At 58.9% G+C, this 57,671-nt stretch carries 49 protein-coding genes (2 of these 49 only partly in view); 36 read left to right on the top strand and 13 right to left on the bottom strand.

Going from position 1 to position 57,671, the window contains the following annotated elements:
* Positions 1–2,593: the 3' portion of a phosphoribosylformylglycinamidine synthase gene (gene purL / locus ABD720_RS15085; protein ID WP_344764362.1), read on the top strand. Its footprint begins 1,409 nt before the window's first position; 2,593 of the gene's 4,002 nt are visible here — the last part of the coding sequence; its start codon lies beyond the left edge, outside the window; its stop codon occupies positions 2,591–2,593.
* A gap of 171 nt (positions 2,594–2,764) precedes the next feature.
* Here the strand turns inward: purL and ABD720_RS15080 are convergent, their stop codons facing one another.
* The 3 genes from ABD720_RS15080 to imuA all read right to left on the bottom strand — a co-directional run bounded on the left by ABD720_RS15080 (position 2,765) and on the right by imuA (position 5,475).
* Entirely contained in the window at positions 2,765–3,061 is a 297-nt protein-coding gene (locus tag ABD720_RS15080; RefSeq protein WP_344764360.1) for a hypothetical protein, read from the bottom strand.
* Positions 3,062–3,263: 202 nt separating this feature from the next.
* The gene (locus ABD720_RS15075; RefSeq protein WP_344764358.1) at positions 3,264–4,721 is read right to left on the bottom strand and encodes a Y-family DNA polymerase; all 1,458 of its coding nucleotides are present in this window, start codon (positions 4,719–4,721) and stop codon (positions 3,264–3,266) included.
* The gene (gene imuA / locus ABD720_RS15070) at positions 4,657–5,475 is read right to left on the bottom strand and encodes a translesion DNA synthesis-associated protein ImuA (protein ID WP_344764356.1); all 819 of its coding nucleotides are present in this window, start codon (positions 5,473–5,475) and stop codon (positions 4,657–4,659) included. Before imuA ends, ABD720_RS15075 begins: the two co-directional genes overlap by 65 nt.
* A 543-nt stretch (positions 5,476–6,018) precedes the next feature.
* Here imuA and ABD720_RS15065 point away from each other — a divergent pair.
* From ABD720_RS15065 to ABD720_RS14945, 25 genes are all read left to right on the top strand, one after another.
* The gene (locus ABD720_RS15065; RefSeq protein WP_344764354.1) at positions 6,019–6,507 is read left to right on the top strand and encodes a (2Fe-2S)-binding protein; all 489 of its coding nucleotides are present in this window, start codon (positions 6,019–6,021) and stop codon (positions 6,505–6,507) included.
* Complete coding sequence (locus ABD720_RS15060; RefSeq protein WP_344764352.1) at positions 6,500–8,809, top strand: xanthine dehydrogenase family protein molybdopterin-binding subunit; 2,310 nt, start codon at positions 6,500–6,502, stop codon at positions 8,807–8,809. Before ABD720_RS15065 ends, ABD720_RS15060 begins: the two co-directional genes overlap by 8 nt.
* 385 nt (positions 8,810–9,194) lie before the next feature.
* The gene (gene cobT, locus ABD720_RS15055) at positions 9,195–10,232 is read left to right on the top strand and encodes a nicotinate-nucleotide--dimethylbenzimidazole phosphoribosyltransferase (RefSeq protein WP_344764350.1); all 1,038 of its coding nucleotides are present in this window, start codon (positions 9,195–9,197) and stop codon (positions 10,230–10,232) included.
* On the top strand, positions 10,225–11,025 hold the full coding sequence (locus ABD720_RS15050; RefSeq protein WP_344764347.1) for an adenosylcobinamide-GDP ribazoletransferase: 801 nt from the start codon (positions 10,225–10,227) through the stop codon (positions 11,023–11,025). The genes cobT and ABD720_RS15050 overlap by 8 nt, the downstream gene beginning before the upstream one ends.
* 12 nt (positions 11,026–11,037) lie before the next feature.
* Positions 11,038–11,619, top strand: a complete 582-nt coding sequence (locus tag ABD720_RS15045) for a histidine phosphatase family protein (RefSeq protein WP_344764345.1) — start codon at positions 11,038–11,040, stop codon at positions 11,617–11,619.
* An 81-nt stretch (positions 11,620–11,700) separates the two neighbouring features.
* On the top strand, positions 11,701–12,501 hold the full coding sequence (locus ABD720_RS15040; protein ID WP_344764342.1) for an ABC transporter substrate-binding protein: 801 nt from the start codon (positions 11,701–11,703) through the stop codon (positions 12,499–12,501).
* Between the two features lie 117 nt (positions 12,502–12,618).
* Positions 12,619–14,007 carry a 3'-5' exonuclease family protein gene (locus ABD720_RS15035; RefSeq protein ID WP_344764340.1) on the top strand — a complete coding sequence of 463 codons (1,389 nt, stop codon included), beginning with the start codon at positions 12,619–12,621 and terminating at the stop codon, positions 14,005–14,007.
* Between the two features lie 46 nt (positions 14,008–14,053).
* Complete coding sequence (locus ABD720_RS15030) at positions 14,054–14,764, top strand: DUF3047 domain-containing protein (protein WP_344764337.1); 711 nt, start codon at positions 14,054–14,056, stop codon at positions 14,762–14,764.
* Positions 14,765–15,366: 602 nt separating this feature from the next.
* Positions 15,367–17,109 carry an ABC transporter transmembrane domain-containing protein gene (locus ABD720_RS15025; protein WP_344764335.1) on the top strand — a complete coding sequence of 581 codons (1,743 nt, stop codon included), beginning with the start codon at positions 15,367–15,369 and terminating at the stop codon, positions 17,107–17,109.
* Entirely contained in the window at positions 17,099–18,835 is a 1,737-nt protein-coding gene (locus tag ABD720_RS15020; RefSeq protein WP_344764332.1) for an ABC transporter ATP-binding protein, read from the top strand. Before ABD720_RS15025 ends, ABD720_RS15020 begins: the two co-directional genes overlap by 11 nt.
* A gap of 195 nt (positions 18,836–19,030) precedes the next feature.
* Positions 19,031–20,461 carry a pilus assembly protein TadG-related protein gene (locus ABD720_RS15015; RefSeq protein WP_344764329.1) on the top strand — a complete coding sequence of 477 codons (1,431 nt, stop codon included), beginning with the start codon at positions 19,031–19,033 and terminating at the stop codon, positions 20,459–20,461.
* Positions 20,458–21,312, top strand: coding sequence for a hypothetical protein (locus ABD720_RS15010; RefSeq protein ID WP_344764326.1), 855 nt, complete (start codon positions 20,458–20,460; stop codon positions 21,310–21,312). The genes ABD720_RS15015 and ABD720_RS15010 overlap by 4 nt, the downstream gene beginning before the upstream one ends.
* Positions 21,313–21,317: 5 nt before the next feature.
* Positions 21,318–22,175, top strand: a complete 858-nt coding sequence (locus tag ABD720_RS15005) for a hypothetical protein (RefSeq protein WP_344764324.1) — start codon at positions 21,318–21,320, stop codon at positions 22,173–22,175.
* A gap of 12 nt (positions 22,176–22,187) precedes the next feature.
* Complete coding sequence (locus ABD720_RS15000) at positions 22,188–22,958, top strand: hypothetical protein (RefSeq protein ID WP_344764321.1); 771 nt, start codon at positions 22,188–22,190, stop codon at positions 22,956–22,958.
* Positions 22,955–23,248 (top strand): hypothetical protein, encoded by a 294-nt coding sequence (locus ABD720_RS14995; protein WP_344764318.1) that lies wholly within the window; start codon positions 22,955–22,957, stop codon positions 23,246–23,248. Before ABD720_RS15000 ends, ABD720_RS14995 begins: the two co-directional genes overlap by 4 nt.
* 41 nt (positions 23,249–23,289) lie before the next feature.
* Positions 23,290–23,688, top strand: a complete 399-nt coding sequence (locus ABD720_RS14990; protein WP_344764316.1) for a DUF192 domain-containing protein — start codon at positions 23,290–23,292, stop codon at positions 23,686–23,688.
* A gap of 20 nt (positions 23,689–23,708) precedes the next feature.
* Entirely contained in the window at positions 23,709–24,500 is a 792-nt protein-coding gene (locus ABD720_RS14985; protein WP_344764314.1) for a glutaredoxin domain-containing protein, read from the top strand.
* A gap of 271 nt (positions 24,501–24,771) precedes the next feature.
* The gene (locus tag ABD720_RS14980; protein WP_344764312.1) at positions 24,772–26,388 is read left to right on the top strand and encodes an ABC transporter substrate-binding protein; all 1,617 of its coding nucleotides are present in this window, start codon (positions 24,772–24,774) and stop codon (positions 26,386–26,388) included.
* An 89-nt stretch (positions 26,389–26,477) separates the two neighbouring features.
* Positions 26,478–27,431 carry an ABC transporter permease gene (locus ABD720_RS14975; RefSeq protein ID WP_344764310.1) on the top strand — a complete coding sequence of 318 codons (954 nt, stop codon included), beginning with the start codon at positions 26,478–26,480 and terminating at the stop codon, positions 27,429–27,431.
* A 12-nt stretch (positions 27,432–27,443) separates the two neighbouring features.
* A complete protein-coding gene (locus ABD720_RS14970) occupies positions 27,444–28,334 on the top strand; it encodes an ABC transporter permease (protein ID WP_344764307.1) in 891 nt (296 codons plus the stop codon).
* Positions 28,331–29,392 carry an ABC transporter ATP-binding protein gene (locus ABD720_RS14965; RefSeq protein ID WP_344764304.1) on the top strand — a complete coding sequence of 354 codons (1,062 nt, stop codon included), beginning with the start codon at positions 28,331–28,333 and terminating at the stop codon, positions 29,390–29,392. Before ABD720_RS14970 ends, ABD720_RS14965 begins: the two co-directional genes overlap by 4 nt.
* Positions 29,389–30,369 (top strand): ABC transporter ATP-binding protein, encoded by a 981-nt coding sequence (locus tag ABD720_RS14960; RefSeq protein ID WP_344764302.1) that lies wholly within the window; start codon positions 29,389–29,391, stop codon positions 30,367–30,369. The genes ABD720_RS14965 and ABD720_RS14960 overlap by 4 nt, the downstream gene beginning before the upstream one ends.
* Positions 30,330–31,055, top strand: coding sequence for a GntR family transcriptional regulator (locus ABD720_RS14955; RefSeq protein ID WP_344764299.1), 726 nt, complete (start codon positions 30,330–30,332; stop codon positions 31,053–31,055). The genes ABD720_RS14960 and ABD720_RS14955 overlap by 40 nt, the downstream gene beginning before the upstream one ends.
* A gap of 100 nt (positions 31,056–31,155) precedes the next feature.
* Positions 31,156–32,751, top strand: a complete 1,596-nt coding sequence (locus ABD720_RS14950; protein ID WP_344764297.1) for a gamma-glutamyltransferase family protein — start codon at positions 31,156–31,158, stop codon at positions 32,749–32,751.
* 6 nt (positions 32,752–32,757) lie between these two features.
* Positions 32,758–33,741 (top strand): bile acid:sodium symporter family protein, encoded by a 984-nt coding sequence (locus tag ABD720_RS14945; RefSeq protein WP_344764520.1) that lies wholly within the window; start codon positions 32,758–32,760, stop codon positions 33,739–33,741.
* A gap of 191 nt (positions 33,742–33,932) precedes the next feature.
* Here the strand turns inward: ABD720_RS14945 and ABD720_RS14940 are convergent, their stop codons facing one another.
* Positions 33,933–34,328 carry a hypothetical protein gene (locus tag ABD720_RS14940; RefSeq protein WP_344764537.1) on the bottom strand — a complete coding sequence of 132 codons (396 nt, stop codon included), beginning with the start codon at positions 34,326–34,328 and terminating at the stop codon, positions 33,933–33,935.
* On the opposite strand from ABD720_RS14940, the gene ABD720_RS14935 reads away from it, so the two are divergent.
* Together ABD720_RS14935 and ABD720_RS14930 are read left to right on the top strand one after the other, a co-directional pair.
* On the top strand, positions 34,210–35,823 hold the full coding sequence (locus tag ABD720_RS14935) for a DUF1800 domain-containing protein (protein WP_344764517.1): 1,614 nt from the start codon (positions 34,210–34,212) through the stop codon (positions 35,821–35,823). The genes ABD720_RS14940 and ABD720_RS14935 overlap by 119 nt on opposite strands.
* A 13-nt stretch (positions 35,824–35,836) precedes the next feature.
* Complete coding sequence (locus ABD720_RS14930) at positions 35,837–37,282, top strand: DUF1501 domain-containing protein (RefSeq protein WP_344764295.1); 1,446 nt, start codon at positions 35,837–35,839, stop codon at positions 37,280–37,282.
* Positions 37,283–37,387: 105 nt separating this feature from the next.
* On the opposite strand, the gene ABD720_RS14925 is transcribed toward ABD720_RS14930, so the two are convergent.
* Together ABD720_RS14925 and ABD720_RS14920 are read right to left on the bottom strand one after the other, a co-directional pair.
* Entirely contained in the window at positions 37,388–38,401 is a 1,014-nt protein-coding gene (locus ABD720_RS14925; RefSeq protein ID WP_344764293.1) for a DUF6352 family protein, read from the bottom strand.
* A gap of 125 nt (positions 38,402–38,526) precedes the next feature.
* Positions 38,527–39,660, bottom strand: coding sequence for a sensor histidine kinase (locus tag ABD720_RS14920; RefSeq protein WP_344764291.1), 1,134 nt, complete (start codon positions 39,658–39,660; stop codon positions 38,527–38,529).
* Between the two features lie 384 nt (positions 39,661–40,044).
* Here ABD720_RS14920 and ABD720_RS14915 point away from each other — a divergent pair, with 384 nt between their 5' ends.
* Positions 40,045–42,096 carry a bifunctional 2',3'-cyclic-nucleotide 2'-phosphodiesterase/3'-nucleotidase gene (locus ABD720_RS14915; RefSeq protein WP_344764289.1) on the top strand — a complete coding sequence of 684 codons (2,052 nt, stop codon included), beginning with the start codon at positions 40,045–40,047 and terminating at the stop codon, positions 42,094–42,096.
* Entirely contained in the window at positions 42,096–42,869 is a 774-nt protein-coding gene (locus ABD720_RS14910) for a tetratricopeptide repeat protein (protein WP_344764287.1), read from the top strand. The genes ABD720_RS14915 and ABD720_RS14910 overlap by 1 nt, the downstream gene beginning before the upstream one ends.
* Positions 42,870–42,930: 61 nt before the next feature.
* Here ABD720_RS14910 and ABD720_RS14905 read toward each other — a convergent pair whose 3' ends face one another.
* From ABD720_RS14905 to ABD720_RS14890, 4 genes are all read right to left on the bottom strand, one after another.
* Positions 42,931–45,168, bottom strand: coding sequence for a hybrid sensor histidine kinase/response regulator (locus tag ABD720_RS14905; protein ID WP_344764285.1), 2,238 nt, complete (start codon positions 45,166–45,168; stop codon positions 42,931–42,933).
* Between the two features lie 140 nt (positions 45,169–45,308).
* Complete coding sequence (locus ABD720_RS14900; protein ID WP_344764284.1) at positions 45,309–45,707, bottom strand: Hpt domain-containing protein; 399 nt, start codon at positions 45,705–45,707, stop codon at positions 45,309–45,311.
* A 68-nt stretch (positions 45,708–45,775) separates the two neighbouring features.
* On the bottom strand, positions 45,776–47,404 hold the full coding sequence (locus ABD720_RS14895; protein ID WP_344764282.1) for a sensor histidine kinase: 1,629 nt from the start codon (positions 47,402–47,404) through the stop codon (positions 45,776–45,778).
* A gap of 14 nt (positions 47,405–47,418) precedes the next feature.
* Entirely contained in the window at positions 47,419–48,030 is a 612-nt protein-coding gene (locus ABD720_RS14890; RefSeq protein WP_344764280.1) for a response regulator, read from the bottom strand.
* Positions 48,031–48,616: 586 nt separating this feature from the next.
* Between ABD720_RS14890 and cheY the strand changes: the two genes are divergently transcribed.
* The 6 genes from cheY to ABD720_RS14860 all read left to right on the top strand — a co-directional run bounded on the left by cheY (position 48,617) and on the right by ABD720_RS14860 (position 55,594).
* Positions 48,617–49,024 (top strand): chemotaxis response regulator CheY, encoded by a 408-nt coding sequence (gene cheY / locus ABD720_RS14885; RefSeq protein WP_344764515.1) that lies wholly within the window; start codon positions 48,617–48,619, stop codon positions 49,022–49,024.
* On the top strand, positions 49,021–49,683 hold the full coding sequence (locus ABD720_RS14880; protein WP_344764278.1) for a protein phosphatase CheZ: 663 nt from the start codon (positions 49,021–49,023) through the stop codon (positions 49,681–49,683). Before cheY ends, ABD720_RS14880 begins: the two co-directional genes overlap by 4 nt.
* 72 nt (positions 49,684–49,755) lie before the next feature.
* Positions 49,756–50,607, top strand: coding sequence for an ABC transporter substrate-binding protein (locus ABD720_RS14875; protein ID WP_344764275.1), 852 nt, complete (start codon positions 49,756–49,758; stop codon positions 50,605–50,607).
* A gap of 48 nt (positions 50,608–50,655) precedes the next feature.
* Complete coding sequence (locus tag ABD720_RS14870; protein ID WP_344764272.1) at positions 50,656–53,634, top strand: response regulator; 2,979 nt, start codon at positions 50,656–50,658, stop codon at positions 53,632–53,634.
* Positions 53,631–54,674 (top strand): HD-GYP domain-containing protein, encoded by a 1,044-nt coding sequence (locus ABD720_RS14865; protein ID WP_344764269.1) that lies wholly within the window; start codon positions 53,631–53,633, stop codon positions 54,672–54,674. The genes ABD720_RS14870 and ABD720_RS14865 overlap by 4 nt, the downstream gene beginning before the upstream one ends.
* The gene (locus tag ABD720_RS14860; RefSeq protein ID WP_344764267.1) at positions 54,671–55,594 is read left to right on the top strand and encodes an HDOD domain-containing protein; all 924 of its coding nucleotides are present in this window, start codon (positions 54,671–54,673) and stop codon (positions 55,592–55,594) included. Before ABD720_RS14865 ends, ABD720_RS14860 begins: the two co-directional genes overlap by 4 nt.
* A 28-nt stretch (positions 55,595–55,622) precedes the next feature.
* On the opposite strand, the gene ABD720_RS14855 is transcribed toward ABD720_RS14860, so the two are convergent.
* The 3 genes from ABD720_RS14855 to ABD720_RS14845 form a co-directional block, all read right to left on the bottom strand.
* Positions 55,623–56,576: a chemotaxis protein gene (locus tag ABD720_RS14855; RefSeq protein ID WP_344764265.1), complete on the bottom strand. Its 954-nt coding sequence runs from the start codon at positions 56,574–56,576 to the stop codon at positions 55,623–55,625.
* 68 nt (positions 56,577–56,644) lie between these two features.
* Positions 56,645–57,337 carry a glutathione S-transferase N-terminal domain-containing protein gene (locus tag ABD720_RS14850; RefSeq protein WP_344764263.1) on the bottom strand — a complete coding sequence of 231 codons (693 nt, stop codon included), beginning with the start codon at positions 57,335–57,337 and terminating at the stop codon, positions 56,645–56,647.
* Between the two features lie 90 nt (positions 57,338–57,427).
* Positions 57,428–57,671, bottom strand: the 3' end of a protein-coding gene (locus ABD720_RS14845) for an acyl-CoA dehydrogenase family protein (RefSeq protein ID WP_344764260.1). Its footprint extends 1,019 nt past the window's final position; 244 of the gene's 1,263 nt are visible here — the last part of the coding sequence; the start codon falls outside the window, past its right edge — the gene reads right to left on this strand; the stop codon is at positions 57,428–57,430.

Raw genomic sequence — 57,671 nt, 5'->3', positions numbered from 1 at the left:
GTCGATGGCGACCGGCACCAATACCGCAGACCTGGATTTCGATTCGGTCCAGCGCGGCAATCCGGAGATGGAACGGCGTGCGCAGGAAGTCATCAATTGCTGCTGGCAGATGGGCGCCGAGAATCCGGTCCTGTCGATCCACGATGTCGGTGCCGGTGGCCTGTCGAATGCCTTCCCTGAAATCACCAACGATGCCAAACGTGGCGCGATCTTTGACTTGCGCAAAGTGCCGCTGGAAGAAAGCGGCATGGCACCAAAGGAAATCTGGAGTAATGAATCGCAAGAGCGCTACGTGCTGGCGATTGCACCCGACAGCCTGGCGCTGTTCCAGTATTTCTGTGAGCGCGAGCGCTGCCTGTTTGCGGTTGTCGGCACCGCCACCGAAGAGCGCCAGTTGAAAGTGATCGATCCGGCGCATGGCAACAATCCGGTCGACATGCCGATGGATGTCCTGCTCGGCAAGCCGCCAAAAATGCATCGCGATGTGCGCCACGTCGCGCAGACATTCCCGCCTGTCGACCTGACCGGCATCGACCTGATCAATGCCGGCCAGCGCGTGTTGCGCTTGCCGACCGTGGGCGACAAATCTTTCCTGATCACGATTGGTGACCGCACTGTCGGCGCCACCAGCGTGCGCGACCAGATGGTCGGGCCGTGGCAGGTGCCGGTGGCCGATTGCGCTGTGACGGCCATGAGTTTCGAAGGCTATCTCGGTGAAGCGATGTCGATGGGCGAGCGCACGCCGCTGGCCGTGATCAACGCTGCTGCCTCGGGCCGCATGGCGGTCGGCGAAGCCATCACCAACATTGCCGCTGCTGCGATTGGCGACATCTCCGACATCAAACTGTCGGCCAACTGGATGGCCGCTTGCGGTCAACCCGGCCAGGACGCCGCGCTGTTCGATACCGTCAAGGCCATCGGCATGGAACTGTGCCCGGCACTCGGCATCAGCATCCCGGTCGGCAAGGATTCGCTGTCGATGCGCACCACCTGGAAAGACGAGGCAGCCGACAAATCGGTGACCTCGCCGATTTCGCTGATTGTCTCGGCCTTTGCGCCGGTGCAGGATATCCGCCGCTCGCTGACGCCGCAATTGCGTACCGACGTTGGTGACACCGCACTGATCGTGATCGACCTCGGCCGTGGCAAAAACCGCATCGGCGCGTCGGCGCTGGCGCAGGTCTACCAGCAACTCGGCGACAGCACGCCGGATGTCGATAGCGCAGACGACCTGAAGGCGTTTTTCAGCGCAATCCAGCAACTCAATTCGGATCAGCTTCTGCTGGCCTATCACGACCGTTCCGATGGCGGACTGTTTGCCACTCTGTGCGAAATGGCGTTTGCCGGTCGCGCTGGTATCACCGTCAACCTCGATATCCTGGCCATGGAAAGCGAGCACGCCGCCGACTGGGGCGACTCCAAAAACTGGGCCTCGCAAGTCGGCGAGCGGCGCAACGAACTGACCTTGCGCGCCTTGTTCAGCGAAGAACTGGGTGCCGTCATCCAGGTCCGCGCCGAACAAAAATCCGATGCCATGAACGTGCTGCGCAGCTTCAACCTGGGTGCCTGCAGCCACATTATCGGCAAGCTCAATGAGCGTGGCATGATCGAATTTACCCGTGACGCCAAGGTGATCTACCAGCAGCCACGCATCGACCTGCATCATTTCTGGAGTGAGACCAGCTGGCGCATCGCACGCCTGCGCGACAATCCGGAATGTGCCGATGCCGAATATGCGCGCATCCCCGACAAGACCGATCCTGGCATCACGCCGGTCCTGAGCTTCGACCCGCAGGAAGACATCGCGGCACCGTTTATCGCCACCGGCGTACGGCCGAAGGTCGCGATCCTGCGTGAGCAGGGTGTGAACTCGCATATCGAAACCGCCTACGTAATGCACAAGGCCGGCTTCACCGCCGTCGACGTGCATATGAGCGATCTGATCGCCGGTCGTGCGCGGCTGGCCGATTTCAAGGGCGTGATTGCGGTGGGTGGTTTTTCGTATGGCGACGTACTCGGCGCAGGCGAAGGCTGGGCCAAGACCATCCTGTTCAATCCGGCCCTGGCCGAGCAGTTCGCGCTGTTTTTCCAGCGCACCGATACATTTGGTCTGGGTATCTGCAACGGTTGCCAGATGATGAGCAACCTGAAATCCATCATTCCCGGTGCGCAAGCGTGGCCCAAATTCACCCGCAACAAATCGGAACAGTTCGAAGCCCGCTTCGGCATGGTTGAAATCACCGAGTCGCCATCGATTTTCTTCGAAGGCATGGCCGGCACCATGACGCCGATTGCCGTGGCGCATGGCGAAGGCTATGCCGACTTTTCGCTGACCGGTGATATCGATACGGCGCTGGTGGCATTGCGCTATGTCGATAACAAGGGTGAGGTTACGGAAAGCTATCCGTATAACCCGAACGGTTCGCCTGATGGCATTACCTCGGTGACCACGCCGGATGGTCGCTTTACGGTGCTGATGCCGCACGCAGAACGGGTGTTCCGCACGTCGCTGCACTCATGGCATCCGGAACAGTGGGGCGAGGATGCGCCGTGGATGCGGATGTTTCGGAATGCGCGCAAGTGGGTGGGGTGAGCGGGATGGCCGAGCCTGAATGGTTTTCAGGTTTGCGTCCCAATGGTGAATGAAAGCGCTGGCAGCAGCGACCCTTGCCATAACCCGACCCACGTTGGGCTTGCAACCCTGCGGTTACAGGACGAACGCCGGGCTGCAAGCCCAACCTGTCAGACCGCAGCGGAGTCAACCTTATCGCCGCAATAGTTTTTGCTTTACAAATAACACCATAAACAGGATCAGCAGGATGGGCAGCAGGACAGGCATAACGGGAAGAAACAAAACAAATAGCTGGACCATTGTTTTGGTATCGGGGGGGCCGCCATTCGGACGACTCATATCGGCTAGCAACATCAAGCAGCCAAAACTAACCATGCCAATGCCAATCAGGGTGAGCCAGATCGGCAGTCCAAAATAGGCGGTAATCCCCACGACAGTGCCAATCAATGCCAGTAGACCAGCAAGACTCATTACGTAAATATTTTTCAATTACGTTCTCCATACTGGCGAATTCCAACGTCGTTAGTTTCAAATCCCGTTTTGTTGCAGTGTGCAGGGTAATGGCAAATTGACATTCTGGTGACGATTATTTCCAAAAATAAATTAAGTCTCCATGGCAAGCTTGGCTGCTGGTGAATCAATATCAACAAGCCTTCGCCATCAGTGCACCAGCCATGTCCGTGCGTGTACGTCACGCAAAGTACCCATGCAAAAACCACCCGCTACCAGCATCCACCGCCCGCAACCGAAAAATCCACAGCAGCGCGTGGGTTTCATTTTCGGCGATGAAGTAATCGCGTAGCGCCAGGTCGTCATCCCACCAGCCGGCTTCGATCCGCTCGGGGCCGGCCAGCAGCGTCAACGGACTTTGGTAAAACGGTTTGTGCTGGCGTGTGATCAACGGCAACGGCTTGGTCAGCAGCCAGGTCGGGCGAGCTGCAATTGGCTGGGTTGGCAGTGCGTTGATGCGCTCGCGTCGCGCTCCCACCGGCAGCAACCGGAAACTTTTTTCAGGACGGTGATCGGCCATCAGTGATAGCTGATGTACACACTGCGCACCCAACCGGCTTTGCAGACGCTCGACCAGCAGGCCGACGCTTTCTGCCTGCGCCGCTGCCGTAGCGAACAGTTCCTGGTTGGGCGTGGCCAGCGCAACGATCTGGTCAGCCGCCAGCGACAGTTCAATTACCGAATCGACCAGCGCGACTTGCCCCAGACGTTCACGCAGCAACAGCGTCAGGTGATCCGGATCACGGCTGGCAACGGCCAGCTGAATACGTACCGGCGTACTGCGATGATCGCGCTGACGGGTCGGTTCGTGATGCAGCCACAACGTGATGCTGTTGATTGCCGACTGGTGGGCATTGAGCCAGCCGGTCAGTTGCAGCAGCAAGCGGCGCGCTGCAAATAGCAGCGCTTCGGTATGGGACACCGGCGCGGGCAATTCCAGTCGCACATCGAAGGTGGCGGGTGCAGTGAACCAGGCATGCGCTTCGGCTTCGTCGCCATAGGCACGGTCGACTTCACGCAGCAGGTCGTTGCCAAAACGCCGGGCGATGCCGGCGCGTGGCATCCGCCGCAGTTGTCCGAGCGTGTGGCAACCGATGCCATACAGCGACTCCAGATGCTTGCGCGCGCTCTCGATCACGTTCAGCGGAATCGGTGCCAGCATCTCGACCAGCGTCTTGTCGCACCAGTCGCCGGCACTGCGCGCCAGCAGCCAGGCCGCACCAGCCGTCGGCGCACAGGCCAGTTGCGCCTGCAATCCCAGATCAACGATGCCGCTGGCAAGCTGCCCGGACAGCTTCTCAAAGCCATCAAACAGTCGCAGGCTGGCATCGATGTCGAGCAACAACCCGGCCGGTTGCACCACCACTTGTGGCGTGAAATGCAAGGCCCACAACGCCGCTTCCTGTAGCGCCGCACTTTCCTGTGCTGGTGCGCGCGGCAGTGCCAGCAGCTGCGCATTCATGCTCCAGGCATTGGCCTCCGACATGCCCGGCGCAATGCCGGAGCCAGTCGCTATGTGATTGCACCAGACCACCCGCTTGCGCTCGACCACCACGACCGGCGCGGTCGCGGCGTCAGGCCGGCAGCGCAGTACGGTATCGAGCGGCAGTTGCGGAAAATGGAGTGCGATCCACAGCATGGGTAGGGGCGACCGGTAAGTGAGTGATTTGGGTGACTTGGGTAACTTGGGAAATCCGGATGCGTTCGGCGAATGGTTGATCCAGCACCGCAGGCACCGACAGCGGCAGGATCACGGGCTGGCTCTGTACCGGGCCGCGCCGCTTGATGACTTCGACAGACAGCTGGCCGGATGGCGCCGGTCGACACACCATGCGCAGCGGCGCTGGCGAGGATTCATGCTGGGCATTGACCGGCCGCAAAACAAACGTCAGCCCCTCGCAACCACCGGCAGCCAGTTGCAAACGACGCAGATGGTCGGCGCGGCATTGCGGCAGCCAGCACAGCAGGGCGCCGAAGCTGGCACTTTTCAGGGTTTGTTCGATGGCCCAGATACGGTCGGCCGGCTTTTCTGCCTCGACCAGCAGGATATGGGTCAGGTCGATGCCCAGTTCGGCTAGCGCAGCAGCGAATGGAATATGTGGTGGCGCCATCAGGATCACGGTTTTTTTGGCCTGAGTCAGTTCGGCGATCACCGGCGCCAGCAAGCGCAATTCACCAATGCCCGGCTGCGACAGCAATAACTCGATCAGCACCGACGCCGGCCAACCCCCGTTCGGCAATTCACGGTCCAGCGCCCGAAAGCCGGAAGGCGTCGTCACCGCCCGGTGCGACCCCATCTGATTGCCGCGCCAGACCGTATCGGGCATCTGCGCGAGCAGGGCAGCAGTAGCAGCAGCGGGTGGCGTGGTGAAGCGGGTTGGCAAGGCGAGCATGGGAATCTCCGTAAATAAATGTGAACAGGTCTGCCGTTCTGGTGTTTTATAAACACTGTATGGATGAACAGTATAGATGACGAGGGGTATGTCGCGTCAAGGCGTTTTTCACATTGATTTCTGCAGAGGGAGTGGTTGGGTTTGGCGGAGGAATGCGGGGGTGGTGGCACGTATATAGCGGCAACCACATTGACCTTAGATTTCTACCAGTCGACCAGCTACAGTTTTAGAACTGCATTAAACCAATACGACGACTCACCGGCAATCTACGACCAGACCAGTCAGGTACCTGACATAGCACTACTGTTGGTTTTCATGAAAAAAATTTCCTCTGTCATACTCCTGTGCCCGGCAGTTGTACAAATCCTCCCTGAACTGCCGACAGGTTGAGGTCGCAGAATGAAAGACGTTTTCCTGGCATCGTTTGGCGCCCTCAATTGAACCAGCCGTCCGCCAGATTTCGGCACTGACAACCGGGTGCAGCAAGCCAGTATTGTTGCCACTCGCATGAACATTTCCCTACCTAGTTGAACCGAGGTTTACATGAAAAAATTTACGATTAACGGCCGTCCAGTCGCCCTGGATGTCGACGCCGTGACTACCCTGCTGTGGGTAATTCGCGATGAAGTAGGCCTTACCGGCACCAAGTTTGGCTGTGGTATCGGCATGTGCGGTGCCTGCACCGTCCACGTCGATGGCCGTGCAGTTCGCTCGTGCATCACGCCTGTCGGTAGCGTCGAAGGTGCTGCCGTGACCACCATCGAGGGCCTCGGCCAGAATGGTCCGCATGCGCTGCAAAAAGCGTGGGTCGCCGCTCAGGTACCACAGTGTGGTTATTGCCAGTCCGGGCAGATCATGCAGGCAGCAACACTGCTCAAGGATCACCCGCAACCAACCGACGCCAACATCGATACGTTCATGAGTGGCAACCTGTGCCGCTGCATGGCGTATGTCCGCATCCGCAGCGCCATCAAGCAAGCTGCTGCTGAAATCAATGGCGTGCCGTCAAAAGGAGTGCAACCAAATGCATAAGCTCGCAAGATTGGCCAATGCCGACCAGGCGCCGACATCCTTGTCGCGGCGCGGTTTTGTCATCAGCGCGCTGGGAGCCGGTTTTTCGCTGGCGTTTCTGCCGTTTGACCAGAGCATCGCCGCATCAGTTGCCGGTACGAGCAAGCCAGCGTTCGATCCAAGCATCTGGTTCCAGATCGATCGCGACGGCACTGTCACCGTCAACATCGCCAAGTCGGAAATGGGCCAGCATGTGGGTACTGCGCTGGCACGCATTCTGGCCGAAGAACTGGAAGCTGACTGGGCCAGCGTCAAGATCAACTATGTCGACACCGATCCGAAATGGGGTCTCATGGTTACCGGCGGCAGCTGGTCGGTATGGCAGAGCTACCAGCCACTGGCGCGCGCCGGTGCCGCCGGGCGCATCGCGCTGGTGGCCGAAGGTGCACGCCTGATGGGCGTGCCTGTCGAATCCTGTATCGCACGCAGTGGTAACGTCACATCGGGTAGCCGTACCATCAGCTACGCCAATATTGTCGAACGCGGCAACATCGCGCAGGCATTCACACCAGAACAATTGAAGGCCATCGTCCTCAAAAAACCGGCAGACCGGCGTCTGATCGGGCACGACGTGCAGGCGATGGACGTGAAGGCAAAGACCGACGGCAGTGCAATGTACGGTATCGATGCCAAGGTCGACGGCATGGTCTATGCACGTGCGCTGTTGCCACCAACACGCTACGGTTGCTCGGTAAAATCCATCAAGGACGATGCAGCGCGCAAGGTCAAGGGTTACATCAAGACTATTGCCCTGAATGATCCCTCCGGCAGCGTGCCGGGTTGGGTCGTAGTGCTGGCCGATTCGTATGCAGGCGCCATCCGTGCCTCCGAGATGGTCAAGGTTGACTGGAAAGTCGGTTCGGCCGCAAACGTATCGGAGGCCGATATACAGGCTCACGGTGCGAAACTCATCAAGGACACCAGCAAGGGTGCGACGGTGGTTGCCGAGGATGGCGTAGAAGCCGCGTTTGCCGCCGCCTCGTTGAAGATCGAACAGACCTACACCACATCAACTGTTCTGCACTTCCAGCTTGAGCCGGTCAACGCCCTGGCGTTGCAGAAGGACGGCATCTGGCATATTCACACTGGCAATCAATGGCAGTCACTGGCCCTGCCGACATTGGCCAAGGCACTCGGTGTGCCTGAATCCAAGGTAATCATGCACAGCTATCTGCTTGGTGGCGGGTTTGGACGCCGTCTCAACGGCGACTACACGGTACCCGCCGCACTTGCTGCGCAGGCCTTTGGCCGCCCGGTCAAGCTGATCTGCACCCGCGCTGACGATGCCCGCTTTGATTCGCCACGTTCACCATCGATTCAGCGCCTGCGCATGGCGTTCAACGCCACCGGCAAGGTAACGGCAATGGAACACGATGCCAGTGCCGGCTGGCCGACCGAAGCGATGATTCCAGCGTTTCTGTCGAAAGGAAAAAATGGCCAGCCCTATGACGCATTTGCCATCAGCGGTGCCGATCACTGGTACAACGTTGGCGCGCAGCGGGTGCGCACGATTTCCAATGATCTGGCCAGCAACACCTTCCGTCCTGGCTGGCTGCGATCGGTTGGACCGGGTTGGACCAACTGGGCCGTTGAGAGCTTTGTAGACGAAGCAGCACATGCAGCCAAACTTGATCCGCTGGCGTTTCGATTGACCATGCTCGATGCCTCTGGAAAAAATGCCGGCAGTGCACCGAATGCAGTGGGTGGCGCTGCACGCATGGCGCATGTCTTGAAGCGGGTCGCGGAAAAAGCGGGCTGGGGCAAGACACTGCCTGCAGATACAGCCCTTGGTATTGCCAGCACCTTTGGTCAGGAACGCGACATGCCAACCTGGACTGCCTGCGTGGCACGGGTGAAGGTCGATCGCAAGACCGGCAACGTCAAGGTCGAGCAGCTCTACATGGTCATCGACTGCGGCACGGTCATCCATCCGGATGGCGCTCTGGCGCAGGCCGAAGGCGGCAGCCTTTGGGGTGTCAGCATGGCTCTGCACGAGGGAACCGAGTTCGTCAACGGCCAGGTCCGCGACACCAATCTCGGCGCATACACGCCTCTGCGCATGGCCGACGTACCCGCGCTTGATATCGAGTTCGTCGCCAGTGCCGAAACCCCGATGGGAATGGGCGAGCCACCAACGACAGTCGTTGGCCCGGCCATCGGCAATGCCATCTTCGCAGCGGTTGGTGCGCGGTTGCGCCACCTGCCGATGCGGCCAGCAGATGTCCTGAAAGCGCTCGACACGGGCGCAGTCAAGAAGGTCTGACGCCACTGGCGTTGTATTGACGTTGTCCGTCTGACTGTTCGCTGTGCGCACCGTCAGACGGGTTATTCCAATACCTCCCCACGCATTACCGTGACACCAAACGGCTTCTTCATTTTTTGACGGTTGCTTCCAACGCTATACGAGCAAGCACGGCACGCCATGTTCTTTCACTCAAGAGGTGGCGCTTTTTGGTGCAAGCACAATCCCCTTGCCCGCCACCGGTCAGCGCTCGCGAATCCCGAAATCCCATATCCGGGAATCACGTCAGGCATCAAGCTCCCCATCCAATTCGCAATCTCCCTGTGCTATCTTCCAGCCGTACACAACCCACGCCACTGATGGCAACCCGAACCACCCATAGTCCCGCCACCCTCCCGATCACCCCATGCAAATCGCCACCATCTTCACCACCGCCAACACCGCACTGTCGCAACAACTCGCCGCCGCCGTCAATAACAAAACCAAACCCCCCGGCAGCCTCGGCATGCTCGAATCGATCGCCCGCCAGATTGGCCTGATCCAGCAAACCACCCGCCCCGCCATCCACGCGCCAGCCATCCTCGTCTTCGCCGCCGACCACGGCATCGTGGCGGAAAATATCTCGGCCTACCCGCAAAGCGTGACCTGGCAGATGGTGGAAAACTTCCTGGCGCAAGGCGCGGCCATCAATGTCTTCGCGCGGCAGGCACAGTGCGCGCTGCATATCGTGGATGCCGGTGTGAACCACGACTTTGGTCCGCGCGACGGCCTGATCGACAGGAAAATCGCCGCAGGGACGCGCAACTTTGCCGTCGAACCCGCCATGAGTAATGACGAATGCGCCCGCGCGATGGCCCATGGCGCCGAGCTGATTGCCACGCTCGACGGCAATGTGGTCGGCTTCGGAGAAATGGGCATCGGCAACACCACCGCGGCAGCGGCGATCATGCACAAAATCACCGGCATTCCGGTGGCCCGCTGCGTCGGTGCCGGTACGGGTTTGTCCACGCAAGGCATCCTGCAAAAACAATCCGTCATCGAACGCGCCATCGCCCATCACGCCAGCATCAGCGCGCCGCTGGATATCCTCGCCAACTTCGGCGGATTCGAGATCGCCATGATCGCCGGTGCGATGCTGGCCGCCGCCGAGCGGCGCATGGTGCTGCTGATCGATGGCTTCATCGTGACCAGCGCGCTGCTGGTGGCGGCGCGGTTGCAGCCGGCACTACTCGACTACTGCATTTTTTCGCATTGCTCGAACGAGCATGGGCACCAGCAGATGCTGGAACACCTCGCAGCGCATCCCTTGTTACAGCTGGATTTGCGCTTGGGCGAGGGCACCGGGTGTGCGTTGGCGCTGCCGCTGCTGCAGGCATCGGTCAATTTCCTGTGCGAGATGGCGACGTTTGAATCGGCGCAGGTCAGCGATAAAAGCGATGACTAGTATTCGCGTAATCGGTGATGCCTGCCTGCACGAAGTCAGGTTGTTTTTCATCGCTCTGCAATTTTTTACGCGCATCCCGATTCCGCAATGGGTCGGCTTCGAGCCAGCCTGGCTGCAGCACGCATCGCGCTACTTTCCGATGGCCGGGGCGGTGGTTGCCTGTGCGACGGCGGTGGTCTATGCCGGTGCTGCCTGGCTCTGGTCGCCGTTGGTGGCGGTGCTGGTGTCGACTGCATTCGGGATCTATCTGACGGGGGCGTTTCATGAGGACGGCTTTGCGGATATGTGTGATGGTTTCGGTGGCGGCATGACGCCGGCGCGGGTGCTGGAGATCATGCGCGATTCGCGCATCGGCGCTTACGGCGCGATCGGTATCGGCCTGATGCTGGCGCTGAAATGCGCGACGCTGGCGCAACTGCCGGTGCAGTCGGTCATCGCGGCATTGCTGGTGGCGCATCCGTTGTCGCGGCTGGCGTCGGGTGCGCTGATCTGGCGTCTGGAATATGTGCGCGAAGAGGGCAAGGCCAAGCCGCTGTCGCATCGCATGTCCAACGGCGAATTCGCGATTGCCGCGATCACGGCTGCCGTGCCGGTATTGGTTTGCCTGATGGCGGGCTGGATGTCGTGGCGCGCTTTTCTGGCGGGCGCGGTATTGGTGATCGTGGCGATGCTGTGGCTGGGAAAGATGTTTGTACGCCGTATCGGCGGCTATACCGGCGACTGCCTGGGTGCGGTACAGCAGGCCAGTGAAGTCGGTTTTTATCTGGGTGTGCTGGCGCTGGCCGGGCACTGAACGGGGCCTGCGATGCGACTCTATCTCGTGCGTCATCCGCAAACGCTGGCTGCCAAAACGATCTGTTACGGCAGCACCGATGTCGCCGTGGCAGAGGATGAGCTGGCACGTGTCGCCGCTGCGTTACACGCCAGACTGCCGTCATCGTTACCGATGGTGTCCAGCCCGTTGCGGCGCTGCCGGGAACTGGCCGAATTGCTTGGTGACGGTCGCCAGTATTCCATTGACGCCCGCCTGGCCGAAATGCACTTCGGTGACTGGGAAGGCCGCGACTGGAATTCGATTGCACGCAATGAAATTGATGCATGGGTTGCCGACCTGGCCGGCTACCAGCCGGGCGGTGGCGAAAGTGTCTTGCAGATGGCGCAGCGCGTGCAGTCCGTGCGCGATGACTTGCTGCGGCAGAATCAGGATTGCATCGTTATCTGCCATGCCGGAACGATCCGCCTGATGCTGGCGCTGCAGCCTGGCGTGACGCTGGCCGAGACAGCACTGCAGGCAGCCAGCACCAGCCATGCAATTGCCTATGGTGAGCTGGTTGTCATCGATATGGATGGAGAGCTGCACCGCACATCACAACAAGTTCAACGTTAAACTTTCCTGCCCCGACCACCGGCTTCTAAAAGCCTACCTTGACAGATCTGGCCCTGCACGCCCACACCGAAAGACCTAGCCATGAGCCACTACCAACGCATCGCCTGCCTGTGTACCGAATCGGTCGAAACGCTGTACGCACTGGGTGCCGAAGACTGCATCGCCGGTATCTCCGGCTTTTCGGTGCGGCCACCCCGGGCGCGTCAGGAAAAACCGAAAATCAGCGGATTTTCTTCGGTCAAGATCGAACGTATCCTGGCCGTCAAGCCGGACCTGATCATCGGATTCTGTGACCTGCAGGCCGATATTTGCCGTGACCTCGCGCTTGCCGGTATCGAAGCCCATCTGTTCAATCAACGCAGCGTGGCCGGCATCCTGCACATGGTGCGGGTGCTCGCCGCACTGGTCGAACGCGTGGACGCCGGCAAGCTGCTCGTCGCCGAGCTGCAGCGCCAGATCGATGCGGCGCAGGCGCGGGCAGCGCAATGGACGCGCCGGCCAGTGATCTATTTCGAAGAGTGGAATGACCCGCTGATGAGCGGCATCGGCTGGGCTGCCGAGGTGATCGGCATGGCTGGTGGCGAGGATGCGTTTCCGGCGTTGTCGGCACACCCCAATGCACGCCAGCGCATCATTGCCGATCCGCTGGACGTGGTGCGACGCGCGCCCGACATCATCATCGGTTCGTGGTGCGGCAAAAAATTCCAGCCCGAAGCGGTGCGTTCGCGGTCCGGCTGGGAGTCCATTCCGGCGGTGCGCAACGGCATGCTTTTCGAGATCAAATCACCCGACATCCTGTCGCCGGGGCCATCGGTCATCACGGAAGGATTGCGCCAGATTGGCGACATGATCGCGCAATGGCAGCGCACGCAAGCGGCGTAACCGGCAAGCGTTTTCCGTCCCTTGACCGTGCCGGGGGCGACTTTCGCCGCTGCGCCGAATACCGCACATGCAGTAGAATCCGGAGCTCACCACACCTCTTCCCGAGATATCCCCACCATGGCTTATGATCCGGCGCGTCCGCGCCTCGCTTTCGTCGACCTCGAAACCACTGGCGCGACTGCCACCATCGATCGCATCACTGAAGTTGGCATCGTCGAAGTCGATGAAGACGGCACCGTGCGCGAGTGGAGCAGCCTGGTCAATCCGCAGCGGCAGATTCCGGAATTCATCGAAGGCCTGACCGGGATTTCGAATGCGATGGTGGCGACGGCACCGGGTTTTGGCGAGCTGGCTGCCGAGATTTTTCAGCGCCTCGAAGGGCGGGTTTTCCTGGCCCACAATGCGCGCTTCGACCACGGTTTTTTGCGCAATGAATTCAAGCGCGTGGGCATCGACTTCCGGCCCACGGTGCTGTGTACCGTCAAGCTGTCGCGAAAGCTGTATCCCGAATTCGCCCGACACAATCTGGATACCCTGGCCGAGCGTCATCAGCTGCATGTCACCGAGCGCCACCGTGCGCTGGGCGACGCGCAGCTGATCTGGCAATTCTGGCAAACCATTCATGCCACCTTGCCGCACGAGCGTATTCAGGCCGTCGTCAAGGAATTGATCGCGCGCCCGAGCCTGCCGTCGTATCTGGATGCGTCATTGCTCGATGACCTGCCGAGTACCCATGGCGTGTATCTGTTTTTTGATGACAGCCAGTTGCCGCTGTATGTCGGCAAGGCCAACAATTTGCGCCGCCGGGTGCTGTCGCATTTCAGCGGTGACCACGCGTCGCCAAAAGAGATGCAGCTGTCGCAGCAGATACGCCGTGTCGAATGGATCGAAACCGCTGGCGAGCTGGGCGCCTTGTTGCGTGAAGCGGCGCTGATCAAGAAATTGTCACCCGCCCATAACCGCCAGCTGCGCCGCAATGACCAGTCCTGCGCATGGCGTTTGGTGCAGCAGGGCGACGAGTGGCAGATCGCCCTGGTGAACACGGCGGACCTGTTCTTCGGCGACGAGCCGGACCTGTTCGGCCCGTTCGCCACCATCCGCAAGGCCACCACCGCATTGAAGGCGCTGGCCACCGAACACCAGTTGTGCCACGCGCTACTGGGGCTTGAAAAAGTGGCGGTCGGCAAACCGTGCTTTGGCAGCCAGGTCGCGCAATGCAAGGGCGTATGTATCGGCCGCGAGAGCGCGGCGTCGCATACCGCACGTTTTCGTTTGGCGCTGGAAGGCATGCGCATGAAGGCGTGGCCGTATGCAGGGCCGATCGGACTGCGCGAAGGCGACGCCATGCATATCATCAGCAACTGGAGCTATCTCGGCACGGTCGACAGCGAGGTGGCTGCGTGGGAGATGATCGAGCAGGGGCAGCCAAGTTTTGATCGGGACGTGTATCACATCCTGCATAAGAAGCTGGGCACCATGCCGGGGCGAATACACAAGTTCTTTTGATTCTTTTTATGCCATGCATTACCTGTTCCATCCACTGCGAGCTTTCATGAAAAAAATTGCCGGATTGATATTGTTGCCACTCTCGATGGGATGGGCGCACGCTGCCGATATTCCGCCGTTCTCGCAAATGCAGCCGGGCGCTGCGGTCACCGGCTGGGCACCGGTGCGGCCTTCGGCCAAAGCGCCCGACACAATCTATACGCTGGTGCGCGACGACGACCGCACGGTCCTCAAGGCTGAGGCCGACAAGTCGATGTCGGTACTGGCGCACACGATCCGTGTCGACCTGAAAAAAACGCCGCTGTTGCGCTGGCGCTGGAAAATTTCCGGCCCCGTAAAGAGCGCCGACATGACTAAAAAATCCGGCGATGATTATGCTGGTCGTGTGTATGTCCTGTTCGATTACCCGGTCGACAAACTATCCTTCGCCACGCGCGCAAAATTGAAGCTAGGCGAAGCCATCTATGGCCAGAAAATCCCGACTGCTGCCTTGAACTACGTCTGGGATAATCGCCAGCCGATCGGCACCCTGCAAGCCAACACCTACACCGATCGCGCCCGCATGCTGGTAATTGAAAGTGGTAGCGACAAGGCCGGGCAATGGGTCACGGAGACGCGTGATGTGGCGGCTGATTTTCGGGCGGCGTTTGGTGAGGATGCGCCGGATGTGGTGGTGGTTGCGGTGGCTACGGATACCGATAATACCGGTGAGCAGGTGACAGCCTGGTATGGGGATTTGCAGTTTTTGGCGCGATGACAGGACGTTGGGGCGCGTCGGCAGTTTCGGTCGCGATCAGCGTGCTTCGGAATCCGCAAGCAGGGTCAGAGTAATTTTCGCGATGCAGCGTTGCGAAAAAAACTCTGACTCTGGTTGCTGCCGATGTGGTTTGCGGCGGTTGGTAAAAGCGGGTGGCGTGGTTTGCGATCGTTGGCAAAAGGGGGTGCCTTGGTTTGCGGTCATTGGCATGAGCGGATGGTGTGGTTGTGGTTGTGCGGAGGCGGCACGCTGCTGAAGCCAGTTTCCGGGGTCAGAGTTTTTTTTCGCGACGCTTCACCGCGAAAATTACTCTGACCCCGCAAACGGATTGCGGAGTGCTGGTGATTGAGTACCAGGCTTTCAGTGATTAATTGACTCTGACCCTAATTATCTAATTGACTCTGACCCTAATTAGCTACTGGCGCTGTCGTCGCGCACCCGCACCCTCGGTCGCGATCAGCGTGCCCCGCGTTCCCGTTGCCAATTCAATCTACCGACTTGCGGTAAAATTCGGCCCCGACGCGATCCGCCGTGGCGCAGAAACGCTGACTCGTCTATCCACTATTCCCGCTTTCCAGCCATCCCTTGCAAAGGCAGTTTGAATGACCCTGTTCCGACTCATCGGCACATTCGTGCGCACCCACTGGCAGTCGTATATCGCCGCTGGTGCCATGCTGGCAGCCGTCGCGCTGCTGACCGTCTGGGTGCCGCGCAAGGTTGGTCACATCATCGATGCACTGGTCGCGGGGCAGCTGGGTGGCGTGGCGCTGTTGCAGGAGCTGGCGGTGCTGGTGGCGATCGGGGTAGCGATTTATTTCTTGCGGGTGGGCTGGCGTTTGCAGCTGTTCAAGGCGGCGTACCTGTTCGGCGTGGGCTTGCGCACCCGCCTGTATGCGCGGCTGTCGCTGCAAGGCCCGGCGTTTTACCAGAAGCAGCGCACCGGCGACCTGATGGCGCTGGCGACCAATGATGTCGATGCCATCGAGATGGCGGCCGGCGAGGCGATGCTGGCCGGTTTTGACGGGTCACTGACCCTGCTCATGGTGCTGGCGATGATGCTGATCGGTGTCGACTGGCGGCTGACGCTGATTGCGCTGGTGCCGTTCCCGGTCATGGCGTTTGCGTTCTGGCGCATCTCCAATCAAATCCACCGCGCCTCGACCGATTCCCTGAAGCGCTTCAGCGATCTCAATGACCATGTGCAGGAAACCCTGGCCGGTGTGCGCACCCTGCGTGCGCTCGGGCTGGAACAGCGCAGTGCCGTGCAGTTTGCCGCGCTGGCCGAACACGCCGCCGCGGCCAACCTGCGCGCGCAACGGTGGGAAGCAGCGTATGAACCGGCGGTCGGGATGACCTTGTCGATGGCCGGTGTGCTGACGCTGTCGCTGGGTGGTTATCTGGTCTGGAACAATGAATTGACCATCGGCGCTCTGACCAGCTTCACGATGTATCTCGGCCAGCTGATCTGGCCGATGTTTGCCGCCGGCTGGGTGCTGTCGCTGATCGAGCGCGGACGCGCTGCCTGGGAGCGGCTGGAGCCGGTACTGGAAGTGCCGCTGTCGGTCGATGATCACGGCAGCATCGACACGTTCGTGCCCGGCATGCTGGCACTGGAGCAAGTCGATTTTGCGTATCCCGGACAAACCGCGCTGGCCTTGCAGGCAGTCTCGCTGCAGCTGGAACCCGGCCAGACCCTGGGGCTGGTCGGTCCAACCGGGTCCGGCAAATCGACGCTGCTGCGCCTGCTGCTGCGCCAGTTCCGCCCGCTCAAGGGCGAGGTGACCTGGGGCGAGCATGCGCTTGGCGATTACACCTTGCTGACTTTGCGTACGGCGATCAGCTGGGTGCCGCAGGAATCCTTTTTGTTCTCCTCGTCGATTGCCGACAACATTGCGATGGCGCGTCCCGAAGCCAGTCGTGCCGAAATCGAGCACGTGGCCGGATTGGCGGCGGTGCACGACGATATCCTGCGTTTTGCGCAAGGCTACGACACGCCGGTGGGCGAGCGCGGCGTGACGTTGTCGGGAGGCCAGCGCCAGCGCGTGGCGATTGCGCGTGCTTTGCTGGCCGACGCGCCGATGCTGTTGCTCGACGATGCCTTGTCGGCCGTCGATACCGGCACCGAAGCGAGCATCCTGCAGCACTTGCGCGTGGCCCGCAACGGCCGCACCGTGATCATCGCCAGCCATCGCCTCAGTGCAGTGGCCGATGCCGACCAGATACTGGTTCTGCGCGAAGGCCATATCACCGAGCGCGGCAGCCATCAGCAATTGCTTGATCTGGATGGCTGGTACGCCAGCCAGTGGCGTTACCAACAACTGGAGGCTCGCCTCGATGCGCTCTGAAACTCGGCAAGCCGTCGATCTGCTGCGCACCTCTGCCGCGCCGGATCGCAAACACCTGTACATCGGCACGGCCTGGCTGATTCTGGCCGCCGGTCTGGAAGTGATCGGCCCGCTGCTGGGCAAGTCGCTGATCGACAATCACCTGCTGCCGCACCAGCTTGACTGGCCGCGCATGATCGCGCTGCTGGCCGGCATCCTCGTGACCGGTTGGGTCGCCAGCCTGGTGCGCTACGTGCAGCTGGTGCGCCTGTCGGGTCTTGCGATGCGCTCGGTACGGCGCCTGCGCGAATCGGTGTATGGCCATGTGCTGCGCCTGCCAATGGCGTTCTTCGACAAGGCCATCACGGGTCAGCTGGTCAGTCGTGTCACCAACGATACCGAGGCGGTCAAGAACTTGTATATCCAGGTGCTGTTTGTCATGCTCGACAGCAGCATCGTGCTGACCGGGGCCATGCTGGCGATGGCCTGGCTGGACTGGCGCCTGATGCTGGTGGTGCTGATGCTGTTCCCGGCGGTGATCGTGATTGTCTGGTTTTATCAGCGCATGAGTGCGCCGGCGGTCACGCGGGCGCGTGAATTGCGCAGCGAGATCAATGCACAGGTGGCCGAATCCATCGGCGGCATGACGGTGCTGCAGGCGAGCAATGCCGCACTGCGATTTGGTGAACGTTTCCGCGCCACCAACCAGTTGCAATACCACGCCCGCGTGGCCGAACTGCGCGCCAATGCGTGGCTGCTGCGTCCGGCGCTGGACTTGTTGAATGTGCTGCTGCTGGTCGGTGTGATTTACAGTTTTGGCCAGCGTGAATTCAGCGGGCTGGAAGTCGGCATCCTGTACGCCTTCGTCAGCTACATCGCCCGAGTCGTCGATCCGCTGATCCAGATTACCTTGCAGTTCAGCCAGCTGCAGCAATCGGTGGTGGCAGCGGCGCGGGTCAATATCTTGCTGAACGAACACCAGGCCGTTGCCAACACCAGCGCCGCTCGCATCAGCGCCGGTGCAGTCTCGATCCGCGACCTGCGCTTCGGATACGCGCCCGGCGAAGACGTGTTGCACGACCTGAGTCTGGAGATTCCGGCCGGCGCGTTCTATGGCATCGTCGGCCACACCGGTAGCGGCAAATCGACGCTGCTCAGTCTGCTCCTGCGCTTCTACACGGCGCAACACGGCAGCATCGCCATCGACGGCATTCCCTTGAGCACGATTGGCGACACGGCGTTTCGGGACGATGTCGGACTGGTCCCGCAAGACCCGTTCTTGCTGGCGGCCAGCGCCCGCGACAACATCGACATGGGTCGCGGATACAGTCAGGCGCAAATCGAAACCGCCGCCCGCGCCGCCAAGGCGCACGGCTTCATCATGGCGCTCGAAGAGGGATATGACACCTCGCTGGGCGAGGGCGGGGCGCGCCTGTCGACCGGCCAGAAGCAACTGATCGCCATCGCCCGCGCCCTGGCAGGCCAGCCACGCATCCTGTTCCTCGACGAAGCCACCTCGCACATCGACAGCGAAACCGAACAGGTCGTGCAAACTGCGCTCGACGAATTGCGCGGCAGCGTGACACTGATCGCGATTGCGCATCGCCTGTCGACCATCCGTGATGCCGACCGCATCATCGTCCTCAATCATGGCCGGATTGCCGAGCAGGGCACGCATGACGAACTGATGGACATCGAGGACGGGATTTATCAGAAGTTGTATCTGCTGCAGCAACTGGTGGATTAGCAAGTTGCCCTGACCCGCCTCGTGTAAGCGTTACGGGTTGGCATTTTTGCCACCAAAAACGTCGAAGCCCGGCCAACCTCAAATTTATCTGCACGGCGCATACAGAGTTGATGCGGGCTTCCTCCTGCCCGCTACCATCGCTGAACTCGCATCAAAAAGCCCCCCATTCAACCCATCATTCCGTCCGGAGCACGCATGTACCGAGGCAGTCAGCACCAGCGCGGCCAAGCGCTGATCTACGGCATATTTGTCCTGATTGGCGGACTGACGGCGCTGCATTTTTTGTTCAATACCGGGCAGCTCAGTAGCGAAAAAACCAAGCTGGTCAATACGGCGGATGCGGTGGCGTACAGCGCCGGCGTGATGCAGGCGAGGGCGTTGAATTTTGATGCTTATAATAATCGGGCGCTGGTGGCCAATGAGGTGCTGGTGGCGCAGATGGTTAGTTTGTCTTCTTGGGGGCAGTATGTGACGACGCATAGCAATAAGCTGTTATTGGTGCTCCCTAGTTGCCTCAATATCGACACCGCCGTAGTCTCCGCATTTGTTGACTTTGATCTGATATACGGCTCTTTTTGTTTGCTGGCCGCTAACTTTGCTATTAATGTTCTCTCTGATGCAGGCGCAGCTGTGACAAACGCCGCTGCCGGAATGATTCCATTAATAGAAGCCAGCAAAACTGCAATCCGAACCGCTCAAACGCTACTGCATGCGCCAGTCTACTTTCAGGCCGCCAGCCTGCGTGTCATGCAGGATGTCGCTGATCGTAACTATGCTGGTGATGGTGCAGTCACTGTCGCATCCCTTGGCCCAACCTCTTCCGGCAATCCTTCAAGCAGTCTCGATTTACTCAATGGATTCACTCGCCGATATGCCGATGCTGACCGTACCCGCTTTGCAGAAGTCGCCAGGATTGCAGCAAGCTCCGATAGCTTTGTTCGCCAACGTAACTGGACTTCCAATGCAGTCGTACCTCAATTCTGCCTTGACAGTCTTCGGACGAATTCCGTCAGACGTCGCGGCGGTACCGAGTTGATCGGGCTGGATGAATGGAAAGCCGAAGACACCGAGTCATTTTGGGCCTGGCGTAAAAGTCGAGGCTTTCTTGGTTTTCTGAGTTGCGACCAGAGGGAAACTCCCATAGGCGTCGGTATGCAGCAGGCCTATCCGGATGGAATGGATCAGGATGAATCAGGGGCGTGGTTGGGCGGCTCTCGTTCAACCAACCCCGCAGCCAGTGGCAGTGCGACATCGACTGCATGGAACGGCTATACCGGATTGCCGTCCTTCTACGACCTGTCGGACCTGACTGCTGCCGATCCGGTGATGAAATTCAGCGTGCGATTGACACGTAACGCAGCGAGTACGCGTACTTCTGACGGCTCATCTGCAATCACTGCGACGCCGCGCCTGAATAATTTTTCAAATAACTTCGCCAATGGCGTCATGACAGCCACTGCCAGTGGCGAAGTATTTTTCGAACGGCCATTAACTGACCCCGGCAATGTAGCTGGCGGCAATTTTAACCAGTACGCGGAAGCTGTTCTGGGTAGTGTCTCCCGGCGCGAAATCGGCAGCTTGTTCAATCCTTACTGGCAGGTTCGTCTGGCTCTGGCCGCTCCATGACTTATTCCACCTCAACGTTGACGAGTCTGCAAATGCTTGCCGCACATGTCAAAAAAGCTGCTGTGCGGTCAATCAACATGAAAAAATATCGAATGCTTTTCGTCGGGCCCACGTTCTTGATATTGGCGAATGTTCTACTCACAGCAAGTGCTAACGCGGAAACTCTAATTCAAGTTCAGCATGTGCGATTGGTAGGGGAGTTCATGCCTGCAGGAATGAAGGAGCAACTGGAAGACAGCGCCAAGCTCTGTGCCGAAATGGGTAAGACACTTCAGAAGCCACCACCGGGCGATAAATTATTTGAAAGTATCGACGATGCCTATTTCGCACCGGGGGCAACGACGATTTACAAACAAATAAAAGTTTATATGCTGACAGCTGACTGCAAGATGAAACGTGACGACAAGCTGGAAATCCTCTCGATTACATCGCTCGGCGTCTGCAGGTCCACACCGTGGAACATGCGCTCAGTAGGATATTGTGATGTGGATATCTCATCAATATCGCGACTCCCGGATAAAAAATTCGGGCGAAACTCTGCAGTTCTGAACGGAGAATCCACTGTTATTTTGGGATATCCCTGCACTTTTTTGAACATTGATTTAATGGCTTCGTCGCGATCTTGTGTCATCAGAACTGGTGCTTTTTCCAATGTGACAAACATGTACGATTTTAAAATTGGCGTGGAGCTCAAACGCGATTTCAGTATTGGTGACGGTGCTGGAAAAAACTTTCATTCAAGTGAGGCAACCGAAATACACACGAACATCATGGTGCCGCTCTTTACGTTATTTCCACAGTTATCCGGCAAGTACAAAGTATTTTCCAGCCAGCTTCCAAACAGAGATTGACCGCAATGAAGCCCGTCAAACGATCGGTAGTCAATAACGACGCGCGCCATTGCGGGTCACGCCAGCGCGGCCAGGCCATGACCGAATTCATCGTCCTCTCCGTCGCCCTGATCCCGCTCTTCCTGCTCTTCCCGATGATCGGCAAATACCAGGACATTCGCCACGCCACGCAAATGGCCAGTCGCTACGCTGCCTTCGATGCGACCACGCGCAATGATATCCAGAGCCCCGACGGCTGGAAGCCCGAAGCGCAGTTGGCTGACGAAGTGCGACGGCGCTTTTTCAGTAACAGCGATGCGCCGATCAAGACCAATGATGTCGCTGGCGACTTCGAGGCCAATCGTAATCAGGCTTGGCGTGATCCATACAGTAATCCGCTGATTGCAAGGTTCAGCGATGTCGCCCTGTCATTCGGCGCAGGTGGAGCAGGTGGTGCTGGCGGCGCGAACCATGCCAGCGGTTTCAGTAGCGCTGCAGATGGCGCGCCTTTCAACCTCGTGCCGCTCGCTAATGCGGCGCAGATGGGACTGCAGTCGCGGGGCGTGTACACCGCCAACGTGTCCGTCGCGCTGGCCAACCTGCCGGCCGGAATTCGCAGTGTCGAGCCTTTTGACAACATCAATTTGTCGATCCAGCGTCACACCAGCCTGCTATTTGAGCCGTGGAGTGCGTCGTCGCCGCAGGTAACCGAAGACCGGTTTGGCCGACTTGCACCAGTAACAGCAGCACTTGCAACTATCCAGCCAGCCCTCGATCTGGCAATTACGGTCGTTGACTTGAATCAGGTCGATGCACCCCGGTTCGGTAATTTGCAGGCGTGGCGTGATGTCGTTCCTCAAGACCGACTGAGACCGGCGAACTGAGGGCAGAAAATCATGAAAGTCATCAAGAGCCTTCCATATTCCTTGTTCAGATCTGTGCTGAAAATTGTGGCAGCAGTAACCGTCGCTGCCACCATCGCCAGCCCGTCCAGTGCCGATACCCGCTGGCCACAGCCCGTCTTGCCCGCCAACCTCGACACTTTTTCCATCGCCGACCAGATGACCGTCAACGGGTTGCCGATGCGCCTGAAAGGCTTCGTCTCAAACCGCCGTCCGGCCGAGATGATCGATGCTTTCCGTCGCTCGCTCGGTCAGCCGCTGGTAGACAGTGTGGTGAACGGCAAGCAGGTTCTGGGCCGCGCCGAGGGAGGCTTTTACATCACCGTGCAGATCGAAGCAGCTGGTGCCGGTAGCAAAGGCACGGTGGCCGTCACCGACCTTGCAGCCATGTCGTCCAACCACGCGCAACAACAAGACGCCGACACCCGCTGGCGCAACCGTTTGCCGGCCGGGTCGGTCATCAGCAGCCAGATGACCTCGCAGGAAAACGGCCGGGCGGCGCGCCACATGGTGATCCTCAATAGCCATAGCGAGTCGGCCAACCGCGATGCACTGCTGCGCCTGATGACCGAAGACGGCTTCGCCCTCGAACGCGAAATTCGTCCCGATGCGGCTATGCGTCGCAGCCTTCCGGCCCACATGGCCGAAGCGAGCACGATGTATTTCAAGTCGCCGGGCAAAGAGGCGATGGCCGTGATCAGCCGCAGCGGCGACAAAACCGCAGTCGTATTCAATTCCACCGTGACTTTGCAAGGATTCCAATGAACCAGCGTTTGCGTTGTCCGTCGCCTTGCACGGCAAATGTCACATCCAATGCAGCATGGAATGCGACATCGCTTTCCACTCTGCATTTCAGACCGCGCTGCATTCCAGCACCACTGCGCCGCCGACTCTGTCAGGGCCAGTCGATGGTCGAGTACATCGTTGTCTGCGGCGCGCTGGCGCTCACGCTGGGCATCGGGATGGCGGATAACACTAGCATCCTGTGGCAACTTGTTGATGCATTTCAAATTGCCTATCGTAATTTTAGCTACGCTATCTCTCTACCCGGCTGACCCTGCTTGGGCCGACTAATTTTTTCCGTTGTGAAATACCTATGAAACCCGTCGCCACCCCGCAGATACCCGGCTTGCAGATCGAGATTGCCCGCAGTTTCTGGCAGCGCCTCATTGGGCTACTCGGGCGAAGACGTCTGGCCGATGACGCCGGCTTGCTGCTGGTTCCGTGCAATAACATCCACACCGCGTTCATGCGCTTCACCATCGATGCCGTCTTTATCGACCGCGCCGGCGTCGTGCTGGAGATCGTGCCGAAGCTGCAGCCTTTCAGGGCGGCTGTGGTGCGGGCGGCGCATGGTTGTCTGGAACTCTCGGACGGTGGCGCCGCGCGTTACGGGTTGCACGTCGGGCAGCGACTCTGGCCCACCGCTGCGCAAGCTGGAACGCCTACATCGGTATCAACATCGACATCCACACCACAGCCTGGCGTTCACTAAACTCATCCCGAGAAAGCATCATGGCAAAAAACATAATCCGCCTCACGGCACTTTTGACAGCAAGTTCGTCCGTGCTGTGCATTGGTCTGACCCAATCTGCCATTGCACAAGACTTCAACGGCCTGCTCAGAGGCCTGATGCAAGGACAAGGGCAAGGGCAAGGATATGGGCAAGGTTACGGGCAGGGACAGTCCGGCGACATGCTCTCCAATGCGATCAGATCGATTACCGACGTCTCGGTCGGACGAGTGACGAATGGCGCGCAAATGCCGCAAGACGCACAAGGAAAAGTCGTCATGTATCGCACCGCCTGGTGCGGCTACTGCAAGAAGGCGGCATCGTACATGCAGCAAAAGAACATACCCTTCGTTGAGCGTGACATCGAAGCCAATCCATCCTACCGCGCCGAAATGAAGGGGCTCGGTGGCACCGGCGGTGTGCCGTTCATGGTCTTTGGCACCAAGACGCAGTCGGGTTTCAGTGAGTCCTCGTTCGATCAGAATTACGCGGTATTCAAGCGCTCGCTGGGCAACGACAATCGGGCCATGCCAGATTCGGCCATCGGACCGGATCGTGTCGGCTCAGCAGCTGGTGGTGGTACTGGCGGTTTGCAGTCGGGCGATGCACTGGTCGGCAGGATCGCCGGTATCCAGGTCTATCAGCAGCCCAGCAAGTCCAGCCCGAAATTGCTCATGCTCGGCAGAGGCGACGAAGTGATTTACATGGGCGAAGAACGCGGCGGGCTTTATCGCGTGACCTCCAGTCGCGGCGAAGGGTGGGTCGATAAATTGCTCGTCAAAAAAGGCGGATGACCGCCTGAGCGCATCCCCCTTTGGCACATGCCCCTTTGTCGTACGCCCCTTTAAATACAACTACATACATTTTTGTACGCCGGTGGTGCACTTGCATGTAAGTTTGCGTGCAAAAAATCCACGTCGTTATCAAAAGCCAGCAGATGCCCGCAGCACAAAGCGTGATAAGCCAATTGAAAACAAGCACTTGCTAAAAACAATTTAAAGTCTGCAATAGCTGGCACGTTGCATGCAATAGAGCTCAGGTCTTGTCCACCTACCGGAGATCTGCATGCAACCTTTGTTCAAGTCCAGGCAATTGCCTCGCTGGCTGTTAGCTGTTCCTGTTGCGCTCGCCCTGCATGGCGGCGCCTATGCCGAAACCGTCGCCCGTTACGGGATTTCGATGGCCGATATTCCGCTGACCACCGGCCAGCCGGATCGCGGTGCTGGCGCGTATCAATTTACGGGTCACACGATTTACGATCCGCTCGTCGCGTGGGAATCCAACATCGGTACCCGTCCGGGCAAGCTGATGCCAGGCCTTGCCACGGAATGGAAAGTCGATCCGAAAGACAACAAGAAGTGGGTCTTCAAGTTGCGCAAGGGTGCGATGTTCCATGACGGTTCCGAGTTCAAGGCGGATGCCGTGATCTGGAATCTGGACAAGGTCCTGAACGACAAGTCGCCGCAATTCGATGCCAAGCAAAGTGCGCAAGTGCGGCCGCGGATTCCATCGATTGCGTCGTATTCGAAGATCGATGACTACACCGTTGAAATCACCACCAAGGCAGTCGATGCCCTGTTCCCGTATCAGCTGCCGTGGTTCCTGGTATCGAGTCCGGCGCAGTGGGAAAAACTCGGCCGCGACTGGAACAAGTTCGCCTCGCAACCGTCCGGCACCGGCCCGTTCAAGCTCGACAAGCTGGTACCGCGCGAGCGCGCCGATCTGGTCAAAAACACCGGCTACTGGGACAAGACACGGATGGCGCAGACCGACCGTATCGTCCTGATCCCGATTCCGGATGCACTGACGCGCTCGAATGCGCTGCTCAGCGGCCAGGTCGATCTGATCGAAACGCCGCCGCCGGATGTCGTGCCACAACTCAAAAGCGCCGGCTTCAAGCTGGTCACGAATGTCACGCCGCATGTCTGGCCGTATCACTTCAGTACCCAGCCCGGTTCACCGTGGGCCGATATCCGCGTACGCAAGGCGGCCAACCTGGCCATCGACCGCGAGGGCATCGTCAAGCTGCTCAATGGCCTGGCCGTTCCTGCCAAGGGCCAGCTCGACACCACTAGTCCTTGGTTCGGCAAACCGACCTTCAAGCTGACTTACGACGTGGCTGCCGCCAAGGCGCTGATGGCACAAGCCGGTTACAGCCAAGCCAAGCCATTGAAGGCCAAGGTCATCATCGCCCAGGGTGGCACCGGTCAGATGTTGTCGTTGCCGATGAACGAGTATGTCCAGCAAAGCCTGGCCGAAGTCGGCATCCAGCTCGAATTCGAAGTGGTCGAACTGGAGAACCTGTACTTGCACTGGCGCAGCGGCGTGAAGTCGGACATGAACGCCGGCAAAGGCATCAGCGCGATCAATCTGGGCTACGTCACTTCCGATCCGTTCTATGGCATCACGCGCTTTGTCGACAGCCGCTACGTCGCGCCGAACGGTGTGAACTGGGGTGGTTACAACAACCCGAAAGTCGATGCCGCGATCGACAAGATCCGCACCAGCTTCGACCCGAAAGTGCAGGACAGCTTGCTGGCCGAAGTGCATCAGACCATGGTCGACGATGCCTTGATGCTGTGGGTTGTCCATGATGTGAATCCGCATGTGCTGTCGCCGAAAGTGAAGGGTTTCATTCAGGCGCAACACTGGTTTCAGGATTTGACGACATTGAAGATGTAATTGCGCCGGGCACCTGCCGATTCGGCAGGTGCCCGTGGCTGCACCAATACCTTTGAACCAACACCGTCCAGGCACCAACGAAAGTCCCGATGTTTTCCTACATGTTGAAACGCCTGCTCTACACAATTCCGATCGCACTCAGTGTCACTGTGGTGTCGTTCATGCTGGTCTATCTGGCCCCCGGTGATCCGCTCAATGCGATCGCCCCGGCCGATGCACCGGCCGAAGTCATTACCGCATTAAAAGCCGCCTACGGCCTCGATAAACCGATCCCGGTCCAGTACGGAAAATGGCTGCTGCGTGCAGTCCAGGGCGACCTCGGCAAATCCATCGCCTCCGGCCGCGAAGTCATCACCGAAGTATTCAGCGCCGTCAGCAACACATTGCTGCTGGCAGGTGTCGCCGGACTGCTTGGCGTGCTGGCCGGCTGCATCCTCGGCGCGCTCGCCGGCTACTGGCACGGCGGCTGGATCGACCGGATCGCTACTGTCCTGTCCGTGGTTGGCGTGAGCATTCCGCACTACTGGCTGGGCCTGGTGCTGACGATTATTTTTTCGACCAAGCTGGCGTGGTTCCCGGCGATGGGTGCCGGTCCCGGCGGCTCGTCCGAATGGCTCTGGGACATCGAGCACATGCGCTATCTGGTGCTGCCGGCGCTGACGCTGTCGGTGATCCCGCTGGGCATCATCACCCGCACCGTACGTGCACTGGTGGCCGACATGCTGGAACAGGAATTCGTGATCGCCTTGCGTGCACGCGGCCTGAGCAACCGCGCCATCTTCCGCCACGTCGCCAAGAATACCGCACCGACTATTTTGGCCGTGGCTGGCCTGCAGCTGGGTTACCTGATGGGTGGATCGATTCTGGTCGAAACCGTGTTTGCCTGGCCGGGCACCGGCTTCCTGCTCAACACCGCGATCTTCCAGCGCGACATTCCGCTTTTGCAGGGAACCATCCTGGTGCTGTGCCTGTTCTTTGTCGCCCTGAACCTGCTGGTCGATATCCTGCAGCCGTTGATCGATCCACGCATGGGACGCCAATAAATGAATACCGCCATGACAAATTCCCTGCCGCCGGAAGCGACGATGACAGCCGCAACTGCGCCCAGTCGCAGTTTCTGGATCGTGGTCGGTCGCCAGTTACGGCGCGATCCGGTCGCCATGATTGCCGCCCTTGTGCTGCTGCTGATTATCGCTGCGGCCATCTTTGCACCGTGGCTGGCACCGGCTGATCCGTTCAAGGCCAGCATGCTCAATCGGCTGTTGCCGGTCGGTTCGCCTGGTCACCTGCTGGGCACTGACGAACTCGGCCGTGATTTGCTGACGCGCCTGATGTACGGTGGCCGTTTGTCGCTGCTGATGGGCATCGTGCCGGTGCTGGCGGCCTTCATCATCGGCACCTCGATAGGCCTCTTTGCCGGCTATGTCGGCGGGCGCGCCAACATGGTCACGATGCGCATGCTGGATGTGTTTTACGCGTTTCCGTCGGTGCTGCTGGCGGTCGCGATTGCCGGTGCACTCGGCCCCGGCATGAGCAACAGCCTGATCGCGCTGACGCTGGTGTTCGTGCCGCAAATGGTGCGCGTGGCCGAAAGCGTCACGACCCAGGTGCGCCGGCTCGATTACATCGAAGCGGCTCGCATGAGCGGGGCGTCGTCGTTTTCGATCATCCGCGTGCATGTGCTGGGCAATGTGCTTGGGCCGGTGTTTGTGTATGCGACCGGCTTGCTGAGTGTCAGCATGATTCTCGGCTCCGGCCTGTCGTTCCTCGGTCTGGGCGTGAAGCCACCGGAGCCGGAGTGGGGCCTGATGCTCAACACCTTGCGCTCGGCCATCTTCCGCAATCCGCTGGTGGCAGCACTGCCCGGCGCGATGATTTTTTTCACGTCGATTGCTTTTAACCTGCTCGCCGATGGCGTGCGCTCGGCCATGGATATCCGCAAATGAAGACGACCATTCCTGTCATTCCCACCGCACCCGATCGCGGCGGTCCGGCCCAGCCCCTGCTGATCGTGCGCGGCCTGAAAAAATACTTCCCGGTGCGCACCGGTGTCCTCGACCGCGAACGCAAGTTCGTCCATGCGGTCGATGGCGTCAGCTTTTCGATTGCCAAGGGAAGCACGCTGGGCATCGTCGGTGAATCCGGCTGCGGCAAGTCGACCACGGCGCGCCTGATTGCCAAACTGATGGAGCCCGACAGCGGCACCATGATTTTCGATGGCGAAGGCGTCGGCGAATTTCGCGGGCTGGAACTCAAGAGCTTCCGGCAAAGTCTGCAAATGGTATTCCAGGATTCGTTCGCCTCGCTCAACCCGCGCCTGACCATCGTCGAGACCATCGCCTACGGCCCGCAAGCCCACGGCCTGAGCACGGCCGATGCGACCGAACGGGCCCGCCAGCTGCTGGCCCGGGTCGGGCTGGCGCCGGATCAGTTCGGTTCGCGCTATCCGCACGAGCTGTCCGGCGGCCAGCGCCAGCGCGTCAATATTGCGCGGGCGCTGGCGTTCAATCCGCGTCTGGTAATCCTCGATGAAGCCGTGGCCGCACTCGACAAATCGGTGCAGGCGCAAGTCCTCAACCTGTTGCAGGAATTGAAGGCCGAACATCAGCTGACCTACCTGTTCATCTCGCATGACCTGCATGTGGTGCATTACCTGTGCGATGAAGTGATGGTGATGTATCTGGGACAGGTGGTCGAAATCGGGCCGGTCGAGCAAATCTACGGACAGGCCGCGCATCCGTACACGCGCGCCTTGCTCTCTGCCGTGCCGTCGATGGACCCGGCGCATCGCACCGAAAAACCGCCACTGGCCGGCGACCCGCCGAATCCGATCAACCCGCTGCCCGGTTGCCGCTTTCGCGACCGCTGCCCGCATGCCGAAGCCGTCTGTGCGACGTCGCCGGCGCTGTTGCCGGCGCGTGATTTGCCCGGCCATCAGGTCGCCTGCCACATGAACGATCCGCAATCGGGTCACACCGTTTTCACTGTGGAGCACGCCGCATGACTACCCCTCTGGTCTCCGTCAACAACCTCAGTGTGGAATTCCATGGCAGTCGTACCGCCAGCGCATTGAATCAGGTCAGCTTCGATCTGCAGCCTGGCGAAGTGCTCGGTTTGCTGGGCGAATCCGGTTCCGGAAAAAGCGTGACTCTGCGCACCTTGCTGCGCCTGCATTCGCCCCGCACCACCCGCATCAGCGGCCAGATCCAGGTCGACGGACAGGACGTGCTGGCGCTGCAGGGCAGGGCGCTGGAAGCGTATCGCGGTGGCGTGGCGTCGATGGTGTTCCAGGAACCGGGACTGGCCTTCGACCCGGTCTATACCATCGGTCAGCAGATCACCGAGGCGATCCGCGCGCATGAAAAAATCTCCGATGCCAGCGCCCGTGCACAGGCGCTGCAGATGCTGGAACGGGTCCAGATTCCGCAGGCGCGGCGGCGCTTCGATGCGTATCCGCACGAGCTGTCCGGCGGCATGCGGCAACGCGCGATGATCGCGCTGGCGCTGGCCTGCAAACCGAAATTGCTGCTGGCCGACGAGCCCACTACCGCGCTCGATGCCACCGTCCAGATCCAGATATTGCTGCTGTTGCGCGAGCTGCAGCGCGAGACCGACATGGCGGTAATTTTTGTCACGCACGATATCGGCGCCGCCGTTGAAGTCGCCGACCGCATCGCCGTGATGTACGCCGGTCGTATCGTGGAAGACAATGCGGTCGCCGGCATCGTGCACCGTCCGCGTCATCCGTACAGTGGTGGCTTGCTGGCCTCGACGGTGTCGGGCGAGCATCGCGGCAAGCCGCTGTCGGCGATTCCCGGTGCGCCGCCGAACCTGGCTGCGCTGCCAGCGGGATGCAGTTTTGCGCCGCGCTGCACGCAGGCCTCCGAACGCTGCCGCATCGAGGTGCCGCCGGTCGTCGCCGATGGCGCGGCGCGGCTGGCGTGCTGGCATCCATTGCTGCCGCTGGCGGCAGCGGCGTGAGTGCCACCGAACGCATTCGTGGCGCTCGCGCCGACGAGATCAGCAAGAAGATCGCCGACGACATCGTGCTCGGTCGTTTCGAGCCGGGTTCGCGGCTGGATGAAGCGATGCTGGCCGGCTTGTTCGGCGTGTCCCGCACGCCGGTGCGGGAAGCGCTGAAACAGCTGGCGATCCAGGGTCTGGTGGTGTCGCGCCCGAATCGCGGGTCCATCGTTGCCGCGCTGACGCCGGAGCAGCGGGACCGCATGTTCGAGGCCATCGGTGAGCTCGAAGCGGCCTGTGCGCGGCATGCGGCGATCCGCATGTCGATGGCCGAACGCGACCACCTGTGCGCGCTGCATGCGCAATCCCGCGAGGCGATGCGGGCCGGCGATGCCGACCTGTATGACCGCCTCAATCACGAACTGCATCAGGTCATCATCCAGGCCTGCGGCAATCCGGTGCTGATCGACATGGCACTCGGTTTGCGGCACCGGATCGCGCCTTTCCGGCGCTCGCAGTTCCGTGATGTCGAGCGCATGAGTGCCTCGTTCGAGGAACATGCCGTGATCATCGAAGCCTTGCTGGCGCATGACGTCACGACGGCACAGCGGCAGATGCGCGCGCATCTGATGTCGGCACGCAGTGCGGCGGCGCGCGTCTCGCCGGGTTGGTCGGAAGGATCGGAAAAACAGACGCGACCGTGATGCCTGCGCCCCCTGTGCCTGCATGCGTGATACCTTGCAGCAAACCAAAAACCTGATACAAAAAACTTACACAAAAAACTTACACCGAACAAGGAACACCATGCTTAACACTGCCCGCGCCACCCATGCCATCGCCGTCGCCCCGCATCATCTTGCCTCGCAATCCGCGCTTGCGGTGATGCGCGATGGCGGCAATGCGATCGAAGCGATGGTCGCTGCCGCCGCCACCATCGCCGTCGTGTATCCGCATATGAATGGCATCGGCGGTGATTCGTTCTGGGTGATCGTGCCGCCCGGTGGCGCGCCGATTGCCATCGATGCCTGCGGCCAGGCGGCGCTGGCAGCGAGCATCGAAGCCTATCGCGAGCGTGGCCTGGCCGCGATTCCGGTGCGCGGACCGCTCGCCGCCAACACGGTGGCCGGTACCATAGGCGGCTGGAATGCCGCGCTCGAAGTCGCCGCCGAACTGGGTGGCAAGTTGCCGCTGGCGCGCCTGCTGCGGGACGCCATCGGCTATGCCGAAGACGGTGTGCCGGTCACGGTCAGCCAGCAGAATGCAACCGCAGCCAAGCTGCCGGAACTGGCAGCGCAACCGGGTTTTACCGACACCTTCCTGATCGATGGCGCCTTGCCGCTGGCCGGGCAACGCTTCCGGCAACCACGCATGGCGCGTACGCTGGCGACGCTGGTGCGCGATGGCCTCGACAGTTTCTATCGTGGCGCACTGGCCGACGATATCGCCGCCGACCTGCAGGCTGCCGGTACGTTGCTGACCCGCGCCGACCTGCGCGCCTGCCACGCACAACGCAAGACGCCACTCGTGCTGGCCCATTCGGCCGGCGAGGTATTCAACATGACGCCGCCGACGCAGGGTGCCGTCTCGCTGGCGATTCTTGGCCTGCTCGATCGCGTCGGTCTGGCAGACGTCGAGGCCGACAGTGCCGACCATGTCCATCTAGTGGTCGAAGCCACCAAGCGCGCCTTCCAGTTGCGCGACCAGTACATCACCGATCCGGCTGACATGACGGTGGATCCGCAAGCGCTGCTGGCGCCCGCAAACCTCGATGCGCTGGCGGCGACGATCCGCCTCGATCAGGCCGCACCGTGGGGCAATGGTCGTGGTCCCGGCGACACGATCTGGATGGGCACCATCGATGAAAGTGGCCTGGCGGTGTCCTTCATCCAGAGTATTTATCACGAGTTCGGCAGCGGCGTCGTGCTGCACAACACCGGCATCAACTGGCAAAATCGCGGTGCCTCGTTCAGCCTCGATGGTGACAAACTGCTGGCGCTCAAGCCCGGCAAGAAACCATTCCACACCCTCAATCCTGCCGCCGCCCGTCTCGGCGATGGCCGCACCATGGTCTACGGCACGATGGGTGGCGATGGCCAGCCGCAAACCCAGGCGGCCGTATTCACGCGACACGTGGTCTTCGGCCAGCCATTGCAAACGGCGGTGACTGCGCCGCGCTGGTTGCTGGGTCGCACCTGGGGCCAGAGTTCGGACACGCTGAAGCTCGAACAGCGCTTTCCGCAATCGGTGGTCGATGACCTGATCGCCCGTGGTCATGAAGTCGACGTGCTGCTGCCGTTCGACGAAACCATGGGGCATGCCGGCGCGCTGGTGCGGCATCCGGATGGCATGCTCGAAGGTGCCAGCGATCCGCGTTCGGATGGCGGCGTGGCGGGGTACTGAACGATGATCAAGCGGCCGCGTTTCATGCCTGATAATTTCATGTTGATGATGATCGCCACGGTGGTGGCAGCGACGCTGGTGCCGTGTTCCGGCACCACGGCGCTGGTCTTCAACGGCATCACCAATACCGCCATTTGCCTGCTGTTTTTTTTGCATGGCGCGAAGCTGCCGCGCGAGGCAGTCGTCGCCGGTGCGACCCACTGGCGGCTGCATCTGACCGTGCTGGTCTGCACGTTTGTGTTGCTGCCGCTATTGGGGCTGGCGCTCAAACCACTGATGTCGTCGCTGGTCACGCCGGACCTGTATCTGGGCATTCTGTTCGTCTGCGTCTTGCCGTCCACGGTGCAGTCGTCGATTGCCTTCACGTCGGTGGCGCGGGGGAATGTGCCGGCGGCAGTCTGCGCCGCGTCGGCCTCCAATTTGCTGGGGATTTTTCTAACGCCGGTGCTGGTCGGGCTGGTTGTGGTGGCGCACAGCGGCGGGCTGTCGTCGTTCGATGCGATCCGCAATATTGCCCTGCAATTGCTGTTGCCATTCATCGCTGGCCAGATCGCGCGACGCTGGATCGGTGGCTGGGTCGATGCCAGCAAAGCGATGCTCAAGGTAGTCGATCAGGGATCGATTCTGCTGGTGGTCTACACCGCCTTCAGCGAAGCCGTGAACCAGGGCTTGTGGCAGCAATTGCCGAGTCATTCGCTGGTCGGATTGCTGCTGATCGACGGATTGCTATTGGCCATGATTATGACCATCGCCACTTTTGGTAGTCGCTGGCTCGGTTTCAACAAGGAGGATGAAATCACCATCGTATTCTGCGGCTCCAAAAAGAGTCTCGCCAGTGGCATTCCGATGGCAAAAATATTGTTTGCCGGTCACGCATTGGGTGCGGTGGTGTTGCCGCTGATGCTGTTTCATCAGCTGCAATTGATGGTGTGCGCCGTGCTGGCGCAGCGCTATGCACGACGTGCGGTGCCGCTGGGCAGGGCTGTTTGATACGTCAACGCACAGTGAAAAAATGCCGATAATTTTTTTGCCGGAAGAAAGTTTGTAAGGGCAAAGTTTTCTATCGGTAAAGACGGCTTTTTGTTCAACGCAAACGCCACAAATAAAAAAAATTTTCAGACTAAAAGTCTATCTCCGCGACGATGCAAACCTTGATTTTTTTAATCGGGCGGACAGATGCTTTACAAGAAATTCAGCACCGGTATTTCGCTGTTGATATTGGTTTTGATGAGTGCGTGCGGGGGCGGCGGTTCGTCGTCGGACGTGGGTGATGCCGGTAGTCCAATACCGGTGCCAACGTCAATAGCAACAGCGACACCAACATCAAGCTCAACGACACCACCAGCGTCAACGACACCACCAGCGTCAACGACACCACCAGCTTCGACACCTCCGTCAGCTTCAACGACACCACCAGCTTCGACGCCTCCGTCAGCTTCGACATCTCCGCCAGCTTCAATACCACCATCGACGCCAACACCAGTTGTCGACATCAAGCCGACAGCGGCGCAAGCCTCCCGCTTCCTGGCCCAGGCCTCATTCGGTGCCGACAGCGCCAGCATCGGCGACGTAGTCAACGGTGGAACAGGTAACTGGATCGAGCGCCAGTTTCTCAAACCGCAGACATTGCATCGCGACTATCTGACAAAGACTGCGGCGACGCTGACCAATGGCGCAAGGCTGGGCCAGAACAATGTATTCGAAACGTTCTGGAAGCAGGCAGCCACCGGTGAGGATCAACTTCGGCAGCGCGTCACGTTCGCGCTGTCGCAGATTTTCGTGGTCTCCTTGCAGGACGCTTTTCTTTCCGACCATCCGGTGATGGTGGCGGGCTACTACGACACGCTGGCAGCGAATGCCTTCGGTAATTTCAGGTCATTGCTCGAAGCGGTTTCGCTGCATCCGGCCATGGGCGTCTACCTGACCTCGCTGCATAACCAGAAAGAGGATGCGACCCGCACGCCCGACGAGAACTACGCCCGTGAAGTGATGCAGTTGATGTCGATCGGACTGCTCGAACTGAATCCGGACGGCAGTCAGAAAAAAGCCAATGGCGCGCCGATCGAGACCTACACCAGTGCCGACATCACTGGCCTGGCCAAGGTCTTTACCGGCTGGAGCTGGGCCGGTGCGGACAAGAGTAATGCCCGCTTTGCCGGCAACGGCACCCAGGATCCTGATCGTGACTGGAAGCCGATGCAGAGCTATCCGCAATTTCATTCGACGTCCGAGAAGTCTTTCCTCGGCGTGACGGTGCCCGCCCAAAGTACCGCCAATCCGGAAGCCAGCCTGAAGGTCGCACTGGACCGCTTATTCAACCATCCGAATGTCGGACCATTCATCGGCAAGCAACTGATCCAGCGGCTGGTGGTGAGCAATCCCAGTCCCGCTTACGTTGCCCGCGTCAGTGCCGCCTTTGCCAACGATGGTCAGGGCGTACGCGGTGACATGAAGGCCGTGATCCGGGCGATTTTGCTGGACCCGGAAGCCGGCAGTGCGACACGGTTGAGTGCCATCGACAACGGCAAACTGCGTGAACCGATCCTGCGCCTGGCCGGATGGATGCGGGCGTTCGGCGTGACCTCGGCATCGGGCCGCTTCCTGATGACCAACCTGGACGATCCGATATCGTCGCTCGGCCAGTCGCCACTACGCTCGCCATCGGTCTTCAATTTTTATCGGCCTGGCTATGTTCCGCCCAATACGGCGATTGCCAGTGCCGGTCTGGTTGCGCCGGAAATGCAGTTGGTCGGCAACACATCGGTGGTTGGTTACCTCAATACGATGCGTGACATCGTGCCCAATGGTGCTGGTGCGAACCGGGATGTCACCAGCAGTTATGTCACCGAGATTGCGCTGGCAAACACACCCGACAAACTGATCGATCGGGTCGATTTGCTGCTGCTGGCAGGCCAGATGACACCGATGCTGCGTACCCAGATTCTGGCGGCGCTGAACTCGGTCGCGATCTCGGCAACCGATACCGTCGCGGCCGATCGTGCCAGAAAGAATCGCGTCTGGCTGTCCGTGTTCCTGACACTCGCTTCGACCGAATACCTCGTCCAGAAATAATCCGGAGACCGAAATGACTACCAAGCCCAACGCGTCGCGCCGCGAATTCCTGCGCGCCGCTTCCATGCTGTCACTCGCTGGCAGCGCAGGAGCGCCATTCGCACTCAATCTCGCAACCATCGGCGCGGCTGCCGCGCAAACCGCACCCGCCGATTACAAGGCGATCATCTGCCTCTTCATGGCCGGTGGTAACGACCACGTCAATACGGTGCTGGCGACCGATCCGACTTCCTGGGCGGAATACCAGCGCCTGCGCACGACCAGCGATACCGATTCGATTGCCTTGCCGTCGGTCGGTGCCGCTGGCGGCGTCCTGCCGATTACGCCGAAAACGGCACAAGCCGGTCGCAGCTTTGCATTGCATCCGTCGTTGCAACCGCTCAAGGATGTCTTCGACGCGAACCGGGTTGCCATCATCGCCAATGTCGGCACGCTCATTACGCCAACCACGCTGGTCCAGTACCGGGCGCGCAGTGTGAGCTTGCCGCCCAAGCTGTTTTCCCATAACGATCAACAATCGTTCTGGCAATCGTCGTTGCCGGAAGGAGCCCGATCCGGTTGGGGCGGACGGATGGGCGACCTGATGATGGCGAGTAATTCGTCGCCATTATTTACGACCATTTCTCTGACCGGCAACACGGTATTCCTGGCGGGACTAACAGTGAACCAGTATCAGGTCAGCAGCGCCGGCGCCATACCCATCAATGCGCTGACGGGATCGCTGTTCGGGTCCGGTGCGGGGGCCAACCCGCTGCAGGCCATCGTCAGCGCTGACCGCACCAATCTGTTCGAGAAGGATTACGCCACCGTCACCCGACGCGGGATTGAGGCTCAGATGACCTTCGCCAATGCCATGGTGGCAGCCGGTCCCGCAGGTGTTCCCAATCCGACGCAATACACCAACCCGAATAGCGGTCAGCTGGCGACGAATCCACTGGCGGTGCAGCTGCAGACCATCGCCCGAACCATCGCCGGCCGCAGCGTACTGGGTGCGAAACGGCAGATATTTTTTGTCAATATGGGCGGCTTTGATACCCACGACGGACAGCGCAAGTCCCAGGGCGACTTGTTGGCGCGGGTGGCCCATGCGCTGGCGTATTTCGATGGACTCATGGGCAATCTGCAGGGCGTCAACCTGCGCAATCAGGTCACGCTATTTACCGCCTCGGATTTTGGCCGGACCTTCACCAGCAACGGTGATGGCACCGACCACGGCTGGGGTTCGCATCACTTTGTCATGGGTGGCGCCGTCAAGGGAAAAGACATCTACGGCGCCTTCCCCGTGACCGGGCTCAAGCATGATCTCGATGTCGGCTCCGGTAGTCTGCTGCCGCAGACATCGGTCGATCAGTACGGTGCAACGCTGGCCAGCTGGTTTGGTCTGAGTGCGACGCAAATTGCCGATGTGTTTCCGGCGATCGGCAACTTCAGCAACAAGAACCTGGGGTTCATGCTTTGATCGTTGCGGGCCGCAGATGCGGTGCGTGTGCTGGAAGGAAAAGTCAGTTACCTCGGTCGTCGTTTTCATCGTTCCGCTGAGCCGAGTTGGCCCGATTCAGCGGTTTCAGGAAATCGACGCCAGCGGCAAATTCAGCAGCAGGTTCTGTGGTTTGATGCGCAGCAAATCCTGCTCTGTCATCGCGCAAGCCAGATACACCGGCCGGCCGGCAACGTCCGGCCGCACCACCGACGGATCGGCAAACGTCATTGTGAACAGCGACAGGATGCGGCGGTTGCGGTCGGCATCCAGCGTTTTTCCTTTGTACAGATCGTTCAGGATGGCACTGGCCTGGGCATCCAGTCCGATATGCCATGCCCAATGCGGATCATTGATCTTTGCGACCGGTTCGACCACCACATCGACGCTGTAAAAATGGCGCACCCATAACGCAATCAAACGACAAAACCGCGCCAGCGCCAGGCTGTCCTGCTGGAATGCCAGCACAGTGTCATGGGCTTCGTCGCGTTGCCAGTAGCGGTCCGCGTTGTCGTCCGACAGTACATCCAGATCGACCCGGCGCGGCTTGGTTTTTGACTCCACCAGTAGGCGACCGAGGTCGCCGTAATTGCTGCCGGATTCATGCAGTTCGACCGTGGCGGCATCGGCCAGCATGATGCGACCGTCTTCGAGAGCGACTTTTTGCGGACGGAAAAACAATTCGGCGGTGCGTGCCAGCAGTGCATCGTCAGACCCGTCCAGAATGCCGCGCACGATCATCTGTGCGAGCTGATCGATGAACAGCGGTGGCACGGTCACGCTGCCGTTCCTGAAAATATCCAGATAGGCCGCTTCCAGCGTTGGCGCTGTTAGCAAACGGTCACGGAAGGCCAGCATCACGCCGTAGTTGTCGCGTGCATCAGGGTCTTGCAGGGCGGCCAACTCCTGCGCGGAAACGGGACGACGCGGCGTCGCGAGTAGCGCGTCGTGCAAGGCCAGTTCCGCGCTGCAGGATTCGGGCACCGGTGCGACTTCCGGGCGCGACCACCAAGCGCGTAACAGCGCATCGCTCACCAGCAGTTGGCCATCGGTTTGGCGTTGGGTCAGGTTAAAACCGGAATGGGTCCAGAAATCGTGCATGGGCAGGGCGCAGGGGCGGTCGTTGGTGTGGGGCGCAAGTATCCCATAGGCCGGACGCCAGCGGAGGGTGGCGCGGCGTATCCTTCAGTGCCACCGCCGTCGATAGCGATTCCAGCTAACGCGACTCAGGTCGGCAGGGCATGACGCGGCAGGCTGATGGTAAAGACGCAACCGACGTCGGGCATGTTTTGAACAGTCAGTATTCCACCGTTCGCATTGACACTTTGCCTGGCGATGGTGAGCCCCAAACCGATACCGGTCCGGTTTTCGCTCGCCTGCGAAAACGGCAGGAACATGGTCTCGGCAACGCCGGTACCAAGGCCGCCGCAATGATCCTTGATATCGATGAGGATGCGGTCTCCCGCTGCGTACGCAGTCAGCAGAACCTCGGTATGCGGCTGTGTGAACTTGAACGCGTTTTGCAAGAGATTGGCCACTGCGGCCATCAACAAGTCACGGGTGCCATTGATCGCCAGGTCAGGATCAACGCGAAGAGCCTTGAAAGTACACCCTCTGGTTCCAATCGACAGCGAGGCTGCCGCATAGATTTCGGCGATGAAATCAGCGAGAGAAAACGACTGCAGGATGACGCTGTTTTCTCCGACTGTCCGGACGTCTTCAAGCGAGCTTTGAATCAGCTTCTCCAGTGACTTCAGGCTTCGGTCCAGGATTGAACCGGTTGCGCCGGTCAGGCTGAGGTTGCCCGCTTTGACGGCGGCGAGAGCCAATGATGCCGTGCCGAGATGGTTGCGCAATTCATGCGCGAAGAAGCCCATGCGCTGGTTCGATTCAAGTGAACTGGCCTCTGAATTCATGGTGTCGCGTTGATAGCTGAATTCGGTCACAGCGTCCGAAATGGCGTTATCGAGACAGCGGTTCAATGTGCGGAATTCGTCCACCTCGAAGGGTGCATCTCTCTCCACTGCCAGATCAGTAATGGCCTGACACAGGTCGCCGTAATCGTGGACGACCTGATCAACCGACAAGCCCAAATCCAGCAAGTCCTTGCCATGCTGGGCTGCAGAAACGCTGACTTCGGAAAGCGCGTTTCCGCCGCCGGCCGGTCCGGAGATTTTCCGGCTGTCCATGGGACGCGAGGTCTGTTCGATTTCCAGGGTTCGGATGAGTTGATTCAGGAAGAGCGGGACACCATCCTTGAGTTGCTGCTCGGTCGCCGAACGCCCATTGCGTTCACTCACTTTGACGCGACATCGACGGGTTAATTCGTCGCGATTGTTCGCGAGGAAGTTGTGCATCATGGAACCCTCCGTACTCGTGTATCGCTACACAAGGGACCGCAGATGTGCAACGCAATCTTGACGATTTTTTGATAGTAACACCCGCGTTCCTGGTGTTACGACATTCTTCAGCGAACCATATTACGGGCAGATCTACAGTCGGTCACCAAACGGTATCGACTTCAGAGAAAATTGCAGGAGCACGCTCCGCAGTCGGAAAATCTCGGGAACGTTGATCGACTGGCCGGCGCTCCTTCGCGCTGTTGAAATCCGCTCGTAGCAGGGCAGGTATCCATGAATTCTGCCGCAACCCGAACACCTGCCGGCCAAAAAATCAGTCCCGTCATCGCCGGGTAACAAACCGTGGCTACAGTCTCGCCAATTTCCCTTGTTATCGAGACAACCATGCCCCGCATACCCCTTGCTGTATCGCTACTCACCGTGTTGACTCTGGCCGCCTGTGGTGGCACTAGTTCCGGCGTGACGGCGCTGTCTCCCGTGCCACTGCAGGCGGCCGTGATCGCCAGCGGCACCAGCGCCGATCTGACGATACTGGAGACCACCGATCTGCACACCAATATCCGCAGCTATGATTACTTCAAGCTGGCCGACAACAAGAGCATCGGTTTCGAGCGCACTGCCACGCTGATCAAGGCGGCCCGTGCCGAGAGCAAGAATACGCTGCTGTTCGACAATGGCGACACCATCCAGGGAACTTCGCTGTCGGATTACCAGGCACTGGTCAACCCCATCACGTGCGACCAGACGCTGGCGATGTACAAGGTGATGAACGCTGCCGGCTTTGACGCCGGCGGGATCGGCAACCATGAGTTCAATTTTGGCCTGCCATATCTGGCGCAGGTCACCGGTAGCAAGTTCAATGTCAATGTCATGCCCGCCGTGGCTAATCAGAAGAGTTGCGCCGGACCGAATTTTCCGCAGGTGCTGGCCAACGTGCTGAGCACCAAGGATGGCGCACCGATTTTCAAGCCCTACGTGATTCTGTCGCGCACCATGAATGTGACCGGGCCAGACGGCAAGGCCGCCACTGCGCTGGTCAAGGTTGGCGTAATCGGCTTCACGCCGCCGACCGTCATGAGCTGGGACAAACGCTGGCTCGATGGCAATGTCAGTACCGATGGCATCAAGGAACTGGCGACGAAATATGTGCCGGAAATGCGCGCCAAGGGCGCTGACATCGTCGTGGCGATTTCGCATGGCGGGCTGGATAACGCGACCTATCTGCCGTCGATGGAAAACGGCAACTGGCATCTGTCGCAAGTCCCGGGTATCGATGCGATGCTGATTGGCCATTCGCACCAGGTTTTCCCGAATGCAAAAAGCACGGTGGCCCAGTTCAACCTGCCAGGCGTCGATAAGGTCGCCGGTCTGGTCAACGGTGTGCCGACCGTGATGGCAAATTTCTGGGGGCAGCATCTGGGCGTGATCAAGCTGAAGATGGCGTATGACGGCAAGGCCTGGGTGATCGACAAGAGCAAGACCACGGTCGAGGCGCGCAGCATCAAGAATGCCGACGGTAGTTTTGTTGATCCCGATCCGACGGTGGCCACCGCCATCGATGTCGAGCACCAGGCCACCATCGCCTATGTCAAGACGCCGGTCGGCACCACCAATTTCAAGCTGTCGAGCTATTTTGCCGATGTCGGCGATGTCTCTGCGATCCAGGTCGTGAACCAGGCCCAGGCGGCATATGTCGCCGCCTACATCAAGGCCAGCCTGCCGCAATATGCAGCCTTGCCTGTGCTGTCCGTCAGCGCGCCATTCAAGAGCGGCTTTGCCGGCGGCAGCGATTTCACGGATGTCGCTGCGGGCAATGTGGCGATCAACAATGCGGCCGATCTGTACCTGTATCCGAACACGATTTATGCGGTCAAGGTGACCGGCAACGATGTCAGGAACTGGCTGGAAACTGCCGCCAAACGGTTCAACCTGATCGACCCGAACGCCACTGCCGCGCAACCGCTGATCAGCACTTTTCCCGGCTATAACTTCGACATGTTCACTTCACCCGATGTGCGTTATGAAATCGATGTCACGCAGCCACTCGGCAGTCGCATCAGGAATCTGACCTACCTCGGTGCGCCGATGTCGCTGACACAGGAATTTGTCATCGCCACCAACAACTACCGCGCCAGTGGTGGCGGAAATTTCCCGGGGATCGACGGTACCAAGACCATTTACGCCTCGCCCGATGCCAACCGGGATGTGCTGATTTCGTTCATCAAGGACCAGAAGAACCTCACGCTGGCCGCCAATGGCAGCAGCCGCAGCTGGTTCTTCACGAAGGTCAGCACCGCCGGCCCGGTGACCTTCAAATCGGCGGTCGGTACGCTGGCGCTGGCGCAGGCGGCCGGTCTCAATAACGTCTCGCTGCTGGCGGCCGACGATGGCACGGGCACTGGTCTGTCGGTCTTTCAGATCGACCTGAGCAAGTGATGCCGTTGCACGCAACCGGCTGGATCTGCCGGCATCGTATCGCACTGGTGCTGGTGCTGGCTAGCCTGATTGGCGCCATGGCGCTGGCGTGGCAGATGCAGCACGGTGCATTGCAGGCGGCCGAAGTAGACCGTCTGCGGATGCGGGCTGCGGCAGTGCACGATCCTGCTGCGTTAGCGCAATTGCGCCAGGCTGCCGGGCGCGGCAATCTGGCGGCACAACGGGCGGCTGCCAGCGTGCTGCTGGCACGGGGTGATACCGCCAGCGTAGCGGAGGGCCTGCAGTTCGCGCAGGCGGCGGCGCAACGTGGCGATAGCGCAGCCCAGTATCTGCTGGCAAAAGCCTGCTTCGACGGGACGTCGGTGCAGCGCGCCGATCGGCCGCAGGCGCGTCAGTGGTTTGACAAGGCCGCACAACAGGGACATCCGCAGGCCGCGTATTTTCTGGGATTGATCTACAAGAATGGTTATGGCGTAGCGATTGATCGGGCGCTCGCCGCAGACTGGTTTGCACGCGCTGCGGCGCTGGGCAATCCGGATGCCATGTTCATGCTCGGCAACGCTTTTCTCGACGGTGATGGCGTGGTGGCGGATCAGACCCGTGCTGTTCAGTTGTTTCGGCAGGCCGCCGAACTGGAGCAGCCATTGGCGGCGCAAACGCTGGCGGTTGCGTTACGTGATGGCCGGTTCGGTTTGACGCGTGACCCGCGTCAGTCGAGCCAGATGATGGAAGAAGTCGAGCACGCGCTGCATCATCCGCGTGGCGTGCTGTGAGTCGGAGCGGGGTTGAAGGTTGGCTAGCCCTCTGATCGCTTGAAGCAGATCAGGCCATCGTCTAAGTAGTACTCCCGTTGTCCGACTCCGTGCTCGACCAGTGCACAACCATCGCCGCCAGAGCAACCGCAGAAAATGGTTTTGTCAGGTAATCATCCATGCCGACAGCCAGGCAACGCTCTCGGTCGCCCTCGATCGCACTCGCTGTCAGCGCAACGATGGGTGTACGCGTCGTACCACTGCTGGCCTCGACACTGCGCCAGCGCCGCGTCGCTTCGTAGCCATCCATCACCGGCATCATGCAATCCATCAGTACCAGGTCATAGCGTTTGCTCGCCAGCGCATCCAGCGCGAGCTGGCCGTTTACGGCTTCCTCGACGAGGTAACCGCGCTTGGTCAGCAGGATGCGCACCAGCTGCCGGTTCATCTCGGTATCTTCGGCGACCAGGATGCGTTTTGCGATTGCCGGCTCCGGCAACGGAGATGCGATGGCGGCTGTTGTGGAAGCTGCAACAGACGGACTCGGCGCCATCAATGTTGGTATTGGCTGCGGCATGGCATCGGCAAGTTCCTGTTTGGTGCCGGTCGCCGGCATGGGCGGCAGTTCCGCAAGCGAGGCGTCGACAGCGTGTTGCGTGGCGATGCGGCATGGAATACGCAGCGTAAATCGTGAGCCGATACCGACATCGCTATGACACAGAATTTCGCCCTGCATCAGCTCGGCCAGGCGCCGTGAAATTGCCAGGCCCAGTCCGGTACCGCCATATTTGCGGCTAATCGTGTCGTCGGCCTGGATGAACGGCTGGAACAGGCGCACCTGCGCATCCGGGCTGATGCCGATCCCGCTGTCGGTCACCGTATAGTCCAGTATCAGCAGGAAAGGATCGGTGCTGTCGATGGTGCCTGTGAAGGTTGCCGTGATCACACCCGCTGGCGTGAACTTGATGGCGTTCGTAATCAGGTTGCCCAGTATCTGGCGGATCCTTGCCGCGTCTCCGATCACATGGGAAGGCATCGCCGATGCAACGCGCACGTCGATGGTCAGCGGCTTGTCACCGATGCTCGACCGGTACATGCCGATCACATCGTGCAGTAATTTCACCGGATCGAACGGCGTGGCTTCAATGGTCATATGGCCTGATTCGATTTTCGAGAAATCGAGGATCTCGTTGATGATCCGCATCAGGTCGCCAGCACCGTCATGGACGTTCCGGGCGTAACCGCTCTGGACCGGATCAAGACTGGTTTCAAGCATCAATTCAGACATGCCCAGGATGCCGTTCATGGGCGTGCGGATTTCGTGGCTCATCATGGCCAGGAAGCGCGATTTGGCTTCGTTGGCTGACTCGGCCATTTTGATCAGAGACAGTGATTTTTCAGCATCCTGTTCGCGCCGCTTCAGAATGGCTGCGATCAACACGAAGGCGATGCACAAGGCAATCATGCTGACCAATACGATTCCTCCGAGCAAACGCACGGTGCGCTGCCAACCACTCAGGTACAAGTCGTCCGTGATGGTGATATTGACGATCAGCGGATAGCCATTGACCAGACGTACCGCGCCCATGCGATTGCTATCCAGCACGCCGGTTGACTGTCGGGGACCCTGTTTCAGAATGACGTCGTGGCTCTTGCCCGAATCCATGACGTCACGGGTAGAGCCCTTGAGATTTTTTTCACCGATCAGTTCATCCACGCTTGGCCAGCGTGCCAGCACCGTGTAATCACGCCGAATCAGTGTGACGGATGCATGTTCACCCAGACTGACATTCTTGAAAAAATTGCCGAAAAAATCGCACGAGATGCCGATCAGCACGCTACCCAGGAATTTTCCATCATGGTTGTTGATGCGGCGGCTGATGTAAAAAGTCCATTTGCCGTTGCCCTTGTTCTTGACTGGCTGGCTGAGAAATACGGCAGGGTCGACATTTTCCTGGTGATGCTTGAAATAATCCCTGTTCGCAAGGTTGATCACCGGTGCCGGAAAGGCGCGTGTGAAGGTCACTACATCACCATTAGCGCCGACGATGGTCGCCACATCCACTTGCGGCAGTGCGGTGATCTTGTCGCGCATCATTTGCTGGGTTTGCGGGTTTCGGAATGCCTTGATCAGATCATCCTGGTCCTTGGCGCCAGCGCCATCGACAGTCTCGACGATGCTGTTGAGCACCAGATAAGTCGATGCCATCGTCTGTGCGGTATTTTCTGCCAGCACCAGCGACAGGTTGCCCAATTCATTGCGCCAGTCATCGATGGCGCGCTCGCGCAAAATCCAGCTTGCCGCAACAATTGCTATCACCAGCAAAGCGATTAGCAGGCTGCCAATGATTGCGGCTGTGCGGCGTGCGCTGGCGATTCTGCGCTGTGTCCGTTCACCTGACCCTGATACACGTGCGCTCGCCGCGGGTAAGGCAACGCGCCTATCCGCGCTGATTTTTTTCATGGCTCAAGCTGGCTCGATATGGACTGCTCTGCGTCACCGGAACATCGAATGATGCTGGCTTGAATTTCTTGCATTACCGCGTCGAAAAGGCGCGTCAATTCCGGAAGACACGGGCCTATCAGTGCTTGCTCGCCCAGACGGGATTGACGCTCGACTTCCTCGAGCATCGCGCTCAATTGGCTAGCGCCCACCAGTGAGGTTGAGCCCTTTAGCGCATGGCTTTCAAAGCGGGTGGCCTTGCTGTCGTCTTTCACTATTGCACGGCTCAGACGATCGAACATCGGCGGTGCAGTGTTGATGAAGATGGTCGACAGCTCGCAGAACAAGTCAAGATCATCGGCAACTATTTGCATCAGAAACAAGGGGTCGATAAATTGGTACTGGTGAGAGCGCATGGCAGCCTTTTTCAGCAACGACGTAATCGGACAGGAGAGCGGCAAAGCCCGCGTTGATCGCCAACCTGTCAGATTCGTTGCGGCAAATTGAACGAGAACGTGGACCCTTTTCCGGGCAATGAATGCAATGCCAGTTTTCCGCCCATTAATTCCACCAGTCGCCTTGCAATGGCCAGGCCAAGACCAAGTCCACCGTTGCGGCGCGCTGGTGAATCATCGGTTTGTGAGAAGTCGCCAAAAATAGCTGCCTGATGTTCGATCGTCACGCCACATCCGCTATCACTGACCGAAAACTGCATTTCGTTTTGCGACGCAGTGACGCTGACGTTGATGGTTCCGGCGCTGGTGAATCTGATCGCGTTGTCGAGCAGTTTGTCGAGCACGCTCAGCAACCTGGCCCGGTCGCAGAAGATAGTATCCGCAACATCGGTGGCGACGTCGATACGTAGCGTCATCTGCTTGTCCAGCGCCTTGCCCGCGTGATTCCGAATGGCCTCTTGCAGCAAATCGCGCAGGTTTTCCGGTCTCTTGTCGAGGATGACCTGATCGGCATCCAGCGCGCTCAAACCCAGTACTGAATCGACTTGTCGCAGCAGGTCAGCGCCACACTGGTTGATTGATGTTGCCAAGGCGGCTGTCGGCGCTGTTCCCAGTTCGTCGATCAGCAATTCCGAAAAGCCAAGAATGCCATTGAGCGGCGTGCGCAATTCATGGGACATGTTTGACAGAAAGCGTGACTTGGCAAGGTTTGCAGCGATTGCCTGTTCACGGCTCTCGATCAGGCGCCGCAGCATGACGATCATGCCCGCCACGAACAGCAGTATCAGTAGCGTAACCCCGCTGGCTTGCACCAATGTTTGTGTACGTTGCGCATAGTAGGGGGCCAGTCGTTCTTCCAGATCAATGCCGACTGACACAAACATCGGATGGTCTTTGAGTTTTTCGTAGGCGTAGATCCGTTGCCTGCCGTCGATCGAGCTACTGGCTGTGATGGTGCCGCGGCCATTTTCTGTCATTGCGTTGAAGAGAGGACTTCCGGAAATATCAATTCCCATCGCGTCTTCCTTACCGATACGGCGGACTCGAACCACGCCATCGGCCCCGATGAGCGAAATCGCACCGAACTTGCCGACATCAATATCGTTATAGAGCTGCGTAAAGTATTGCGGATCCATCGACACCACCACCACGCCCTTGAAGCTGCCATCGGGATGGTTGATCCGGCGCGTCATTTGAATCGCCCATTTATTAGAAACCCGCCCCAGCACGGGTTTGCTGATGAATAGCTGACCGGTGTCTGCCTCCATGTGCACCCGTACATGTTCGCGATCAGCCAGGTTGGTCGGCTTGAATGCCTTGCTGGACAGGACAATATCGCCCCGGTCATCGACAATCGCAAACAGGTTGTAGATATCGTCGGGATTGAGACCAACTTTCAGGTCCTGCGCTATATCGAGCGCGGCGCCAACCGCGTTGTAGCGAAAGCGCAGATAGGTCACGGCCTGATCAGCCGATTCGATGGTGCGGTTGGCGTGCTCATCGAACAGGCGCGCCAGACTGCGCGCATCGCGCTGGGCGATTTCGATATCGCGCTTCCTGGCGTCATCCAGTTGCACCAGTGCGCTCGTCCACATCCCTCCGATTATCAAAGCAGCGAACAGGCACAGGGCAATGCGTATATCGATTTTTTTCAGCATGTAGATGTTCCGCTTTAAACCCTGACCGGTGCCTTGCGATTCTGTTGCGCGCAGCAAGCACGCAAATATCCGCGCAACTCATCGTAATTGATTGGTTTGCCGAAATACACCACGCCGTCAGGGATGCCGCCACGGGTTTCCAGTTCCTGGCTGGTCAGGCTGGACAGGATGGCGATATGCATATCCGCCAGATCCGGATATCCCATGAGCGTCATGATGACTTCGTAGCCATCAATGCCGTCCATCATGATGTCGGCTAGCAGGATGTGCGGTTTGTGGCGTGCGATCTCGATCAACGCCTGGTAACCGTTTTCGCAGAACGTCACTGTCGCACCAATATTCCACGTGGCAATTTTTTTGTCGTAGAGCTCACGCTGCATCGGGTTGTCTTCGATGATCAGTATCGCGGGTTTTCTGGCCTTGAAAGATCCAACCGCGCTATGTTCGGACGCCGTGGCTTGCGAGGCCTTGTAGGCTTCGATCGCTGCGAGCGGAATTCGCCGGTGGCCGCCTTTGGTTTTCCAGGCTTCGATCACGCCGGATTCCACCAGTTGCTGTACCGACGTGACAGAGATGCCAAGGATCTGGGCTGCATTTTGTGTCGTACAAATTTCTGCAGGAGGCATGGTAGGTTCGCTGAATTTTTTTGAGATTCTTATTTTAATTAATTCTGCCAATTTAACCAAAGAAAATTTTCGTTTTTAGGAAAAGTCACAACGATTTTTTGATGATTAATTGTTGTTTTTGTTAATAATCATGATTAGTCGCTTGAGGATCATTGGCATTTTTGATCGGTGGGCTGAGGAATTTTGCTTGCGACAAGGCGATGTCCTGCGCCAGAGGCATCTTGCGAGTTTTTGTCCGTACTTGGCGACGACGGCCGAGCAGGCCTTGATAAGTGCTCGCGTCATCACCGTGAGTAACGTCAGGTTCATCACGCAGCGGAATCGATTTGCGACGCTTTTATCCACGTCGGCGGAGGCCATCTGCTGCAACTAATTCACAGCCCGTCCTGAATTAAAAATTCATTTATAACAAATAAAACAAATTTATATTTTTAATGAATTTTTTGTTAGAATCAAGTGTGCTGAAATAATTCGGTGAAAGCTATTCCTGTAATCACTTGCAGTTGCAAAGTTCACCTCCCGGCCGCATTCGGTCATGACTGAGTGCACCACGCCTTTTTCTATTTTTAAGAAATTCTTGATTCCTATGACTTCTGATTTCAAATTCCTTGTCGTTGATGATTTTTCGACCATGCGCCGTATCGTTTCAGGCTTGTTGAAGGAGATCGGTTACAAACAGATTGATGAGGCCGAAGACGGTCAGAAAGCGCTTCACGCATTGCATTCGGCGCATGTTCAAGGCGTGCCGATCGATTTTGTGATTACTGACTGGAACATGCCCCTGATGGACGGTCTGGAATTGCTCAAAAAAATCCGGTCGGACGAAAATTTTGATCATTTGCCGGTACTGATGGTGACCGCTGAGTCCAAGAAGGAAAACATCATTGCCGCAGCACAAGCAGGCGCCGATGGATACATCGTCAAACCGTTCACAGCCGCGACACTGAAAGAAAAGCTCGACAAGATACTGATCAAGAAAGGACTGCCAGCATGAACACCGCTATCGAGGCGCAATCGCGCAATCTGCCACGCGAACTGGTATTGCCTGCAGCAGGTAGTGCACTGCCTGTCTACGAACGACTTGGCATGATCGTGCGGGCGCTGCACGACACCCTCAGCGAACTGGGCGCCGAAGATGTGCTGGCGGATGCTGCCAGCGAGTTTCCGTCAGCCCGCGAGCGCTTGTTGCATATTGCGAATCTGACCGAGAATGCGGCGAATATCGTGTTGCTAAAAGTAGAAGAAAACATTCCGGTGCAGGAGCAGCTCGTCGGTGGCGCGGCGACACTGTCGCAGTCCTGGAGTGCGGTTGCCAGTACCGCTGGCATGACGGTCGAGCAGGAACAGCTCGCGGAAAGCACCCGGCGATTTCTTCTGCAGGTTCAGGGGAACTGCGGGGGTACCCGGGCAGCGCTGTCGGATATTATGATGGCCCAGGATTTTCAGGACCTGACCGGTCAGTTGATCAATAAAGTGGTGGCGTTGATGGAGCGCACCGAGAACGATTTGCTGAAGTTGCTGATCGATGCTGCGCCGGCCGGTACCGTGGTTCAGATCCAGCGCAATGAGGTCACGGCTGGCCCAGGTGCGCCGGGCAGTATTGCGCTTGACCAGGGTAGTGTCGATGACTTACTGGCGGACCTCGGTTTTTAGCTTGCCGGTTGGTTTGACTGTACGAAGTAATAAATGGATCGTCTAATTCTTTCGGGCAAATCAAGGGTTTCCATGGCTCTATCTTTTTTTGTGAAGCACACCGTTTGCGCGCTGTTGTTGTCGGTAGCGGGTTCCTGGCTAATGGCGGCCACACCGACCGGGTCACCGAACCAGTTGCAAAGAGTGCTCGCTGCCACCGAGTTGCGGGTGTGTATCTGGCCTGACTACTACGGCATTACCTACCGCAACCCCAGAACCCGCCAGCTCAATGGCATTGACATCGATATTGCCAATGAGCTTGGCAAGGAACTCGGCGTGCGGGTTCGTTTTATCGACAGTGCGTTTCCGCTGCTGGTCGACAATTTGCTCGGCGATAAATGCGATATCGCCATGCATGCCGTTGGTGTCACGCCCGCGCGCACCGCAGTGCTGGCATTCACCCAGCCGTACCTGCGCAGCGATATTGTCGCTATTACCACAGCCAACAACACGGCAATCACGACCTGGGCGGACCTCGACAAGCCTACCCGCGTCATCGCCGTTCAGGCAGGTACCGTGATGGAACCGGTCATGCAGCGCGCGCTCAAACAAGCCACGCTGCTGGTGGTCAAGCCTCCAATGCAACGTGAAAATGAAGTCGAGTCCGGGCGTGCCGATGCGTTCATGACCGATTATCCCTATAGCCAGCGCATGCTCGACATGACCACCTGGGCGCGGGTTGTAGCTTCACCGCAGGTATTCCACCTGACCGACTACGCGTATGCGTTGGCACCGGGAGATCGGTCGTTGCTGGACAGGGTTGATCGTTTTATGGCGACCATCAACTCGGACGGACGCTTGCGGAAATTTGCAGTGAAGTACCGTCTTGACCCGATCCTGATTCCGGCTGCGGATCGGCGCAAACCGGCGCAGACAGGGGGGTGATTGGTGGAGCAAGCGACACGCTGGTGGTCGAACCTCACGAAGGAGTACTTGTCGCGCTGGAACGCACGGCATTTCTTCATGGTGTCCGGCTTGCTGTTCTCTGCGGGTATTCTGCTCGCCACGGCGATCTTTGTCCGTTTTGAACGCAATCAGGCTGTCGCTGCCGAGGCAGAACACGGCCTGCTCTATGCCAGTGCGCTGGAGAGCCACCTGTCGGAAGCACTGCGTGCAGTTGACAGCACGCTTGCCATCCTTGATGACGCACTTAACCGATCGAAGGCCGGTGACACGGCAGGAATGAATGCGCTGATCAGCAAAGCGGTTCAGCAATCGACCCGATTGCGCTCGATTTCATTGCTGGATCAGGATGGCAAGGTCTTGCTGAGTTCTAACCCGCTGATGATCGGACGCGACTATGCGTTGCTTGCACTGGGATTCGAGCGCGAGTTGACCGATTTGATCGAACCTGGACGCGCTCAGTTCGTGCGGGACTTGCACGAACTGAAACCGGGTCAACCAGTGCCAGCGAACGAGGCAGCGAATTACATCGTACCGTTTGCGCGCACCCTGGAGTTGCAGGGCAAACGCTTGACGATGCTCGCTACGGTGAACCCTGCCGCACTTTTTCCGGTGTACCGGGCAGCGTTGGGCGCCGATGTCAGCTATGCCGCGCTGTTTGACTATGACGGTCACGTGCTCGGCGCGACTCCGCAATCCCAGTTCGCAGTTGATCAGAGCTATGTGTCACTACCGATTTTTACGCAATTGCAACGAGAGGTCGAACACGGACAGTTCTCATCCGATCTGGCGACGGCAGGGGGCGGGTCGGAGCGCTACCTGGTGAATTTTCAGGCGGCACGCAAGTTTCCTATCGTGGCGGTCGTGGGGATGTCGGAGGCCAATGCCGTCGAGCGATGGGCGGGAGGGTCAAGCAATCTGACCTGGGTCGGGATCGGTGCCGCCATTGTCGTGTTGCTCTACACCGCCATACTGTGGCGGGTCATGCGCTTCCGCGAGAATTTTGAAATCGAAATGAAAAGCGCAAAAGAAGCCGCCGAACAGGCCAATGCCGCGCGTGGCGAATTCCTGTCCACCATGAGCCACGAAATCCGCACACCCATGAATGCGGTCATCGGCATGACAGGACTGCTGCGCGAGACCCCATTGGACGCGCAACAGGAAGAGTTCACCAAATCAGTGGAAGAGTCGGCCAATGCGCTGATGGTCATCATCGACGAGATTCTCGATTTCTCACGGATCGACGCCGGCAAAATGCGCATCGAACCGATCGATTGCCATCTGTCCTCGGTCATCGAGGGTAGCGTCGACGTCATCGCTGTCAAGGCGCGCGAAAAAGGACTGCGGCTGATGTGTTTTGTCGACCCCGGCTTGCCGATGACGGTGTCGGTCGATGCCGGTCGCTTGCGGCAAATCCTGCTGAACCTGATCGGCAATGCTGTCAAGTTTACACACGCTGGCGAGATCATCGTGCGCGTGCGGCCGGTTGGCGGGAACAATGGCAATTGCCTGGTACGTTTCGAGGTATCCGATACAGGTATCGGCATCGCACCCGACATCGTCAGCAAACTGTTCAGGCCGTTCACTCAGGCAGACGGTTCAGTCACGCGAAAATATGGCGGAACCGGTCTTGGCCTGTCTATCTGCAAACGCCTGGTAGAACTGATGGGTGGCTCGATCGGCGTAGATTGCGAGGCGGGCTCAGGCTCCTTGTTCTGGTTTAAGTTGCCGTTGCCTGTGGTGGTTGCTGCCGCTCCGCTGGCGACGCCGCCGCGAGGCTCGGCAGTCCGCGTGGTGCTGGTCGAGCCGCACCGTGTTCAGGCCGATATCCTGCAGTCTTATATCAAGTCATGGGGCTTTCCGGTCGATGTGGTTGGTACGGCATCGCAGGCACTCGAGTTGCCGCATCCTGCAACAGGTCGGAAAATCGTACTGATCGATTCGAGATTGTCCGACATGGTTCCAGAGCAGCTCTTGAACGTGATGTCGGTCGCGGGTCCGGAAAGCCGATTTATCCTGTTGGCAAACAGCGAGGACGAGCGCGACGTCGCTCCTTCGCAAGGCTTTCATGCGGTGCTAATGCAGCCGATACGGCAATCCAGCTTGTTCGATGCGCTGGGCGAAGCGCAGGAACGACGTCGCGGCAGTCTCCCAGCGGTCGTTGAACGGCGCGAAAACAGACTCGACAGCGCCGTCACGCATAGCCGCAAGGAGCATCCGCCGATACTGCTCGTCGAGGACAATCCAATGAACCAGAAACTGGCGATTCACCAGCTCAACGTGATGGGGTATGCAGCACAGATCGCCAGCAACGGTCAGGAGGCGATCGACGCGCTGGCGACCGGCACCTATGCGCTAATCCTGATGGATTGCCAGATGCCGGAGATGGATGGCTTTGAAGCGACGCGACGTATCCGCAAGACAGAAGCGGGAAGCGGCCGCCATATCCACATTATCGCGATGACCGCCAATGCCATGCAGGGGGATCGCGAGCGCTGCCTTGATGCCGGCATGGATGATTACCTGGCCAAACCGATCCGGCGGGAGCAATTGGCGGAGATGCTGGCACGGCGGTTAGCCATTGACGATAGTGCGATGGCAGACGTCGCGCCGGTGGCCGTTACCGTGCCGTTGGCAGCCGATGTCTTCGCTGGTTTTGCGGTGACTCCCCAGATACTTGATCTGAGCCGGTTGCATGACATGTTCGAGGACGATCTGGAGGCGCAACGCGGCATGCTGGGCCTGTTCGTCACCACCACGCCGCCCTTGTTTCAACAGTTCGAATCAGCCATCGCCAGTGCAAATTTTGTACAGATCAAGGCGCTTGGACATCGTCTGGTGGGTTCAACGGCCGCGCTCGGCATGGATGAACTGGCAGTGCTTGCCCGTGCCATTGAAGTGGCGGCGCAAGCCGGCGAGCTGTTAACTCTTAAACAATTACACTCCGCACTACTGAGCGCGTTTTCGCGGCTTTGCCAGTTAGTGAACAAAATGGAAGAAACCTCATGATTGTCCTCATTGTCGACGATGACCAAACCAACCTTGCTCTGTTCAGTCATATGTTGAAGGCGATTCCTGATGTCAAGCCGGTCACGATGGCCGAACCAATCGCAGCGTTGGCCTGGTGTGCATCCAATGACCCTGACCTAGTGCTGGTTGACTACATGATGCCGGAGCTGAATGGACTGCGGTTTATTCAGGACTTTCGTGATTTGCCCGGTAAAACGACCATACCGGTAGTGATGGTCACAGCCGATATTGATACGGAGGTAAGGCACAGGGCACTGCAACTGAGCGCCAATGACTTCCTGACCAAGCCGGTGAATAAAACCGAGTTGCGCGCCAGGGTTACCAATCTGCTGGCGCTAAGGGCTGCGCAACGACAGCTTTCCACTCGGGCCGTGTGGCTGGCCGAGGAAGTCGCCAAGGCAACCAGTGAAATCGTTGCTCGTGAAAGAGAAGCGATTTTGCGTTTGTCACGCGCTGCCGAGTACCGCGATCCGGAAACCGGCGCCCATCTGCTACGCCTGAGCCAGTATTCACGCCTGATCGCTGCCAATCTCGGCATGGGTACCGCCGAGCAGGATTTGCTGGGCGACGCGGCACCTATGCACGATATCGGCAAGGTCGGTATTCCGGATAATATCCTGCTCAAACCAGGCCGTCTCGATGCAGAGGAAATGGACATCATGCGTACCCACGCCAAGATTGGTGCCGATATCCTGCGCGGTAGTACATCGCCGTTGTTGCAGGTGGCCGCCGCCATTGCGCTTACGCACCACGAAAAATTCGATGGCAGCGGTTATCCGCACGGTCTGAAAGGCGAGCAGATTCCGCTGTATGGGCGCATTATCGCCGTGGCAGATGTATTTGATGCGCTGACCTCTGCGCGGCCATACAAACCGGCATGGGAAATCGATCGCGCGGTAGCATTGATTCGCGACGGATCCGGGAGCCATTTCGACCCAGTGTGCGTCGATGCGTTTTTTCAGGACTGGAGTAGCGTCATGGCGATCTACGAAAAACACCGGGACGAGGCGGACGCGTGAATCTGGCAATCGACTTCAACGAATTGAAAGCATCGAACCAGCTGCCTTCACCCAAAGGCGTGATGCTGAACGTTGTTCGCCTGTGCCAGCGCGACAATATGTCTCTGCCTGAACTGGCCCGGCAAATTCAGTCCGATCCGGTACTGGCCGGACGCATCATCAAAATTGCCAATGTGCTTAATCCGATCAGGACGCGCCAGATCGCCGCAGTCACCACGGATGTGCTGATTCTGGTCGGAATACATTCTGTGCGACAGATTGCGTTGGGAATTTCACTGGTTACGTCGTACCAGAGTGGCGCGTGCAAGGCGTTTAACTACGACCGGTTCTGGTCCCGCTCGGTGGCGATGGCGTGCGCCGCGCAGGCGCTGGCTGAACGTATTCGGATTGCACCGGTGGCCGAAATGTTTACATGTGGCTTGTTGGCCGGTATCGGCAAGCTGTGTCTGGCAACGGCACGATCTGAAGCGTATTCGGCTCTGCTGGAGCAGTTCGAGGGAAAGACCGACAGCGCATTGGCTTTGGCCGAGTTGCCGTTATTTCGGGTTACGCATGCCAGCATGACCGCAATGATGATGAGCGACTGGAGCATTCCGCGCCTGTTTTGCGATGCGGTCCTGTTTCACAGGACGCCAGAGCTCTCGGGTTTTGATATCGGTGGGCGTCAGTACCGCATCACCATGTTACTCAATGTCGCAGCCGGGATTGCAGATATGTGTGTCTCTTCCGACGAAGAGCGTGAGCGGATGCTGCCGTTGATCGTCGCAGCGGCGGCTGCTCTCGGGCTTCAATCTGAGCAGATATCGGCAGTGCTGGAAGATACTTCGGCGGAGTGGTGCGAGAGTGGCGACGTGCTGCAGGTAAAAACCAGGCGTTTGCCTGGGTTGTCTCTGTTGCCGGTGCCCGCTGCACCAGATTAGGTCTGGTGGCAGCGCGCCCGTGATTGCATTAGCTGAGCACCTTCCTGATCGCTGCTGCCAATTCTTCGGCAACAAATTTCGCCACGTAGGCATCGGCACCCACACTCTTGACGTGATCCTCGTTGGTCGCGCCTGACAAGGATGAATGAATCACGACCGGAATACCGGCGTAGCGCGGATTCTGCTTGATGTTGCGGGTCAGTGTAAAACCGTCCATCTCCGGCATTTCCAGGTCAGTCAATACCATGGCGACCCTGTCGCGAACTGCCACCCCTTCGGCTTCGGCAACAGTGGCCATTGCCTGTAGTTTTTCCCACGCTTCCTTGCCGGTTTTGGTCATGATGAATGGGACACCCATGGCCGTCAGACCAGCCTCGATCAGCGAGCGCGCGACTTGCGAATCATCGGCAGCGAGAATCACGGCGCCTGGCTTGAGCAGCACCTTCGGCCCGATGGTCTCGGGGTCGACATCCTTGCTGGTATTCGGCATGGTTTGTCGCAGGATTTGCTCGACATCCAGAACTTGAGCGAGCCGGGTCGGTTCGTTCGGACTTTCCAGACGCGCGATACTGGTCACCATGCCACCCACACCGCTGGCTTCGGCTGACAGGACCTGGCTCCATTCCAGCCGGACGATTTCTTCCACCGCTTCCACGGCGAAGGCTTGCGTCGAGCGGGCATATTCAGTCACCAGCATGATATTGAGTCCGGTCTTGGGCTTGCAGCCGACGAGCGCCGGCAAGTCGATGACCGGAATGATCTGGCCACGCAAGTTGACCACGCCAAGCAGATTCGGATGGGCACCGGCGACTGCGGTCAGCGCCGGCATCGCCACGATCTCGCGTACCTTGAACACATTGATGCCATACAGTTCGGAGCGATCACCATTAGCGTCGCCGCCAAGGCGGAACAGGAGCAATTCGAATTGGTTCGAGCCGGTCAGGTTGGTACGTTCGTCGACTTCTTGCTGGACTGATTTCATGGCGAGCCTTTGTACACGTAATAACGGGGAGAAAACCTATTATGGTCTAGTGTGTTGCATTATTGCAATTATCTCTTCGCATATTGTGCCGATCCGAACAACACTTCGCGCGACTTGTCATCGGTCAGCGGCTTGCGCAAATCGGCCAGAACTTCCACGCCGCGCTGCACTGCGGGCCGTGCGCTGATGTCGTCGAACCAACGTTGCACATGCACGAACTCGCCGAGTTCAATGCCCTGATTTTTCCAGGAGCGGATCCACGGGAATGTGGCGATGTCGGCGATCGTGTAGTCGCTGCCGGTCAGGTAGGTGTGGTCGGCCAATTGCCGATTCAGCACGCCATACAGGCGCTGTGCCTCATTGGTATAGCGGTTGTAGGCGTAGTCGATTTTCTCGGGCGCATAGATGCGGAAATGATGGGCCTGTCCCAGCATCGGACCAACGCCGCCCATCTGGAACATCAGCCATTGCAGGGTGGTGAATTTTTCACGGTCAGTCGACCCGATAAATTTGCCCGTCTTGCCAGCCAGATACAGCAGGATGGCGCCTGATTCGAACAACGAAATCGGCAAGCCGTCAGGACCGTCTGCATCGACGATGGCGGGGATTTTATTGTTTGGCGAGATTGCCAGGAAGTCGGGTGTGAACTGGTCACCGGCGCTGATATCGATGTGATGCACGCGGTAGGGCAGGGCGAGCTCTTCGAGCAGGATGTGGACTTTGTGGCCATTTGGCGTGGCGGTGGAATAAACATCGATCATGGAGGCTCCGTCCCGAAATGAATTGCGAGCCATGATTATGCCGTTGTTTGGCATGGTGGTGCAGACCATCAGCCTGCACCACCATCTGCTTCAGGAACGCGTGATTGGCAGTTCCAGGTCTTCACCCGGCAAGGCAATGTACTTCGACAGTTCCAGCTTGGCGATGGCGTTGCGATGGACTTCATCCGGACCGTCCGCCAGACGCAAGGTCCGGTTGCCGGCCCACATCGATGCGAGCGGGAAATCATCCGATACGCCCCCGGCACCATGCGCCTGGATTGCCCAGTCGAGCACTTGCTGGGCAACGGTAGGCGCGAGCACCTTGATCATGGCG

Source organism: Actimicrobium antarcticum (assembly GCF_039536745.1).
Lineage (GTDB): Bacteria > Pseudomonadota > Gammaproteobacteria > Burkholderiales > Burkholderiaceae_D > Actimicrobium > Actimicrobium antarcticum.
The sequence above is the reverse complement of the archived record's forward strand: the minus strand, read 5'-3'. Positions and strand labels throughout refer to the sequence as shown.

Coding starts and splice junctions, on each gene's coding strand:
- ABD720_RS14930 (WP_344764295.1), top strand. CDS start 35,837: ATGACTACCAAGCCCAACGCGTCGCGCCGCGAATTCCTGCGCGCCGCT.
- ABD720_RS15060 (WP_344764352.1), top strand. CDS start 6,500: ATGCATAAGCTCGCAAGATTGGCCAATGCCGACCAGGCGCCGACATCC.
- ABD720_RS14990 (WP_344764316.1), top strand. CDS start 23,290: ATGAAACCCGTCGCCACCCCGCAGATACCCGGCTTGCAGATCGAGATT.
- ABD720_RS14965 (WP_344764304.1), top strand. CDS start 28,331: ATGAAGACGACCATTCCTGTCATTCCCACCGCACCCGATCGCGGCGGT.
- ABD720_RS15010 (WP_344764326.1), top strand. CDS start 20,458: ATGACTTATTCCACCTCAACGTTGACGAGTCTGCAAATGCTTGCCGCA.
- ABD720_RS15005 (WP_344764324.1), top strand. CDS start 21,318: ATGAAGCCCGTCAAACGATCGGTAGTCAATAACGACGCGCGCCATTGC.
- ABD720_RS14855 (WP_344764265.1), bottom strand. CDS start 56,576: ATGAAATCAGTCCAGCAAGAAGTCGACGAACGTACCAACCTGACCGGC.
- ABD720_RS15045 (WP_344764345.1), top strand. CDS start 11,038: ATGCGACTCTATCTCGTGCGTCATCCGCAAACGCTGGCTGCCAAAACG.
- ABD720_RS14850 (WP_344764263.1), bottom strand. CDS start 57,337: ATGATCGATGTTTATTCCACCGCCACGCCAAATGGCCACAAAGTCCAC.
- ABD720_RS14920 (WP_344764291.1), bottom strand. CDS start 39,660: ATGATGCACAACTTCCTCGCGAACAATCGCGACGAATTAACCCGTCGA.
- ABD720_RS14910 (WP_344764287.1), top strand. CDS start 42,096: ATGCCGTTGCACGCAACCGGCTGGATCTGCCGGCATCGTATCGCACTG.
- ABD720_RS14970 (WP_344764307.1), top strand. CDS start 27,444: ATGACAAATTCCCTGCCGCCGGAAGCGACGATGACAGCCGCAACTGCG.
- ABD720_RS14980 (WP_344764312.1), top strand. CDS start 24,772: ATGCAACCTTTGTTCAAGTCCAGGCAATTGCCTCGCTGGCTGTTAGCT.
- ABD720_RS14975 (WP_344764310.1), top strand. CDS start 26,478: ATGTTTTCCTACATGTTGAAACGCCTGCTCTACACAATTCCGATCGCA.
- ABD720_RS14995 (WP_344764318.1), top strand. CDS start 22,955: ATGAACCAGCGTTTGCGTTGTCCGTCGCCTTGCACGGCAAATGTCACA.
- ABD720_RS15050 (WP_344764347.1), top strand. CDS start 10,225: ATGACTAGTATTCGCGTAATCGGTGATGCCTGCCTGCACGAAGTCAGG.
- ABD720_RS14915 (WP_344764289.1), top strand. CDS start 40,045: ATGCCCCGCATACCCCTTGCTGTATCGCTACTCACCGTGTTGACTCTG.
- ABD720_RS14880 (WP_344764278.1), top strand. CDS start 49,021: ATGAACACCGCTATCGAGGCGCAATCGCGCAATCTGCCACGCGAACTG.
- ABD720_RS15065 (WP_344764354.1), top strand. CDS start 6,019: ATGAAAAAATTTACGATTAACGGCCGTCCAGTCGCCCTGGATGTCGAC.
- ABD720_RS15000 (WP_344764321.1), top strand. CDS start 22,188: ATGAAAGTCATCAAGAGCCTTCCATATTCCTTGTTCAGATCTGTGCTG.
- ABD720_RS15035 (WP_344764340.1), top strand. CDS start 12,619: ATGGCTTATGATCCGGCGCGTCCGCGCCTCGCTTTCGTCGACCTCGAA.
- ABD720_RS15075 (WP_344764358.1), bottom strand. CDS start 4,721: ATGCTGTGGATCGCACTCCATTTTCCGCAACTGCCGCTCGATACCGTA.
- ABD720_RS14960 (WP_344764302.1), top strand. CDS start 29,389: ATGACTACCCCTCTGGTCTCCGTCAACAACCTCAGTGTGGAATTCCAT.
- cheY (WP_344764515.1), top strand. CDS start 48,617: ATGACTTCTGATTTCAAATTCCTTGTCGTTGATGATTTTTCGACCATG.
- ABD720_RS15020 (WP_344764332.1), top strand. CDS start 17,099: ATGCGCTCTGAAACTCGGCAAGCCGTCGATCTGCTGCGCACCTCTGCC.
- ABD720_RS14865 (WP_344764269.1), top strand. CDS start 53,631: ATGATTGTCCTCATTGTCGACGATGACCAAACCAACCTTGCTCTGTTC.
- imuA (WP_344764356.1), bottom strand. CDS start 5,475: ATGCTCGCCTTGCCAACCCGCTTCACCACGCCACCCGCTGCTGCTACT.
- ABD720_RS14950 (WP_344764297.1), top strand. CDS start 31,156: ATGCTTAACACTGCCCGCGCCACCCATGCCATCGCCGTCGCCCCGCAT.
- ABD720_RS15025 (WP_344764335.1), top strand. CDS start 15,367: ATGACCCTGTTCCGACTCATCGGCACATTCGTGCGCACCCACTGGCAG.
- cobT (WP_344764350.1), top strand. CDS start 9,195: ATGCAAATCGCCACCATCTTCACCACCGCCAACACCGCACTGTCGCAA.
- ABD720_RS15030 (WP_344764337.1), top strand. CDS start 14,054: ATGAAAAAAATTGCCGGATTGATATTGTTGCCACTCTCGATGGGATGG.
- ABD720_RS14890 (WP_344764280.1), bottom strand. CDS start 48,030: ATGCCTCCTGCAGAAATTTGTACGACACAAAATGCAGCCCAGATCCTT.
- ABD720_RS14900 (WP_344764284.1), bottom strand. CDS start 45,707: ATGCGCTCTCACCAGTACCAATTTATCGACCCCTTGTTTCTGATGCAA.
- ABD720_RS14985 (WP_344764314.1), top strand. CDS start 23,709: ATGGCAAAAAACATAATCCGCCTCACGGCACTTTTGACAGCAAGTTCG.
- ABD720_RS15040 (WP_344764342.1), top strand. CDS start 11,701: ATGAGCCACTACCAACGCATCGCCTGCCTGTGTACCGAATCGGTCGAA.
- ABD720_RS15015 (WP_344764329.1), top strand. CDS start 19,031: ATGTACCGAGGCAGTCAGCACCAGCGCGGCCAAGCGCTGATCTACGGC.
- ABD720_RS14925 (WP_344764293.1), bottom strand. CDS start 38,401: ATGCACGATTTCTGGACCCATTCCGGTTTTAACCTGACCCAACGCCAA.
- ABD720_RS14875 (WP_344764275.1), top strand. CDS start 49,756: ATGGCTCTATCTTTTTTTGTGAAGCACACCGTTTGCGCGCTGTTGTTG.
- ABD720_RS14895 (WP_344764282.1), bottom strand. CDS start 47,404: ATGCTGAAAAAAATCGATATACGCATTGCCCTGTGCCTGTTCGCTGCT.